This window comes from Nocardiopsis valliformis DSM 45023, from assembly GCF_000340985.1.
Lineage (GTDB): Bacteria > Actinomycetota > Actinomycetes > Streptosporangiales > Streptosporangiaceae > Nocardiopsis > Nocardiopsis exhalans.
On sequence record NZ_ANAZ01000020.1, the window covers coordinates 1 to 56,497 of the forward strand.

Consider the following 56,497-nt stretch of genomic DNA (forward strand, 5'->3'; position numbering starts at 1 on the left):
ACCACGAAACCCGAGGGCGCTGATTTCGCTTCTGGTAGCAAGATCATTTTCGAAACAGGGGCCGAAACCGTGCTCAGGGGTCTCGCGGGCCGCTGTTGCTGTTCGCCGGTACGGGTGACCGGCCGCGACACGCGGCCCGGTCCGCGCAGGCCTCGGGAGCCTGTTACCTTCGCTGCCGCTTTTCGTTGCCCGCCTTGACCGGCCGCGACACGCGATCCGTTCCGCTCCGGCCTGGGGAAGACATCGGCCGAAGGTCGAGGTAGTTGGGGTTGGGCCCCGACCACTCCTGCCCCGTTTCCCGATAGCCGCCCACCACCGTCGCAGCGAAGCGGGTCAAGGTGGAGCGCCCCGATCCGGCGAAGCCACGACGGCGACGACCTTGACGCGCGCAGCGCAGACGGCCACCATCAAGCGGCGGGAAACGGGGTGCCTTACCCCTGATTCGGTGACCTGCGGGGAGCTGCCTCAGTCCCCGTTTTCAAGGGCTGATCCACCCGGTTGGGTCCGGTCGGCGTGGATGGCGTCGAGTAGCAGGGTCAGCCCGTACTCGAACTCACGGTCGAAGTCGTATCCGACCTCCTGGGACCGCACGCGGACGAGTTCGGCGAGGTTCGGCAGGCCCTCCGCGAGCGAGCTCTCCAGTACTCCGCCCGCGACCTCATTCATTTCTTCCGGTCCGTTGAAGGGCAGGCTCGACTCCTGGAGCACGAACCCGTAGAGGTAGCTGTCGATCACCGAGACGGCTCGTGCCGCCGTGGTGACGGAGAAGCCACCCTCCCGGAGTGCTCCCAGTGTGGCGTCGTGGTGGCGCAGGAGCGTGGGGCCGGGCTTCTTGCGGGAGTCGAGGAGGCCGATCGCCCACGGGTGGCGGAGCAGGGCGGACCGCAGAGAGGAGGTCCTGTCGCGCATGGCCTCCCGCCAGTCCGCCCGGGGGGTGGGCTTTGTTGCCTCCGCGAAGACCGCGTCGATCATCCCGTCCATGAGCGCATCCCTGTCGGCCACGTGGTTGTAGAGGGACATGGCCTTCACGTCCAGCCGGGCGGCGACCGCGCGCATGGTCACCCCGGGCGCCCCCTTCTCGTCCGCCAGTTCCACCGCAGCGCGGATCACGCGCTGCGGAGACAGGGGCTCCCGTTCGCTTGCTTCGTTCCGTCTCACCGAGCCCCCCAAAAAAGTCGCTCTTGCAGTCACTTACGTAGTAAGCCTATGGTTACTTACAATGTAAGTTGGACGGGAGGCAAGGTCATGAGTACCTCGGCAACACGCAGGGTCTGCGTCATCGGAGCCTCGGGCAAGCTCGGCCGTTACATGGTGCGGCACGCGCTCGACAGGGGTTGGGAGGTCGTGGGGGTCTGCCGGGAGCGCAGTGTGCCCAAACTCGCCGATCTCGCCGACCGGATGACGATCGTTCCCGGACCCACCAACGACCCCGAGGTCATCCGAAAGGCGGTCGCGGGTTGCGACGCCGTACTGACAGTGCTGGTGCCGTGGGGCGTCCAGCGGTACTCCTCCGGGACGGCCCAGGCGGTACTCGATCACGCCGAGCCCGGTGCCCGCCTGGTCTTCTCCTGCGGCTGGCACATCTCCCGGGACGGCAGGGACCGGTACCCCTGGAAGTTCAGGATGATGGTCCGCGTCATGACGCCCCTGGCCCGGCTCGCGCGTGTGGTCGACGTCAATGACCAGGTGGAAGCGTGCAGGCTCGTCTTCGCCAGTGACCGACGGTGGACCGTCGTACGGGGGAGCGACCTCGAAGAGGGCGACAGCCAGGGGCTCCCGGTGTGGAGCCGCCACGTAGGGGACCCGGTCCTGGCGAGCAACCTCACGCGCCGTGTGGACTTCGCTCTGTTCATGGTCGAAGCCCTCGACGATGAGTCACTGGTCCGAGAAGCGCCCGCGATCGTCGGCTGTCTCACACCCAGCGCACTGTCGCACTCCGCGGCCGGGGCGGGTGGAGGGCCCTCCGGTCACGAGACCGACCGGCCTGGCGAAGCGTCATGACCGGGCGCCGGGAACACGCGGGGCCCGCCGGCGACCCGGTCCCGTCCCCCGTAGCGATCACGGAATGCGTTGCGGACGACCCCGAGCGACCCCCTCAGCAGGACCGGCGCGCCCTCGTGCCCGACCTCGCCCGCGGGTTCATGCTCCTGTTCATCGCCCTGGCGAACGTGTCCTGGTACCTCTACGGAGCGCCCACATCCTCGGTCGCCGCGCACCCCACCGACGCGGAAGGGCTCGACGCCCTGTGGCAGACCGCCGCCATGGTCGCTGTCGACGGACGCAGTTACCCCCTGTTCGCCTTCCTCTTCGGCTACGGCATCTGGCAGGCGTACTCGAGGCACCGCGTGCTTGGGCACGACGTCGGCGCCGTGCGAGGAACCCTCCAGGCGAGGCATCTGTGGATGATCCTCTTCGGGGCCGCCCATGCGGCGCTCCTGTGGCACGGGGACGTCCTGGGCGCCTACGGGCTCATCGGTCTGCTCACGGTGTGGCTGTTCATCGAACGATCGGACCGGACCCTGGCGGTCTGGGTTGTCGTACTGGGTGCCCTTCTCGGCGTGCTGGCCGCGGTGTCCCTGCTGTGGGGTGCCGTGTTCGCGGAGTGGTCGGGCGGTACCGGTGAGGCGTTGGTACCGGAGTTCGCCGCGATCACGTCCTACTCCGAGTCGATCCTGCCGCGGCTGCTGACCTGGCTGCTGCTCACGGTTGGGCAGGGGGTCCTCGGGCTGGTGGTCCCCGTCGCCGTCCTGGTGGCGGTTTTGTGCGCACGGCACCGGGTTCTGGAGGCGCCGGAGCGTCACCGCCCGTTGCTGGCGGCGGTCGCGTTCGGCGGTATCAGTGTGGGATGGCTGGGCGCTCTCCCTTCGGTACTCGTCCACCACGGGATGTGGGACGCCCCCGAGTGGTCGCCGGCCGTGTTCAACGGGTTCACGGGCCTTTTCGCCGGGTTCGGGTACGTGTCCCTGATCGCCCTCCTCGTGAGTCGGAGGGCTGCTGCGAAACCTCCGGGTCGCATACTGGCGGGGATCAGCGCGATGGGCAGGCGATCCCTGTCCTGCTACCTCTTCCAGTCGGTGGCCTTCGCGCCGCTGCTGTGTGCCTGGGGGCTGGGCCTCGGCGGTGTCCTCACGCAGTGGCAGGCTGCGCTCCTCGCCGTGGCTGTATGGGCGGTCTCGCTGGTCTTGGCGGTCCTGTCCGAGCGTTCGGGCAGGCCCGGCCCGGCCGAGTCGCTGCTGCGTACGGTCTCCGGGAGGGGCAGGACCGGTACACGGGCACCGCGTGCCACCTGACGGCCCCGGGTCTCTCCCACCGCTGATCCTCGGGGCCCGGTGGAGAATGTTCCATCGCTGGGCTGCCCTTCGGGTAGGGTCGCAGATTCGGCACCACCGCCCTTCAGGGGCGTGGTGCGCGCTCATGGATCGGAACGAACCGGGCCTTCCAGGCGACCGGGGCGGGACCGCGCGCACGAGTGGAGCCTCTCCCTGTCCCGCCGACCCCGAGGTCCTCCCATGACCACGATCGATCCCACAACCCTGCCTGCCGACCCCGAACTCCTCGCCGAACGCGAAGCCCTGCATGCGGCTCGAGCGGCACTGCGCCGCATGCGCGAGGAGGTCGACGCCACCGAACTGCTCTTCGGTGACGCCGCCAAGGACAAGGTCACCGACGCCGCCCTGCGCCGCGGTCGTGAACGCCGCCTGGCCGCCCTTGCGGACATTCCCAGCGCGCCCCTGTACTTCGGGCGCCTGGACTTCGACCCCGGCACCGTCTTCCTGGAGGACGACGCGGGAGCCGAGGAACACAGCCAGGCAGACGACGGGCCTGACCGCATCAATATCGGCCGCCGCCACGTGCACGATGGCCGGGGAAAGCCCATGGTCTTGGACTGGCGCGCGCCGATCAGCGTCGCCTACTACCAGGCCTCACCGAGTGACCGCATGAAGGTTCAGGTCCGCCGCCGGTACGGGTTCGGGATGGTCGCCGGACCCCACGGGGAGCCCGAGTCCGTCCTCACCGCGTTCGAGGACGAGGATTTGATGATCGGCGAGGACTCTCCGGAGGCCTCCCTGGGCAGCGAGCTCCTCAACGCCGAGATCGAACGCCCGCGCACGGGCCCCATGCGCGACATCGTCGCCACCATCCAGCCCGAACAGGATGCCCTGGTCCGTGCCCCGCTGGAGACCACTTTGTGTGTCCAGGGAGCGCCCGGCACCGGGAAGACGGCGGTCGGCCTGCACCGCATCGCCTTTCTGCTCTACAGCGAACGCGAACGCCTCTCGCGTTCCGGTGTGGCGATCATCGGGCCCAACCGGTCCTTCCTGTCCTACATCCAGGACGTGCTCCCTGCCCTGGGCGAGGTCGACGTCCACCAGACCACCGTCCACGAGCTCCTCACCCGGGACCTGCCCGAGCGCATGCGCCCCTCGCAGGGGTGGGTGCGCCGGGTGGAGACCCCCGAGGCCGCGCGGACCAAGGGTTCTGCGGCGATGGCCGAGGTGCTCCGCCGCGACCTGTGGTCGCACCTGCGCGCGCCGGAGGAGACCGTGATGATTCGCCGGGGCTCTCGCCGCTGGCGCCTGTACCCGGAGGACGTGCGGCCCCTCCTTGAAGAGCTCGCCGAACGCGGTGTCGCCTATGGGTCCGGTCGGGAACTGCTCTCGCACCGGATGGCGCACGCGGTCCTCAGCCTGATGGAGGCCGAGGGCGAGGTCTGCGACGACCGCACCCACACCCAGGTCCGCCGGGACCCGGCGGTGCGCGCCGCGGTCACCGCCCTGTGGCCCAAGGTCGAACCGCTCAAACTCGTGCTCGGGCTGCTCACCGACCCCGAACGCCTGGCCCGCGCCGCCGAAGGGCTGCTCACCCCCGAGGAGCAGACGTCTCTGCTACTGCCGGGCAAACCGCGCGGCCCCAAATCGGCGAAGTGGTCCGAGGAGGACCTGGCCCTGGTAGACGAGGCCGCGGCGCTGATCGAACGCCCCTCCGGGCTAGGGCACGTGGTCCTCGACGAGGCCCAGGACCTGAGCCCGATGCAGTGCCGGGCGGTCGGGCGGCGCGCGGGATCGGGCTCGCTCACGGTGCTCGGCGACATCGCCCAGGGCACGAGCCCGTCGGCGGCCCGCAACTGGTCGACGCTGTTGGAACACCTGGGCAAGCCCACCGGCCGCCTGCACGTCCTGGACCGGGGCTACCGGGTCCCGGCGCAGATCATCGACTTCGCCGCCCGACTCCTGCCCACGATCGCCCCGGGGTTGGGTGCTCCCGTCGCAGTACGCCGCTCGCCGGGTGCACTCCAGCTGGTCCCGGCGGCCGAGCAGATCGCCCCGGCCCTGGCCGAGGCCTGCCGGGCCGCGCTCAAGGGCGAGGGTTCGGTGGGCCTGATCGCCGCCGACCACCAGCTGCCCGCCCTGCGCACGGCCCTGACCGCCGAGGGTGTGGACGCCCCGCTGCTGGGCGAGACCGGCATGGACAGCGCCCGCCTGGTGGCGGTCCCGGCCAGCCTGGCCAAGGGCCTGGAGTTCGACGCCGTGGTGGTGGCCGAGCCCGCCGCCATCGTCGAGGCCGAGGAGCGCGGCAGCAACCGCCTCTACGTGGTCCTCACCCGAGCGGTGAGTTCGCTGCACGTCGTCCACACCCGACCCCTGCCCGCCGAACTCACCTGACCCTGGACCTCGTGCCGTTGAGCCTTGAGAGCTCGCGGCACGAAGGTCAGACGGCAGTTCGGGTGGCTGACGAGATTTGGGAGATTCGTTGGTGGGAGATGCCCAGGAGCAGGGCGGCGTCCCGCTGGCTGGCTCCAGCGTCCAACAGGGCCGAGACGGCTCTACCGAGGGCCTCTCGTTCTCGTTCGACGGCCTGAGTCTTGGCTTCCCTGGCCTCGCGTGCCTCGGAGAGCTGATCCTCCACGCCTTGTACGTGAAGTGAGATGGTGACGTTCTCGATCGGGGCGCCGAGAACCCCGGCGACGGCGTCTCGCGCCATCTCCTCGGTCTCGCCCAGAGTGTGCCCGAAGGTATGGATACGCAGGTCGGGTACGTCTACGGACCAAGCTCTGCCGTCCCGCTCGCACCAGGCCTCGTAGTGGTGTCGTTCCCCGGTCACAGGTTCTCGACCTCCTTGATGGTCTTCCGCGCGGTCAGCTCGGGTATGTCAGCGTGGCGCCTCACCGCGAACTGGAGTTCCCCCCACGCGGTAGATGTCGTGTTTGCCGCCCCGACGGACGAAGTCCAGTGTCAGGCCCTTCAGTTCTGCTGCGTCCCTGATGCGCTTCAGTAGTTCTCGCCTCTTCACGGAGAGTAATTCTATTTTACTAGACGAGAGTCGGCTAGGTAAGTAGACAATTGCTGCCCTTCTGTAGACGAGGCCGGATGCCTCCTCGGTCCTGGGGGTTCGGGCCGTTTGCGGACAAGGTGTGTGAAACCCCGGGGCGGCCTCCCACGTCGGACTCGGTGCGGACGGACAGTCGAAGGGGAGGAACAGCATGAGGGGAGTCGTCCTTGACGACCTACGGGGCCCGGTCGGGACCGGGGACCACGGGTTCGATCAGCCGGTGCGGCGCGGGCCTGCGCCGAACTACTCGAAGCCCGGGAACTGGTCCAGCACCCGCACCACCGCGAGGTACTCAACACCCGGCGCCTGCTCGCCCACCACCGGACCGAGGCCGGGGACCTGCTCGCCGCCGAACGCGACTACGAGGCGCTCCTGCCCGATCTGGAGCGCTACCTGTCCGCCGACCACCGCCTCACTCTGCGGGCCAGGGTCGGTCGCGCACACCTGCTGTTCCTGCTGGGCGAGACCGACGCCTCCCGGGTGGAGGTGGAAGGGGCGATCGAGGACCTGGAGCGGGTGCTGGGCGCCGACCACGAGACCACCGTGGAAGCGCGCTTCCTGATCGCCGCGACCCGGGTCACCGTCGGCGACCTGGACGGTGTGGTCGCCGAGGCCGAGGACCTGCTGCCCGAGCTGAGCCGCCGCCACGGGGACGACCACCACACGACCCTCTTCGCCCGAGCGCACGTCCTGGAGGCACGGGGAGACAGCGAAGCGATCGCGGTCTACGAGAGGTTGTGCAAGCTCTGGACCCGGGTGCTGGGCCCCACCCATCCGAACGTACTGCTGGTGCGGCTGCGCCTGGCCACCGAGGGCGACCTCGAGGGGGAGGAGGGCCGGCTGCACCTAACCGAGCTCTTCGAGGAGTTCCGCTGGGCGCTGGGGCCGACCCACGGGCTGACCGTCATGTTCCGGGCTCTGCTCATCACCCTGCGCTCGGACGAGGCCACCGCCCTGGCCGAACTCGGCGAGCTGTACCGCGCGTGCGTGTTGACCCTGGGAACCGAAGCTCTGGGCACCCGTGCCGCCTTGGAGGCCTACACCGAGTGGCGCGGGTTCGTGCTGGGCGATGAGGAGCGCCGGTCCGCTTGAGCACCGACGAATCCGTCCTCCGAACCCCGAGGTCCCGGGTCCCGAACCCCCGAACGCCGGATCCCCGAACGCCGGGCCCCCGGGTTCCGGAACCCCGGAGGCCCAAGCATCGTGCCCTGCCTCCCCGCCCCCTCGGACACGGCTCAGCCGGCCGAGTGCGGGGCGGAGAAGGACCGGTGGCGGCGCTTCCACTGGCCGGGCACCAAGCCCACGGCCAGCAGCCACAGCGCCACGGTGACCAGGTGGAAGCGTTCGGCCAGACCGAGCGCGACCCCGGGCGAGCCGTCACCGGAGGCGGCGTACACCATGCCGGCCAGCACCAGGACGATCACCGTGGCCACCGCCTGGGCCGCGGTGATCAGGGCCAGTACCGGCCAGGCGCGCTCCCCGGCCTCGTACCGGTCCCAGGTCAGCGCGGCGCAGGCCAGCAGCGCGGACAGGGCGGCCACCACCGCGAGGACCGGCTGCGCGACCGTCGCGCCCTGGACCCCCTCCACCATCGACTCCACCGTGCACGCGGCGTCCGTGGAGACCACGCAGCGGCCGGGCAGGAGGGAGGCGGCGAGCGAGGCGGCACCGAACACCGCCATGGACCACCAGGAGAAGGTCAGCCGGCGGCGGGGGCGCCTGGCCCCCAGGGTCAGGCCCAGCCCGGCGGCCAACACCACGAGGATCGCGGCGGTCCGGTGTGCGCTGTCCAGGAACTGGCCGAAGGGGGACTGGGGGTCGGCGAGGGCTCCGGTGGGCGTGCCGGGGCCGACGGGCAGGATGATCTCCAGGGTCCACAGGCTGTAGACGAGGGCGGCGACAACGGCGGCCACCCGGCCGTCCCGGTAGTCCCAGTGCAGTTTCGCGGTGTTTGAGTTAGGCATCGCGCCCCCAGTCTCCGCTGATGACTCGGCTATGTCTCTCGGACGCACCGACGCGCCCGCACGTTCCGTCCGCACCGGAACACCGGGTGTTCGGAGCACTGGTCGTTTCCGGGAAACCGCTCGTTCTGGGACCCTACGTCAGCCAACTCGCGGCGGCACTGTTATCCACGGGTGTGTGTTCGCGCGGCATCATCGTGGAACACCACGGGAGACCGGCCGACAGGTCCGGCTACCGCGCGGAAATCGACGACCGGAAGGGCGCACGTGATGAACGGCGCAGCCACGACACGATGGGTGGTCGTGGGGGTGGACGGCACCGACTCCAGCAGGCACGCCCTGGAGTGGTCCGCGCACCAGGCCACGCTGCGCGGCCTCGGGGTGCGGATCGTCGCCGCGGCCAGCCCGCTGGCCACGGAGAGCTTCGGTGCCTGGGGCGGGGCGGAGGAACGCTCGGACGACAGCCCCGGGGCGGGGGCCCGGAGGCTCCTGGACCACGCCCATGATTGGACGGTCCGCCTGTTCCCCGAGCTCGCGGTCCAGACCCGGCTGTCCTTCGACCGCCCGGCGGAGGCACTCATCACCGAGGCTGGTTCGTCCGGCACCGTCGCCGTGGTGGTGGGCTCGCGTGGACTGAGCGGGATCGCCGCCGCCTTCGTGGGGTCGGTCGGCATCGAACTGGCCGCCCGCGCCCCGGTGCCGGTGATCGTGCTGCCCAGGGACCACGCCTCGGCGCACGGGGTCCGCAGCCGGGTGATCGTGGGGGTGGACGGTTCCGAACCCAGCCGCCGCGCCCTGGAGTTCGCCTTCTCCCAGGCCGAGTTCGCCGACACCGACCTGGTCGCGGTGAGCGCTTGGCAGCCCCTGGTGGCCTTCGCGGCGGCCACCGGCCCGATCCCGCCGGAGCTGTTCGACGACGCCACCGCCGCCGAGGCCGCCCGCCACGCCCTGGATGAGGAGCTCACCGACCTGCGCCTGCTCCGCCCCAACGTCCGCGTGCACACGAGGGTGGTGCGCGCGCACCCGGTGGTCGCTCTCCTGGAGGAGGCTACCTCCGCCGACCTCATCGTGGTGGGCTCACGCGGCCGCGGCGGCTTCCGTGGCCTGCTGCTGGGGTCAGTGAGCCACTCGGTCCTGCACGGCGCCCGCGGCCCGGTCGCCATACTCCGCTGATTCCGGCGGTCCCGGATCGCTGATCCAGGGCTACGGGGCGGCGGTTGTCTTCTCCGGTACGGGGGCGCGTTCGGCGCGGACGGACCGGACGGCGTCGAGGTAGTCGGCGACCGCCGCGCGGTTGCGGGTCAGGCAGGCGATGCGGTTGTCCATCCGCTTCAGCTCACCCTCCAGGGCGGCCAGCATCTCGGGGGTGGCGTCGGTGAAGTGGATGACCCGGGGGCGGTCCAGACAGGGCAGGATCTGGCGGATCAGCCGGACCGGGAGCCCGGCGTCAAGCAGGCCCCGGATCTGGAGCACCCGGTCCACGAACTCCTCGCTGTAGGAGCGGTAGCCGTTGGCACACCGCTGCGGGGTGAACAGGCCCTGTTCCTCGTAGTACCGCAACAGGCGGCGCGGGGTTTTGGTACGCCGGGACAGTTCTCCGATGTGCATGTGACCGACCTCACTGGGCGTCTCTTTGACCCTCACACATGTGTGACCGTTCGAGCATACGCAGCATGCGAGACGACACTAGATCCTCTTCCCCGTCGGCGGTTCCGGATTCCGGTCAGCCCTCTGCGCAGGCTTCCTCCGGCGCCTCCCCAGGGCTTCCGCTCACCGCCCTGTTGGCCTTGGCGACCGCCGTTTTCATCACGAGCCTCACCGAGACCCTGCCCGCCGGGCTGCTCCCCGCGATGAGCGCGGACCTGCGGGTCAGCGAGTCCGCGGCCGGGCAGACGGTGACGGTCTACGCGATCGGCACCGCCCTCACCGCGATCCCCCTGGCCGCCGCCACCGCCGGATGGCGGCGCAAACGCCTGCTGCTCGCCGCGATGGGCACGTTCGCGGTGGCCAACACGGTCACGGCGCTCTCCTGCGACCTGTTCCTCACCATGACCGCCCGCTTCGTCGCCGGGGTGGCCGCCGGGCTGGTCTGGGCGATGCTCGTGGGGTATGCCCGCCGCCTGGTCCCCGCGCACCTCCAGGGCCGGGCGATCGCCGTGGTCATGGCGGGCATCCCCGTTGCCCTCTCCCTGGGGGTTCCGGCGGGGACGGTGCTGGGCGCGCTGTTCGGCTGGCGGCTGGCCTTCCTGCTGATGACCGCGCTCACCCTGGCCCTGCTGGTGTGGATCCTCGCCCTGGTCCCGGACCGCCCCGGGCAGGGGCGGGGTGAGCGGCCCACCATCCGCCGCACCCTCGCGGTCCCCGGAGTGGTGCCGGTCTTGGCCGTCACTCTGGTGTTCGTGCTGGCCCACACGGTCCTGTACACGTACGTGGCGGCGTTCTTGGTGCGGGCCGGAATGGGCGACTCCGTGGACCGGGTGCTGTTGGTGTTCGGCGCGGCCTCGCTGCTGGGCATCTGGTTCGTGGGCGCGCGGATCGACCGCCACCTGCGGCCGCTAACCGTCGCGAGCGCCCTGCTGGTGGCGGTGGCCGCTGCCCTGCTGGGCGCCTTCTCCGGCACACCCGGGCTGGTCTACGCGGCCGCCGCCCTGTGGGGGCTCGGCTGGGGCGGGGTGCCCACCCTGCTGCAGACCGCGGTGGCCAACGCCGGGGGAGAGGCGGCCGAGACCGCCCAGGCCATCCTGGTCACCTTGTGGAACGCGGCCATGGCCGGCGGCGGGGTGGTCGGCGGTCTCCTGCTCGCCGGGCTCGGCTTCCTCGCCCTGCCCTGGAGCGTGGCGCTGCTGCTGGTCCCGGTACTGGTAGTGGTGCTCGTGGCCAGGGCGCACGGCTTCCCGAGCACGTCGCAGCGGGCCGAACCCGCTTCCTGAACCCTCAGCGGGCCGCGCCGGGTTCCGGGGCGCGGATCCGCAGGGCCAGGGCCGGGCACATCCGCACCGACAGCTCGGCGTCCCCTTCCAGAGGTCCGGGCACCGGGATGTCGGGCTCCTCGGGGAAGCCGTTGCGGTCCAGCTGGACCAGTCCGGGCAGCAGCTCGGCGCACAGGCCGTGCCCGTCGCAGCGGGACCAGTCCACGAGCAGGCGGGGGTGGACGGGGGTGTCGTATCCGTCCGGCAGTGGCAGCTCTCCCTTGACCGGCCGCGAACACCCTCCGGTCAGGGAGTGCGTGGACAGGTCCTCGGAGAACACCCGCAGGGCACTGCGGGCGAACACGGCGCTGCCGTCCGGGTGCGCGCACGCGCCCTTGCCCTCGCCGATCCCGGCCGCGACCAGCACGTCCTCCGGACTGCCCTCCCCGCTGAGCAGCCGCACGAAGGAGTCGGTCAGGGCGGGCATCCCGCGCACGCACGGGCCGCATTGGCCCGAGCTCTCCCTGGCCAGGTAGCGCAGCACCCGTGCGGTCTCGCCCAGCGGACAGGTGTCGCCGGTGACCGGCAGGACGATCCCGGCTCCCAAGGTGCCGCCGACCTCGCTCATCCCGTCCCGGGACAGGCGGGCGCGGGGCATCTCCTCCGCGGACAGCCACGCCCCGTGGTAGCCGCCGACCAGAACTGCGCGGGCCGAGGACAGTCCGCAGGCCGACAGCAGCCGGGACAGGCGGGTCCCGGCTGCCGTCTCCACGACGGTGTCCCCGCTCACCGAGAGCAGGACGGTCCCCGGCTGGCTCGCGCATCCCTCCTCTGCGTAGCGGTCCGCCCCGCCGATGGCCAGCACCGCCAGCTGGGCGTAGGTCTCGGCGTTCGACAGCAGGGTCGGCAGCCCGGCCACCCCGGACTCGCTGGTCCGGCGCGGCGTGCCCGGGGGCAGCGGTACCCGGCCGTTGATGCCTTGCACGAGTGCGCCCGCCTGCCCGGAGACGAACCGGTCCGGCATCCGCACCACACGAAAGACGGTCCCGGAACCGCGCTCGTCCACGGCGGAGCGCAGCGAGTCCAGTACTGGGTCGGCGGCCCGGGAGCCCTCGTCAGCCACGCCGATGACCACTTCGGGGGAGCCGAGGGCCCGGGCGGCCAGTTCGGCCCCGTCCAGGACCAGGTGCGGCGCCCGGGTGAGGAGCATCCGGTCCTTGACACTGCCGGGTTCGCCCTCGGTGCCGTTGACCACCACCCGGGCCGTGGAGTCGTGCCGCAGGACGGAGGTCTGTACGGCGCGGACCTTGCGCGCGAACGGGAAGCCCGCGCCGCCCCGCCCCCGCAGACTGCCCAGCCCGGCCAGGGTGATGAGGTCGTCGGCGCCCAGCTGGGGGAGGGGCCCGTGCAGGTCGCGGTGGGCGGTGTGGTCGACCCGGTGGTGCTGGTCGAGCCCGGCGGTGAGCCGCGGGGTTCCGAGGGTCAGGGTGCGCATGCTCAGCTCCGGGTGCGGATCGAGGACCAGAAGGCCAGTTCGTCATCGGTTTCGCCGCTGACGGGCACTGGTGAGAGGAGTTCGGTGTCGGCCCGGGCCTCGGCGGGTTCGGGGACCGGGCGGACCGTCACGACCAGGCGCACGACCAGCGCGGTGGCGACCGCGAACAGGCAGAGCAGATAGCAGACGAGCACCCAGCCCGGGGCGGCCCTACCGGCGGTGAGGCCGTGCACGATCGCCAGCGGCCAGCATAGGTAGGCGCTCAGGTGGACCGTCCGCCAGACCCAGGCGTAGCGGGTTCCGGCGAACCGGCCCCGGTACAGGCTGGTCACGACGACCACCAGGAGCAGGTCGGTGGCGATGATCCCGGCGGCCACGGCGGCGTCCACACCCAGGGGGAGCAGGAGTTGCGCAGGGCTGATCCGGGTGAAGGCCACCTGGAGCACCACGTGGGAGAGGAGGAAACCGCAGGAGACCAGGGCGACGGAGCGGTGGGCGGACTGCCACAGCACGCGCCGGCGCGGGGTGAGGACGAGCCGGTCGGCGCAGACCAGGCCCATGACCGCGGTGGCGGTCAGACCGACCAGGGCCAGCACCCCGGAGTAGGTCCAGAGCAGGTTCTGCAGGTGGCGGACGGCCCCCATGTGGTTCGGGGAGGTCACCGCCAGGAGGGTATTGGCCAGGAGCAGCCCGGCCAGGAACGACGCCCACAGCCAGGGGCGGTGCCGGCTGGCCGCGCGGGCCCCGAGCGGTCTGCGGGGTGTGGCGCGTTCGGGGCCCCACCGCCGGAGTGGTCCGGGGATCGGCGCTGGGCGGGAGCTGGGCGTGCTGCGGGGGCTACGTGTGCTGCGAGGGCTTCGGAACAAGGGAGGTCCGCCCTTCGGGCATGCGGGGGCACAGCGGGGGAGTGGGGGAGGTGCGCGGGGGATGAAACGGCACCTGGCGGCTGAACGTAGCACCGCCGACCGGGGGTGGGGAGACCCTTTGCGGATTTCTTTACTTTCGGTAGCCACAGGGGTATCCGTAGAAAACTTTTTTCACGCTGGTTATCGCAGATCACTCCCTTAGTACCAACGAGTAATGTCGAGGTTTCCCTGCGGGGCGGATTTTTCATGTGCATACTCTCCCCTATCTCCGAGTGGTCACGTTCGGGGAAAGGTCGGATAACTGAGCATTGATTGGGTGTGGTCATGAACCATTACTCGAAGAGTGTCACTGGGGCTGGACTGGCTGTGTTCTTGCTGGTCACCGCATGCTCTAATGGCGCCGAAGGTGAATGGGAAAGCACGGCGGAAGCCGGTGGTGGCTCCGGATCGAATGGTTACGGTGACGTAGGTTCCGAGGAATCTCACGGTGATCACGAAGTCGGAGCCAAAGGTCAGGCCTCCCTGGAAACCGCAGATGACGCCACTCTTGGAGAGGTGCTCACCGACGGCGACGGTAACGTTCTGTACCTGTTCACCGACGACGCGCCCGCGGAATCCACCTGCCTCGGCGGCTGCGCCGACAACTGGCCTCCGCTGCGCACGAGCGCGGACGCCGCCACCCCCGCGGAACTCGCCGAAGGGCTGTCCGCCGACCTCCTCGGCTCCATCCCCCGCGAGGACGGGGCTCCCCAGGTCACCTACAACGACTGGCCCCTGTACACCTACACGGGCGACGCCGCCCCGGGCGACACCAACGGCCAGGGCGTGGGCAGCGCCTGGTACGTCCTCGGCCCCCAGGGGCAGATCATCACCGACGCAGCCGCGTACTCGGCCCCCGCGGACGGCGGGGGTGCCGGAGGCGTCGAAGGAACCGGAAGCACAGGGGCCGCCGACGACCCCTACGGCGACGAGGGGGGCGGCTACGGAGGCGGCGACTACCGGCAGCACCCCGCCGGGAGCTGACCCGTGGACGCCCCGGACCGGCCCCGTCCCCCGCTCGGCCAGCGACTGCGCTGGCGGTCTCCCCGCTCGATCGAACTCCTGGGCGTGGTCGGTTTCGTCCTGGTCAGCACGCTGACCCTGGTCATGGTCGTGCCCAACGGCGCCACGAGCGCCTCCGGGATCTTCTGGAACGACTGGACCCAGACCGACTACGGACCGCTCGGCCCCGCCGACGTCAACGCGCTGGTCGCGGTTCGCCAGGCCGGCCTCTGGGAGATCCCCGTCGGCCAACAGGCCGTGGACCGCGCTCAGAGCGAAGTGGTCCGTGACGTGGGCGCGACCCTGGCCGAGGACCACCTGCTCATGGACGAGCAGGTACGCGAGATCGCCGCATTGCTCGACGTCCGCCTGCCCAGCACCCCCAACCGGGAACAGCAGCGCTGGATGGACGAGCTGTCCGGGCTCTCCGGAGCCGAGTGGGACCGGGCCTTCGCCAACCGCCTGCGCTACGCCCACGGCAACGTCCTCGAAGTGCTCGCCGAGGTCCGCGCGGGCACCCGGAACGAACTCGTCCGGACCTTCGTGCAGCACTGCATGCTCATGGTCATGCGCCACATCAGTCTGCTGGAGAGCACCGGACTGGTCGAGTACGAGTCCCTTCCCGAGCCCCGGCCGCCCGAACGGCGCCCGCGGCCCTGACTCGACGACGCTCCGACCGAACAGGGCCCCGTCCCGTCGAGGCCGGGGTCTCCCCGACTGCGGGGTACCCGTGCCACCCGTCCGCCCGCATCCCCCGAAAGGAGCACACCAGCAGTGTCCCGCGACCCGCGGTGCCCCCGCCGGTGCCGCGCGTCGCCATCGCACAGAAAGCCGTACGCAACCATGCGCGAACACCCCACACGACCGCCCCGAGGGCGGTCGAGCCCCCGCTCCCGAAAGATCACCGCCGTCCTGGCCGCACTGGCCCTCGTTCTCGGCGGTGGCGCCATCGCCACCGCCGCCAACGGGGAACTGGGCACCGGCAGCCTGGTCGGTGCCTGGGAGGGTGACCACCGCAAGGACAAGGACAAGGGCAAGCACAAGGACCGGGGCAACCCGGAGGAGGGAGCCGAGGAGGGCACGGAGGAGAACCCCGAAGAGGGGGCCGAGGAGGCGCCGGAGGACGGCGACGAACACGGCGGTCACGGAGACGGCGAGCACGAGGACGAGCTGGTCATCGGGCCCTTCCCCGAGGACTTCGCCGACATCGAGGAGGCGCCCCTGCGCGACACCGGGCCCGGGTTCGGTGAGGCGGCCTCCACCGGCACCTTCACCGTCGACTGCGGGCGCAACGAGAACGGCTTGTTCAACTCCGAGAACGTGATCGTCGCCCCCGGAATCGAGCACGGCGCCCAGCACACCCACGACTACGTCGGCAACCAGGACGTCCAGCGCTTCACCGAGGACGTCGGCACCAACAACCAGATCCTGCTCCAGGGCGAGACCACCTGCCCGGACGGCGACCGCTCCATGCACTTCTGGCCGGTGCTGCGCGACACCACCGGCGAGGGCGAGGACGCCGACCAGTCCGGTGGCGGGCTCGACGGCAACCTCGGCGCGATCCTGACCCCCTCCCAGGTCCGGATCGAGTTCGTCGGCAATCCCCAGGGGCCGGTGGCGGCGATGCCGGAGTTCCTCCAGATCTTCACCGGCAACGCACGTGCCGCCACGGCGGAGGGAGTCAACGCCAACGCCCAGTGGACCTGCACCGGGTTCGAGGACCGGGCCTTCGGCGACCGGTACCCGCTCTGCCCCGAGGGCAGCGACGTCGTGCGGATCCTGGAGTTCCCCAGCTGTTGGAACGGCCGTGACTTCGAGAGCGAGGACAACCGCTCGCACATCGTCTTCCCCGAGGACGACGGCTCCTGCGCGGAGGGCTTCACCGCCGTCCCCAGGCTGATCCACACCCTCGTCTACGAGGTGCCCGACGGCCCCAACTTCGCCCTCGACGGCTTCCCGGAGCAGCGCCGGGCGCCCATCACGGACCACTCCGACCACATCAACGTGATGCCGGCCGACCTCATGGGCCGGATGGTCGAGTGCATCAACAGCGGACAGGACTGCTGAGGCGGCCTGAAGCCCTGGCCTCACCACTCCTGAAGCACGGTCCGAACCGCTATCCGAACCGCTGGCGAATCCGCAGGGCGTTGACCCGTGCCCCGGCAGAGGTCTAATCCGCCGGCCCCGGCACGCTGTGACTGTTGTGTGACGAACAGCACCGCGTGTTGGGGCTGGTGAGGCACTTGCCTGCGGTGCAGGGGAAAGTGGCTCCGAACAGTGGTGGAACACGTCCCCTCCAGGTACGTTTCGGCACGTTGGTGAACCACCTGAATCCCCTGCTGTGCAGCGGAATCATGCTCTCCAGCGGCACGCGTCTAGACCACTGGCCTAGACCAATTGGTCAGTTTCGGCACTCGTCGTTCATGATTCGAGGGATCTCGTCATTCGAAGAGGAGCCGTTGTGACTGCTGACGTGGGTACTGACGTGGGCGCCGCCCCGACCAACAACGAGGAGCTCATCTCCTGGGTTCGTGAGGTCGCGGAGCTCACCCAGCCGGACGAGGTCGTCTGGTGCGACGGTTCCGAGGAGGAGTGGACCCGCCTGACCGACGAGCTCGTCGCGCAGGGCACCTTCACCCGCCTCAACTCCGAGAAGCGCCCGAACAGCTTCTACTGCACATCGGACCCGACGGACGTCGCCCGGGTCGAGGACCGCACCTTCATCTGCTCTGAGCGTGAAGAGGACGCCGGACCCACCAACAACTGGATCGCCCCCGACGAGATGCGCGCCACCTTCGGCGAGGTCTTCAAGGGCTCCATGCGCGGCCGCACCATGTACGTCGTGCCCTTCTGCATGGGCCCGCTGGGCGGCGACATCTCCCAGCTCGGTGTCGAGATCACTGACTCCGCCTACGTCGTCGTCTCCATGCGCATCATGGCCCGCATGGGCTCGGCCGCCCTGCGCCTGATCGAGGAGCGCGGCGAGTTCGTCAAGGCCGTCCACTCCGTCGGCGCCCCCCTGGAGCCCGGCCAGCAGGACGTCGCCTGGCCCTGCAACTCCACCAAGTACATCTCGCACTTCCCCGAGACCCGCGAGATCTGGTCCTACGGCTCCGGCTACGGCGGCAACGCCCTGCTCGGCAAGAAGTGCTACGCGCTGCGCATCGCCTCGGTGATGGCCCGCGACGAGGGCTGGCTGGCCGAGCACATGCTCATCCTCAAGGTGACCTCGCCCGCGGGCAAGGCCCATTACGTCGCCGCCGCCTTCCCGAGCGCCTGCGGCAAGACCAACCTGGCCATGCTCCAGCCGACCATCCCCGGCTGGAAGGTCGAGACCGTCGGCGACGACATCGCCTGGATGCGCTTCGACGCCGACGGCCAGCTGCGCGCCATCAACCCCGAGGCCGGTTTCTTCGGTGTCGCCCCCGGCACCGGCGCCAAGACCAACGCCAACGCGGTGGAGACCCTCTGGGGCAACAGCATCTTCACCAACGTCGCGCTCACCGAGGACGGCGACGTCTGGTGGGAGGGCCTCACCGAGGAGGCGCCCGCCAACCTCACCGACTGGAAGGGCCGCCCCTGGACCCCCGAGTCTGGTGAGCCCGCCGCGCACCCGAACTCCCGCTTCACCACCCCGGCCGGCCAGGCGCCGACCATCGCCGACGAGTGGGAGGACCCCGCGGGCGTCCCGATCTCCGCGATCCTCTTCGGCGGCCGCCGCGCCACCGCGGTGCCGCTGGTATCGGAGTCCTTCAGCTGGCAGCACGGCGTCTACCTGGGCGCCAACGTCTCCTCCGAGAAGACCGCCGCCCAGGAGGGCTCGGTCGGCGAGCTGCGTCGCGACCCGTTCGCGATGCTGCCCTTCTGCGGCTACAACATGGGCGACTACTTCGCCCACTGGGTCAAGCTCGGCAAGCAGGCCGACGAGACCAAGCTGCCGAAGATCTTCTACGTCAACTGGTTCAAGAAGAACGCCGACGGCCAGATCGTGTGGCCCGGCTTCGGTGAGAACAGCCGCGTCATCAAGTGGATCGTCGACCGCCTGGAGGGTGAGGCCACCGCGGTGGAGACCCCCATCGGCTACCTGCCGACCGCCGACGGCATCGACACCGAGGGCCTGGACATCTCCGCCGAGGACATGGAGTTCGTCCTCGACGTGGACACCGACATCTGGAAGCAGGAGGCCGCCCTGGTCCCCGAGTTCTTCAAGACCTTCGGTGACAACCTGCCCAGCGAGCTCTGGGACGAGTACCACGCGCTGCTGAACCGCCTGGAGAAGTAACCTCCGGCGGAGTAGCCGTTCCGGTCGTCCCCACCTTTTCCGCGCAGGGGGACGGCTGACACCCGAGGGGGTGCGAGCACCACGGTGCCGCACCCCCTTTGTCGTGCCCGGGTACCGGGCCACCGGTATCTCCAGGGCCGATCCGGGATTGCCTTCCACCATGCTGCTTCCAGCGTGCAAGTTTTCAGAAAAATGACGGAAACTCTTGCAGGAGTGAGTCAGGTCTCATTAGCTTGCCGGGGACACCTCCTTCTCCGAGAGGACCGGGCACCCCCTATGAGACCCCCGCACCACCGGTCCGAGCGCCCCCGCGCCGGACACAGCCCCGACAGCGCCCCTCCCGCCGCACGCGCGGTACGTACCGCCGCCTCCGTCCTCGCCGCCACGGCCCTCGCGTTCCCCGTGCTGTTCGGCGCCTCGGCGAGCGCGTCCGCTATCCCGGCCCTCACCGAACCCGCAGGGCAGACTGTGGGCGTGGACCTCACCGCGCAGCGCGCCCACTGGATCGACCGGACCACTGTGCTCTGGCCCGCCGAGGCCGATACGGAGCACACTTACGCCCTGGTCTCCTCCGCCGAGGGGGACCTCGACCTCTCCGAGGGCGTGCTCGGCGGAACCCACCAGACCCTGGACCTGGTCCCCGCCCCCGACGGCCCCACCGACGAGCAGCGAGAAGCCTGGCCCCACCTGGCCGACCTGTCCGCCCTGACCGTCGACGGGGTCAGCCTTCCGCTGCTGCGCTCGGCCCTCACCGGACAGCTCGCCGTCGTGGAGCGTGACGGCGAGGGCGCCGTCACCGCCGCGACCGGGGTCCAGATCCCCGGCGTGCTCGACGACGTCTACGCGGCCGCGGCAGAGACCGAACTCGGTGCGGTCTGGGACTCCCGGGGCCGTCCCACGGTGTCCCTGTGGGCGCCGACTGCCCAGTCCGTGAGCCTGGAGCTCTACGACGACTCCACCACCGACAACCCGCGCACCGTGCGCATGCGCCAGGACCACCGGACCGGTGTGTGGTCGGTCAAGGGCCCGGTCAGCTGGTCGGGGCGCTACTACACGTTCGACGTGCGGGTGTTCTCCCCCTCCGCGGACGAGGGCCGCGGCGCCGTGGTGGACAACCGGGTCACCGACCCCTACAGCGTCTCGCTGTCCACCGGTTCCACCCGCTCCCACCTGGTCGACCTCACCGACCCGGACCTGGCCCCGCAGGGCTGGTCCGATCTGGCCAAACCCGAGGCCGTGCCCTCGCATGCGGCCGCGGTGTACGAACTGCACGTGCGCGACCACTCCGTCTCCGACCCGACAGTGCCGGCCGAACTGCGCGGCACCTTCGCGGCCTTCACCGAGTCCGGCTCCACCGGGATGCGCGAGCTCGCCGACCTGGCCGATGACGGAGTCGACTACGTTCACCTGCTGCCCGTCTTCGACATCGGCTCGGTCCCCGAGGACCCGGCCGACCGTGCCGAACCCCCCTGCGACCTGGACTCGTTCGCCTCCGACTCCGAGGAGCAGCAAGCCTGCATCGCCGAGATCCGCGGCGAGGACGCCTTCAACTGGGGCTACGACCCGTACCACTACACGGTGCCCGAGGGCTCCTATGCCACCGAACCCGACGGTGCGGCGCGCCTCACCGAGTTCCGCCGGATGGTGGCGGCCCTCAACGGCACCGGGCTGCGCGTGGTCATGGACGTGGTCTACAACCACACCCACCAGGCCGGGCAGGACGAACAGTCGGTCCTGGACCGGATCGTGCCCGGCTACTACCACCGCCTGGAGGCCGACGGCGGCGTGGCCACCTCCACCTGCTGCCCCAATACCGCACCCGAGCACCTCATGATGGGCAAGCTCGTCGTGGACTCCGTGACCACCTGGGCGCGCGACCACAAGGTCGACGGTTTCCGCTTCGACCTCATGGGCCACCACCCCAAGCAGAACATCCTGGACGTGCGTGCCGCACTGGACGAGCTCACGCTTGAGGAGGACGGGGTCGACGGCGCGTCGATCCTGCTCTACGGCGAGGGGTGGAACTTCGGCGAGGTCGCTGACGACACCCGCTTCGAACAGGCCACCCAGACCAACATGGCCGGTACCGGAGTCGGCACGTTCAACGACCGGCTCCGTGACGGGGTACGCGGCGGCGGGCCCTTCGACGAGGACCCCCGCGTACAGGGCTTCGGCTCCGGTCTGTACACCGACCCCAACGGCTCGCCCGCCAACGGCACCGAGGAGGAGCAGCTCGCGCGGCTGCTCGGTTACCAGGACCTCGTCAAGGTGGGGCTGACGGGCAATCTGCGCGACTACCGGTTCACGGACTCCTCCGGCCGGCAGGTGACCGGCGGCGAGGTGGACTACAACGGAGCCCCCGCCGGGTACAACCTCGCCCCGGGGGAAGCCGTCACCTACGTGGACGCGCACGACAACGAGACCCTCTACGACGCACTCGCCTACAAGCTTCCCCAGGACACCCCGATGGACGATCGGGTGCGGATGCAGGCGCTCTCCCTGGGCACGGCGGTGTTCGGTCAGGGCACGGTGTTCGTGCACGCGGGCAGCGAGCGGTTGCGCTCGAAGTCGTTGGACCGCAACTCCTACGATTCGGGCGACTGGTTCAACCGGCTGAACTGGGACTGCGCCCAGGGCAACAACTTCGGCGTCGGCCTGCCCCCGGCCTGGGACAACGAAGACAAATGGGACTATGCCCGGCCCTTGCTCGCCGACCCGGGGCTGGTCGCCGACTGCTCCGCGATCGAGGAGAGCCGGGAGCGCTTCGGCGAGATGATGCGCGTCCGGGCGTCCACTCCGGCGTTCTCCCTGGGCACGGCCGAGGAGGTCCAGGCCCGCGTGTCCTTCCCGACCAGCGGAGCCGACGAGCTGCCCGGCGTCGTCACGATGCACGTGGACACCCGGGGCCTGGACGGCGAGTGGTCGTCGGTGACGGTCGTGTTCAACGCGACCCCGGACGCTGTCGAACAAGGCGTGGACGCACTGGTCGACGGCGACGTCGCCCTGCACCCGGTCCAGGCGCAGTCCGGCGACGAAATCGTGCGGGGTTCATCCTTTATCCCGGACACCGGAACCTTGACGGTTCCGCCGCGCACGGTCGCGGTGTTCGTGCAGAACTGACTCGCGGGCCTGGGCGGAAAACGTGATGCTGTTGGTTAATTCCGGGGTGGGGTCTGTGTGCGGCCTGGGCCTGCGGTTCGGGTTCGGGTTGCGGTTCCCCCGTTTCCCGATAGCCGCCAACCGCCGTCGCAGCGAAGCGGGTCAAGGTGGAGCGCCCCGATCCGGCGAAGCCGCGACGGCGACGACCTTGAGGCGCGCAGCGGAGACGGCAACCATCAAGCGGCGGGAAACGGGGGAACCGCAACTCGAACTGCAGGTCGCAGGTCCCAGGCCCCACCCCGGATGCCCTGCCCGAGCCTGACACAGAGAAGCCTCCCCATGTCAGCCTCTCAGCTTCTCCGGGCCCCAACGCTGCTGATTCGCCAACAGCATCGGAAAACGTGCCCGGGCCCTGCCCGTGCGGAAGGCCGCCGACCCGGACCCTCCCGGGGCGGCGGCCGCCATCCGTTCGGCCTGCTGCGGCGGCTCGGCCGAGAAGTGTGTCCGGGCAGGTCAGGATATCTGCGGAAAGATGACGACCGGGCGTGGGAACGTCCAGGTGAAGCTTTCCCCTTTTCCCCGGAATGGCGCTGTGTCCCGTGCTAAGGATGATCCGTCCTCCTGCCGAGACCAACTGGGAAAACTCATGTTCACGCTGTTCGTCGTCCTCGCCGTCCTGGCCGCCATGGTCGGTGGGGCGGTGCTGGCCGCCCGGCGCTTCCGGATCACCGACGACTTCTCCGGCGGAGCGGTGGGCGTCATCATCGCCCCCTGCGTGCTGTCGCTGTACCTCGTGGCCGCGGCGATGTCCGTGGTCATCGGATGGGAGGAGTACAAGACCGCCGAGGACGAAATGATCGCCGAGGCCGGTGCGGCCCAGGCCCTGTACTGGAGCAGCACCGCATTTCCGGGCGAGGAGGGCGAGACCGTGCGCGGCCACCTGCGCACCTACTTGGAGACGGTCCTCGAGGACGACTGGCCGCTCATGGAGACCCAGGGGGAGCTCAGCCGCGTCGGTGACGACGACCTCGCGGCCCTCGCGGCTTCGGTGCGCGTCCTGTCGGTCTCCGATACCGGAGACGGTCTGGACCGACTGACCGCTCGCCAGGAGGTCACCAAGCTCAGCGACGCACGCAACCAACGCGCCGACGCCGCTGAGAACCAGATCCCCCCGGCCCTGCTGGCGGTTTCGGCACTGTCGGCACTGGTCGTCGCAGTTCTTCCGTTCGCCATGATCAGGTCGGGGGCCAGGACCGCCTACTTCTGGGCCGGGGTGAACCTGGCGTTCGTCTTCGGCACGATCGTGATGCTGTTCTTCATGGGGAACCCGTACAGCGGTGTCCTGGCCAATGACTCCGAGGTGATGGAGGAGGCGGTGGTCGGCTTCGACCGAGCGGACCTGACCCTGGAACGCCCCTAGCCGGGGCCGGCCGGCGGTGCCCGCCCCCTGAAAACGGAGGGGACGGGCACCGTGGCCGGGCCCAGCGCTACTCGGAGGTGCGGGCGGCCACCGCGCGGCTCGCACCGCTGGCGGCACCGGCGGCGACGATCGCGACCACCGCCATCGTGCGCATCGGGGTGAACGCCGAAGCGGACTCGGCCGGAGCAGGCACAGCGGCGTCCACCAGGAGTTCCTGCTGCACGGCGGCCAAGGGGGCGGCGGCCGGTTCGGAGGCTGGCTCGGGGGCCAGGGCCTCTGGCGGCGCCGGTGAGGTCTCCGGCGCGGACTCGGGCAGCTCCGGGGCGACCTCCGGTTCCGGTTCGGCCGGAGCGCGTTCGGGCACGGGGCCGGCTTCGGGCTCGATCGGCGCGGGCTCGATCGGGGCCGCCGGGGGCGCCTCCTGGCTCTGCGGCGGCGCCGTGTCCACCCGGGCCGGCGGCTCCGGGACGGGCGGTGCTGGAGCGGGCAGCTCGGGAGCGGGCGGTGCCGGTGGCGGCTGGGGGCAGTTCGGCGCCTGCCCTGCGTGCACGACCACCCGAACCCCGTTGGCGCACACCAGGACGTGCGACCGGGGCCGGACGTCGACGTGCGCGCCGGGGGTGTCCACCCGGGTCCCTCCGGGGTTCACGGCCACCTGGTTGACCCCGTCATCGACGTACACCCCCGACGGCCCCACCTCCACCCTGGGTTCCGTCTGCCGGCCGAACGCCGGAGCGGACCCGCAGGCGAGCATGAGCGCACTCGCCGCCACCGCCGAGAAGAGGACGGAAGCCCCCTTCCGCACGCGCCGGTTCCGGAACGGCGGTGGGCGCCGAGCCGAGAGGCAGGGTGGTGACTCCTCGTGGTGTGGAATGTTCACATGGTGATCGTAGGGGTGTGTGCGGTTCCCAGGTGCGGAATCGACCCGTTCCCAGGCCTGTCGATTCGGAGAGTAGCCCGTGGGGTAGTATCAATAGTGATACTTTCCGCCTATGGCCAGCATCGAGAAGATCCTCATGCGCATGCGGGATCAGCCGAAGTCGGTTCGGTTCGCGGACCTGGCGAAGGTGTGCGAGCAATACTTCGGTCCGCCCCGACAGAGCGGTACCTCGCACCAGGTTTACAGGATGCCCTGGTCAGGGGACCCGCGGGTGAATATTCAAAATGATCACGGAAAGGCAAAGGCCTACCAGGTGAGACAGGTCCTCGCTGCGATCGAGAAACTGGAGGAGGAACGGTGAACGGTGCGGAACACTATGCCTACCGTGTCCAGTGGTCGGCGGAGGACGAGGCCTATGTCGGAACCGTTGCCGAGTTTCCGTCCCTGTCCTGGGTCGCTTCGGAGAGCTCGGAAGCATTCGAAGGTATTCGTCAGCTCGCGGCCGACACGGTGGAGGACATGGTCGCCACAGGTGAAGAGCCACCACTGCCGATCGGGGAGCGCACCTACTCGGGGAAGTTCCAGGTCCGTGTTCCCCCGGAACTGCACCGGCAGCTCGTGATCGAGGCGGCGGAGCAGAACGTCTCACTCAACCGGTTGGCGGCGATGAGACTGGCGACGCGGAGCTGAACAGGGAGAGACGGGGAGGCGCGGACGGCGAGCTGTTCACGCCTTCCCTGTACTGCGGTCCGGGGAGCTACCGGCAGCTGATGTAGTTGTTCGTGAAGGTGGTGCCCTGCTGGGTGACGTACATGCGGCCCTGAACGTTGCCGATGGGGCGGAGACTGACCGAGTAGCTACGGGACTGGCCCGCGACGATGCTCATGATGCCGCCGGTCTGGGTGAGGCGACCGACCTGGGCGATGGAGAACCGGATGGTGAGCCGTGAACCGCTGGTCTTGCTGTAGCGGACCGTGGCACTGTTGCAGTTGGTGGTGCTCGTGGTCAGCGTGCCGTGGGTGAGGGGCAGTGAGGTGTTCGCCAGCGTGCTGATGCCGTCGGGGTCCTCCACCGCGGGGGCGTACTCGGGGTTCTCCTCCAGGAAGACCTCCAGGCTCTCCACGTCCTCGCCGACCTCGTAGACACCCTCCTCGGTGATGATGACCTCCCGGCTCTCGGTGCGGACCTGTCCCATCTCGGCGAAGGCGGTGCCGGGGAGGAGAAGTGCGAGGCAGGCGGCCAACGCGGTCGTGGCTGTGATCCTGGACGTGAATTTCGCGCGACGGGAGATGGGGGTCATCTTGTCCTCCGGTGAGGGTTCGGCCTGGGGCGCTGTGAACGTACCAACCGGTCACCTGGCGCCCCAAGGCCTTTGGTCCCGCGTGGGCGGCGCCCCTGAGCGCTCGGGCACGAGTGGCCTGGGCCTACTCGGAGAGCGGTCAGTCCTCGGTCGGATTAGGGGGAGTGCAGGCGCAGTACCGCGTGCTCGGCCCACTCCGGGGGGCGGGTGAAGCGGGAGACCGCCGTCATCGTCAGGAAGGCCAGCGGGATGGTCCAGGCGGCGGGTTGGGCCAGCAGCACGGTCAGCCAGCCCTGGGGGGTGGCGAACAGAATCGACCAGCCGACCGCCCCGGTCGCGGTCACCCCGCCCACGATCAGCCCCGCGGCCGCCCCCGGCAGGGTGAGGCGCCGCCACCAGATGCCCAGCACCAGCAGCGGGCAGAAGGTCGAGGCCGCCACCGTGAACGCCCACACCACCAGCACGTTGATGTCGATCCTCTGCGCGGGCAGCGCCAGCAGCACCGCCACGCAGGCGCCGACTGCCACGGCCAGCCGCAGCCGGGGCACACTGCCCTGGAACAGGTCGTGGGACAGGCCGCCGGCCAGGGCCAGCAGCAGCCCGGAGGACGTGGACAGGAACGCGCCGAAGGCCCCCGCCGCGACCAGCGCGGTCAGGATCGTACCCGCCGAACCCGGTACGGCCTGTGCGGGCAGGACCACCGCGACGGTGTCGGTGCCCTGGAGCATCACCAGCTGCGGGGTGAGCACCCGGCCCAGCAGCCCGTAGACCGTGGGGAACAGGTAGAACAGCCCCAGCAGGGCGATCACGCCCACCGCCACCCGGCGGGCGATCCGCGCGCTCGGACTGGTGTGGAAGCGCATGATGACGTGCGGCAGGCCCATGCAACCGAGCGTGATGGCCAGCAGCGTCGACCAGGTCTCGAACAGCGGGTAGCCGCCCACGTCCAGCAGCGGGGTGCTCCACCGCTCGCTGCCCAGCTCCGGCAGGCCCGCCGGGTGCGGGATGGTGGCGCCCTCCGGGAACACGTACTCCGTGCCCTGAGCTGCCGAGTGGTCCCCGGCGGCCAGTTCCAGCTCCTCGCCCTCGGCGGTGACCACGGTCACCGGCTCGTTCAGGCTGAAGTCCGTGCCCACGGTGAACTCCACCGCCGTGGTCTCGGGGAAGGAGGTTCCCCACTCCGGGTGCAGCGCCTCGGCACGGGTCTCGGCGCCCGCGTGCACCACGAGGTAGATCGCGGGCACGGCCAGGAAGGCCAGCTTGATGATGTAGTGGAAGGCCTGCACGTAGGTGGCCGAGCGCATCCCGCCCGCCGCGATGGAGCCGCTCACCACCAGCCCCGCCAGCAGCACGCCCACCCAGTAGGGGGTTCCGCTGACCAGGCTCAGCACTACCCCGGCGCCCTTGAACTGCGGCACCAGGTACAGCAGCATGATCACCAGGACCACGCAGCCGCAGAGCTTGCGCAGCCGGGGCGCGCCCAGCCGGTACTCGGCGAAGTCGGGAACGGTGAACGCCCCCGACCGCCGCATGGGCCCCGCCACCAGGGCGACCACGGCGACGTAGCCCGCGGTGAAGCCCACCGCGTACCACATGGTGCCCAGGCCGTTCTTGAGCAGCAGCCCGGCCAGGCCCAGGACCGAGGCGGCCGACAGGTACTCACCGGCGATCGCCAGCGCGTTCCAGTTGGGCGAGACCTGGTGCGAGGCCACCAGGAAGTCGGAGGTGGAGCGGGCCGCCCGCACCCCGTAGACGCCGATGAACAGGCTGGTGGCCAGGACCAGACCGATCGCCAGTACGGCCGCGGTCATGGTGTCCCGTCGGGTTCGTCGGTGGTGCCGCCTCGGCTGTCGTCGTGGTCACCGTCGCGATGAGAGGCCCGGTCCTCGGCTTCGTCCTCCAGGCGTTCGGCCGCGCGCACGTGCCACAGCGCCAGCCCGAACAGCGCCGGGTAGATCCCCACGGTCAGCAGCAGCCACGAGATCGGCACCTCGGCCAGCCGGATCTCGCCCAGGACCGGGAAGAGCGCGAAGGACCCGCTCAGCCCGAAGAGCAGTACCGCCAGCAGCACGACCGTGCGCACGGCGGTGCTCCGTTGGGACTGGAAAAGCCGCCGCGCCGCCTCGGTGTCCACCGGTCCGGGGACCGGCAGCAGGTGGTGCGCGGGCCGGTTGCCCCGGGCCAGGGCGATCCGGGTCTGCGGGCTGGTCAGCTTCTCCCGGCGCGGGCTCAAGACTGCCCCCGTTCCCCGGTCACGGCTGCTCCTTGGCCGTCCCGGGCGGGCGGGTGGAGCGGCCCAGCTGGTCCCGTTTGGCCGCTTCCAGGAGCTGTTCGCGCAGGTGGCGGCCGTGCCTGCGGCTCACCGGCACGTCACCGGCGGGCGTCCCGGCCACCAGCCCCGAGGACGAGGTCACCCGCAGGTCCCGCACCCACGGGATGGCGATCAGGAAACCGCGGTGCACCCGGATGAACCCGGCCGAGGCCCAGACCTCCTCCAGGTACGACAGCGACAGCCGGATCAGGTGGGTGCCCTCGGCGGTGTGCAGGCGCACGTAGTCGCCCTGGGCCTCCACGAACTGCACGTCGTCGCGCTTGACGAACACCGTGCGCCGCCCGGTGTCGATCTGCACCACGTGCAGGTCCTCGGCCGGGGAGGCCGAACCGCTGGGCCTGCGCAGCTGGGCGATCCGCCCCACCGCCTCGGCCAGCCGCTCCGGGCGGATCGGTTTGAGCAGGTAGTCGACGGCCCCGATCCCGAAGGCCTCCACGGCGTGCGCTTCGGAGGCGGTCACGAACACGATCGATGGCGGCTCGGACATCACGCTCAACACCCGGGCCACGTCCATGCCGTCCAGGCCGGGCATGAGGATGTCGAGGAAGGCGGCGTCGATGCTGGTGGTGCCCAGCAGCCGCACGGCGGTGGCGCCGTTGTCCGCGACCAGGACCTCCGCCACCTCGGGCATGTCGCCCAGCAGGGAGGCCATCTCCTGGCGGGTGGAGGTCTCGTCCTCCACCACCAGCACACGGAGTTCGGGCCTCATCGAACCACCACCCCCGGTGCGAACCTCGGTACGCGCACGGTCACCTTCGTTCCTTCTCCCAGCGCGGTCTCGATCACCAGACCGTACTCCGGCCCGTAGACCGCCCGCAGCCGCTGGTCGACGTTGGCCAGGCCGACGCTGCGCGACTCCGGCCCGGTGCCCGCCAGAAGGGCGCGGGCCAGCTCCGGGTGCATACCCACCCCGTCGTCCTCGATCTCGATCACGCACAGCGGACCCTCGCCGAAGCCGGACACACTGATGTGCCCGGTCCCCTCCTTGCGCTCCAGCCCGTGCCGGATGGCGTTCTCCACGATCGGCTGTACCACCAGGAAGGGGATGGCCACCGGCAGCACCTCGGGAGCCATGCGCACGGTGATGTCCAGGCGGTCGTGGAAGCGGGCCCGCTGGAGTTCGAGGTAGGTCTGGGTGGCCTCCAGCTCGTCGGAGACCGTCGCGTAGTCGCCCTTGTCCGAGAACCCGTACCGCAGGTAGTCGGCGAAGTCCGACAGCAGGTGGCGGGCCCGGTCCGGGTCGGTGCGCACCAGGGCGGCGATCACCGCGAGCGCGTTGTGCACGAAGTGTGGGGAGATCTGGGCGCGCAGGGTGCGCAGGTCCGCGGCGGCGATCCGGGCGCGCGCCCGGCGCAGCGCCGCGTGGTCCAGGGAGTCCGAGACCAGCGCCGCGGCCGCCTCCACGTCCGCCTCCACTGGGTCGCCCGAGGCGACCAGGGCACCAGAGAGCTCGTCGGCGACGGTCAGTGGTACGGCGCACACCGAGGAGCCGTCGGACAGACGGGAGCGGGCGCCGCCGCCGTACTCGAAGACCTGGGAGAGCAACCCTTCGACCTCGGCGGACTCCGGGCACTTCCCGTGGGAGGTGACCGGTCCGTCGAGGTCGGCGAGGAGCACCCCGTCCACGGCCAGGACCTTGCGTAGCCGCCGGGCGGCGGAGTGCACCCCGCGCCCGTGCAGACCGTCCCGGAGGTCGACACCCAGGGCGTGGACCTGGCGCATCAACTCGACACGCGCCCGGCGTTCCGAAGACGTGGGGCGCCGGGAGGGGGAAAGCCACGACAGCCACCGATAAGACACGGAACGATCTTATCCCCGCAAAATGTGTCGGCGCTCACGTCGTGTCGGTCTCCTTTTCGAAAGGGGGCCTGGTCGGGGCAGAGGGGGCGCGGAAGGGCAAGGGCGGGCCCGCCACCCCGGGAGAAGTGGCGGGCCCTGTGGACGGGAGACGGGTCGGCGGTTGCGCCGGGCCGGGGAGGCGACCCGGGGGAGTGACAGCCCGCGGCTGGTGACCCGTCTCCTCTTCTGGTCGGAACGAGCGGCTAGTGGTCGGCCGCCTTCTCGGCACCCGCGCCGGTGAGGGCGCGGACCTGGAGCATCGCGAACTTGTCGAAGTCGCGTTCCTTGGACATGTACGTACCGACGACGGCGCACAGCAGGCTGATCGGCACCGACACCAGGGCCGGGTTGGGCAGCGGGAACCAGGCGAAGTCGGCGTTGGGCATGAGCGCGTTCTCCGAGCCGGACACGACCGGGGAGAAGAACACCAGACCGACGGCGCTGATCAGACCGCCGTAGATACCCGCGAGGGCGCCGGCCGTGTTGAAGCGCTTCCAGAACAGGCTGAGCAGCAGGGTCGGCAGGTTGGCCGAGGCGGCAATTGCGAAGGCCAGCGCGACCAGGAAGGCCACGTTGAGGTTCTGCGCGAAGATCGCCAGCCCGATCGCGACCGCACCGACCCCGATGGCCGCTGTACGGGCGAACTTGACCTCTTCGGACCCGGTGGCCTTGCCCTTGCGGATCACCGAGTTGTAGAAGTCGTGTGCCAACGAGGAGGACGAGGCGATGACCAGCCCCGCCACCGTCGACAGGATCGCGGCGAAGGCGGCGGAGGCGATGAGTGCCAGCAGGACCGCGCCGGCCATCTCGCCGCCGATCCGCTCGCCCACCACCGAAGCCAGCTGCGGTGCGGCCGTGTTGCCCGCGGCGTCCTGCGCGGTGATGGCCTCGTGCCCGACCAGGGCGGCGGCGCCGAAGCCCAGGACCAGCGTCATCAGGTAGAAGGTACCGATGAGCCCGATGCCCCAGTTCACGGACTTCCGGGCGCTCTGTGAGTCGGGCACCGTGTAGAAGCGGATGAGGATGTGCGGCAGACCGGCGGTTCCCAGGACCAGCGCCAGACCGAGACTGATCAGGTCCAGCTTGTTCCACATGGTCTGGAGCGGGTCGCCCGCCACCTCGACGCCGTAGCGCAGGCCCGGCTCGAGGAACCCGGCCGCGTTGCCGTCGGCGGCAGCCTGGCTGGCGTTGGCCGCGTCGGACATCAGCGCGCCCAGGTTGAACCCGTACAGGGACAGGGTCAGCAGGGTGAGCAGAGCGGCACCGGACATCAGGATGACGGCCTTGGTGATCTGCACCCAGGTGGTGCCCTTCATACCGCCGAACGCCACGTAGATGGTCATCAGCAGGCCGACGACGACGATACCGGCGATCTTCGCGGTCGGGGCGTCCATACCGAGGAAGGTCTGCCCCTCCTGGATGCCGAGCAGCAGGGCGATGAGCGCGCCCGCACCGACCATCTGGGCCAGCAGGTAGAAGATCGACACGACGACGGTCGAGACCGCGGCGGCGGTGCGCACCGGGCGCTGCTGCATCCGGTAGGAGAGCACGTCTCCCATGGTGTAGCGGCCGGAGTTGCGCAGCAGCTCGGCGACGAGCAGCAGGGCGACCAGCCACGCGACGAGGAAGCCGATGGAGTAGAGGAAGCCGTCGTAGCCGAAGAGGGCGATCATGCCCGCGATACCGAGGAAGGACGCGGCGGACATGTAGTCGCTGCCGATGGCCAGACCGTTCTGGAGCGGGGAGAACCCGCGGCCGCCGGAGTGGAAGTCGGTGGCCGAACGGGTGTTGCGGCTGGCCCAGACGGTGATGCCCAGGGTCGCCGCGATCATCAGGCCGAACAGGACGAGGGTGACGATGCGGCTGCTGTCGCTGACCGCTTCTTGTGCGAGGATCATCGGTTCGCCTCCTCGGCCTTGGCGTTCGCGCCGTTCTGGAGCTCGTCACGCAGCTCCGCGGCGGTCTGGTCGAAGTTGCGGTTGGCGTACCTGGTGTAGAGCACCGCGATACCGAAGGTGGACACGAACTGCAGGATGCCGAACACCAGAGCCACGTTGACATTGCCGACGAGGTCGACGCCCATGATGTCGCGGCCGAAGGCCGACATCAGGACGTAGAGCAGGTACCAGGCCATGAACGCCAGGCTCATCGGGAAGATGAAGCGGTACAGGCGTCGCTTGAGTTCGATGAACCTGGGGTCGCTGTGCATGGCGACGTAGGCCGCATCCTTGATGGGCTCGTCGCCGCCGTTCCCATCCGGTGGTGTCGGATCTTTCGTCCGCTTGTCAGTTGCCATGGGTTCGGTTCCTCCGGGGGATGAAGCGGGGACGGTGCTGCCGGTGGGTGCAGGTTTCCGCGATATGTCCGGTTCGTGTGACCTGCATTACTCGGAACTGTAAGGAGCGACACTCGATGTGAGCAGGGGGAGCGGTGGAACACGCGCCGAACGCGGGTGCGGAGCGTCGAGCGGTCGCCCACCGTGCGACGAACGGTCTTCTCACACGACGAGCGGCCGACGGGCGGTGGTGCGGATTCTGATCCGGGATCGCTCCCACGGCTTCGCCCCAAGCAGCGGACGGCCCCGGCAGGGGCTGCCGGGGCCGTCGAGGGGATGCGGGAAGTTCGCTGGTCAGGAAGCAGTGGGCCGAGGGATCAGGGTTCAGGGAGCAGGGGGGAACGTCAGCGACCCCTCCGGCAGGGCAGCCTTCTCCGGAGCGTCCAGGAGGATACGGTCCCGACCCGTGTAGACGTTCATGGAGCGGCCGCGCAGGAAGCCGACCAGCGTCATGCCCGCCTCCGCGGCGAGGTCCACGGCGAGCGAGGAGGGCGCCGAGACGGCGGCCATCATGGGGATACCCGCCATCCACGCCTTCTGGACCAGTTCGAAGGAGGCCCGGCCGGACACCATCAGCACGGTCTCGCGCAGCGGTAGCCGGTCGGAGAGCAGCGCCCACCCGATCAGTTTGTCCACCGCGTTGTGCCTGCCCACGTCCTCGCGCAGGGCCAGCAGCTCGCCCCCGGCGGTGAACAGCCCGGCGGCGTGCAGGCCGCCGGTGCGGTCGAAGACCCGCTGGGATTCGCGCAGCCGCTCCGGGAGTTCGGTCAGTGTGGGCACGTCGATCCGCAGGCCGTCCTCGCCTACCGGCCAGCGCGCCTTGGTCCGGACGGCGTCCAGGCTCGCCTTCCCGCACAGGCCGCATGAGGACGAGGTGTAGAAGTTGCGTTCCAGCGAGGTGTCCGGGAGCGGCACTCCGGGCGCCAGTGACACGTCGAGCACGTTGTAGGTGTTGGACCCGTCCTCCGTGGCCCCGGCGCAGTAACGGATGGCGGCGACCTCCCGGCCTTCGGCGACCACGCCCTCGCTGACCAGGAACCCGGCGGCGAGGTCGAAGTCGTTCCCCGGGGTACGCATGGTGATGCTCAACGGGGCGCCGTCCAGCCTGATCTCCAGGGGCTCCTCCACCACGAGCGTGTCCACGCGTTCGCTCCCGACTCCCTCCCTGATCCGGAGGATCCTTTCCCGAGCGGTCACCCGTCCCATCCCGCACACCACCTTCCGATGTCCCGATGCTGGTACCGGTCTACTGCCACCGGCGCCCGGTGTCGAGGAGTGGGCCGGGGTGACCGGTCTGACCATCCGTCCCGGAAGCCCCGCGAACCCGGCGGCGTTGTAGGTTTCGAGTACCTGAGAACCCGGACGAGGTGCGTCGTACCCGGTCAAGACAAGACGACGCGAACACTGTTCGCACGTCTTGGAGGTACAGGTCATGGCCTGGATCGTTCTGGTGATCTCCGGTCTTCTCGAAACCGCGTGGGCGGCCGCGCTCAACGCCTCGCAGGGCTTCACCCGCTTCTGGCCGTCGGTGACCTTCGTCGGCACCCTCGTCCTGAGCATGGCCGGTCTGGCCTACGCCCTGCGCACCATTCCCCTCGGCACCGGATACGCCGTCTGGGTGTCCATCGGTGTGGTCGGCACGGCGCTGATCGGCGTGTTCTTCCTGGGCGAGGGCTTCAGCCTGCCCAAGGCACTGTGCCTGATCGCCATCGTCGCGGGCGTCGTGGGCCTCAAGGTCCTCAGCTAGCCGCCGTGGTCCGCATGTGCTCCGTCCGGTCCGGTTCGCGGGGCACGGGATGTTGACGCCCTAGCGGTACGGAGTACCGGAATCAAGCGCCGATAGACACACAAAGTAGGGAGAAGTGGCCTGATGTGGCCACTCCTCCCTACTTCTGTTGCAGCCCTTCCCTCCGGTATGGCGATTTCCTTGCGCTGGTGGTTTCGTCCATTTTTGCGAAGTTTGGTGCAGGTGTGTTTCGCGGCCTCCCCGCTTGGGCTCACGTGCTCAGGGCTTGGGTCGAGCGCGCGATCCATTACGGAGAGTGGTGTGGCATTGCCCTCGGTTGCCGTCTCCTTTAGCTTTGCGACACGTTCATTCGCCTATGGGCGTTAACGGTCCTCCGTTCCTTTTTGTCCGGAGAACCACACATAAGTGCATCAGTGCTGTCTGCCTCGCACCCCCGCTCAGAAAGGGCAGAAGTTGTCACGTTCCTCCATCGGGCGTATCGCCGGAACCACCGCGATCTCCCTCAGCCTCATCCTGGCCCCCCACACGGCGGCCACCGCCGACACCCTCCCCGCCGAGCTCTCCCCTGAGCAGGTGACCGCCATGCAGAGCGCCTTCGGGCTCAGCGAAGCGGGCGTCACCGACCTCCTCCGGGCCCAGGAGGAAGCCACGGCTCTGGAGACCGAACTACGTGAGGAACTCGGCGCCGACTTCGGTGGCGCGGTCTTCGACATCGAGAGCCAGGAACTGACTGTCCAGGTCCTCGACGCCTCCGCCCTCGACCCCGTGCAGGAGGCCGGTGCCGACGCCGAACTCGTCCAGCACGGCCAGACCGGGCTGGACGAGGCCGTCGAGGCCCTCAACACCGCCGAGGACAGCGCCTCCGAGAGCGTGCACGGCTGGTACGCCGACCCTGAGAGCGACGCCGTCGTCGTCGAGGTGGCCCAGGGGCGGACCTCCGACGCCGAACAGCTCGTCGAGTCGGCCGGGGTCGACCCCACCGCCGTCGTCATCGAGGAGGGCACGGACCAACCTCGGACCTATGCCGACATCATCGGCGGCAACCCGTACTACTTCCAGCAGGGCGGCGAGTGGTTCGTCTGCTCCGTCGGCTTCGGCGTGGTGGGCGGCTATGTCACCGCGGGGCACTGCGGCGAGCAGGGTTCGTCTACCTGGCTCAACGCCCCCGGCACGATCCGGACCGGAACCGTCGCCGAATCGGTCTTCCCCGGGCAGGACAGCGCGTGGGTCCGGACCGGTGCGGGCCACACCCCCAGGCCCCTGGTCGACAACTACTCCGGCGGCACCGTGACGGTCACCGGTTCCACCGAGGCTCCCGTGGGTGCCGCGGTGTGCCGCTCCGGCCAGACCACCGGCTGGCACTGCGGCGTGATCCAGGCCAAGAACCAGAGCGTCAACTACTCCGGTGACATCGTCAACGGCCTGACTCGCACCACCGCCTGCGCCGAGGGCGGCGACTCCGGTGGTTCCTGGCTGGCCGGTACCCAGGCCCAGGGGGTCACCTCCGGCGGCTCCGGCAACTGCAGAAGCGGCGGGACCACCTTCTACCAGCCGCTCAACCCGATCCTGAGCCAGTGGGGCCTGACCCTGCTGACCAGCTGACCGATAACCGTAGTTCCGGCGAACGCGAGGACGTGCCCCTGCCACGAAGGTGGTGCGCAGGGGCACGTTCCCGTTCGCGGACCTGGCACCGTGCCCAGCCTGGCTGCCTCCGGCCGCGTTGTGGCGGCTCACATCACCCCGCGCCACCAGGAGCGGGGCGGTTCGTTAGGTTCGTGGGATGAGTTTGGGAACCGTGGACCAGTGGGTCATCAACGCCGTCGAACCATCCGCCCTCGCCCGCTTCTGGGGCTTCGTCCTCGGCGGGGAGGTCCGGGACCGCGAGGACGGCTGGGCCGTCCTGCACGGAGCCTCCGGGCTGCCCCGGCTGTCGTTCCAGCCGACTTCGGAGGCCAAGCACGCGCCCAACCGCATCCACCTGGACGTGCTGGTCGAGGACATCGCCGAAGCCGTCCAGGCGGCGGCCGAGCACGGCGGAACCCCGGTGGGTGAGACGGTCACCGACGAGCAGGGCTCGTTCCAGATCCTCCAAGACCCCGAAGGCAACGAGTTCTGCCTGGTCAACCCGATCCGCTGACAGGAAGGTGTCTCAGCCGTAGGGCGACAGTTTTTCAAAACGCACATGGTTTACAACCTGTGCGTTGTATACCTATTCTGGTGTGGGACATAGAACTGGAGCTCATCGAAACATGGCTGAGCAACCTTGATCAGAAATCGTATGAGCAGGTGGTTGCCGCTCTCGATCTGTTGGCCGAGAACGGCCCGGGGATCGGGAGGCCTCTGGTCGACACCGTGACCGGCTCGAAGTACAGCAACATGAAGGAGCTGCGTCCTGGATCCAGCGGGCGTTCAGAACTCAGAATCCTCTTCGCTTTCGATCCTGTCCGTAAGGCCATCATGTTGGTCGGGGGGACAAAGCAGGGAACTGGAGCAAGTGGTACAGGGTGAACATCCCTGTCGCAGATGCTCGTTTCGCCGCCCACATCGCAGGTCTACAGGGAGGACACTGATGGGCACCAATCTGGAGGACATGCTTGCTCGGCGTCCGGTTGACCGTGGTGTGGTGGACGGACACAAGGAGCGGATGCTCGACGAGGTACGGGCGTACCGGTTGCGGGAGTTGCGCGAAGCGGCGGACCTCACACAGGTGCAGCTCGCCGAACGACTGCACGTGAGTCAGAACCGGGTGTCGGGCATCGAACGCGGGGAGATCGATCGCGCCCAGGTCGACACTCTGCGTCGGTATGTCGAGGCACTCGGTGGTGAGCTTCGTGTCGAGGTCGAGATCGGGGACCAGCGTTTCCAGATCGCCTGAGATGCGGGAATTCTGGGGCCCAGGTGCCTACCGCTGGGTCAGGCGGTAGCGGCTGCCGTCGTCCTCGCGGTCGAGGAAGCCTTCCTCGACCAGGTAGCGGCGCAGGGCGGAGGGGTCGTCGAAGCAGGTGCGGATGGCCGAGTTGACCTGCTTCTCGGTGTACTCCAGCTCCGGTGCGAACAGCCGCTCGGTGATACGGCCGAGGACGGCCAGGCGCAGCTCCTGCCTGGCGGGCATCGAGGTGAGGCGTCCCTCGTGGAAGAGCGCGTCCACTGGGTCGGTCGACCGGGTCTCCTCCTTGTGGGTGCGCATGGCCTCGGCGAAGACCTCCGGCACGGCGACGATCCTCGACCCCTCCTCGCGAACCAGGCCGTCGCGCAGCAGGCGGGCCAGGCGCTTGGCAGGCCGGGCGCCGCGGAACTCCGCGCGTTCCACACCCTCCTCTCCGGCGGAGACGATCCGGGCGTAGAGGGACAGCCGTTCGGGCGCTGCGAGCGACGACACGAGCTGGGTGGGGTGCGGCACGGCGGGTCCTCGGAGTTCGGGAACAACGGGTTCCCGCCACCGTAGAAGCCGCACAGCCACCTCAGCCAGTCAATATCGGCGCGGTCAGGCCCGCTCCAGCAGCCCCTCCACCACACGGCCGACGCCATCCTCGAAGCTGGAGGGCGCGACCTTGAGGCCGAGCGCGGGGTCGAGCAGTTCCGGGTGCCCGCTGCTCATCGCGTACCCGGAACCGGCCCAGGTCAGCGCGGAACGGTCGTTGGGCATGTCCCCAAAGGCGACCACCTCCTCGCGGGACACGCCCCAGCTCTCACAGAGCATCGCGAGCGTGCTGCCCTTGTTCACCCCGGCCGCGCTGATCTCCACGAGCCCCGCCCCGCCCGAGTAGGTCGCCTCGGCCAGGGATCCCACGGAGCTCACCGCTGCCTCGTACATCAGGTGCACCGGGTACGTGTTGGATCGGGCGGTGAGCTTGGCGACCGGGGTCGCAGCCGTCAGCAGGGCGTCGGTGTCGTCCAGCACCCCGCTCACCCACTCACGCGGCACCCACGGCTCCAGGTGGTAGTCGGCGTCGTGGTAGAACTCCGTGCCCGTCTCCACCCCGAAACCCAGCTCCGGCAGCGCGAGCCGCAGCTTCTCGACGATCGTGCCGGAGGTGTCCCGGTCGATCGCCCGCACCATCGGTTCGGCCGCCCCGGGAAGCTGGGTGTGGGCTCCGTTGCCGCAGACCACGGCGGCGCAGTCGAACATCGCGGCGAAGGTCTCGGTGGCGCGCGGCGGACGGGCGGTCACGATGACCACCTTGATCCCCGCGTCCACGGCCGCGGTCAGAGCCCGGTGGTTGCGTGCGGAGACCTGGCCGCTCTGGTTGAGGAGGGTTCCGTCGAGGTCGGTGGCGATGACGCGAGGAAGGACCATAGGGCGAATTATGGCGTTCCGGAGTGACGGTTTTGAAGGGACTTTCCCGCCACCTTGACCTCACCTCGCCGGGGCATGACGGCCGGAATGCGTTCGATCACGCCGCCGCGGAAGACGTCGTACAGGTCCAGGCTCTCCAGGTGCACGTAGCCGATGTGGCAGTCGCAGCTGGTCAGCGGGCACGAGCTGGGTCCGAGTCCGGCCTCGAAGGAGCCGTCGTAGAGGTTGCCGAGCGGGGTGTCCACGAAGTGGCAGCGGCGCACCTCGCCGTCGCCGTTCACGGACAGCACGCTTTCACCCGTGCGGCAGGGCAGCCCCCGGCTGGGGTGCGGGAACCGGCTGTAGTGGAAGTGCGGGTCGAGCTCCTGCCACGGGGCGGCCTCGGCGTCGGTGTAGGTGAGTCCTTCGGCGGCGTTTACCCACAGGTACACGTTTTCGGGCAGGTCGGCGCACATGCGCCGGGCCGCTTCGAGGTGCTCGGGTCGGCCCACGACCCCCACGCTGAACCGGATCCCCAGCGCGGCGAGCTCGCGGGCCTTGCCGAGGAAGCGCTCATGGCCGACCTCGCCAGGGTGGTAGGTGGTCCACAGCGCCACGGAGCCCGAGTCGCAGTCGGCGAGCCAGGCCGTGCGGCCGCTGAGGTTGGTCTGGATCGCCACCCGTTCCACGTGCGGCAGGTGGCTCAGCCCGGTGATGGCCCGGCGGTACCAGGAGCGGGTCAGCCCCTCGCCCCAGGGGGTGAACAGCACCGAGAACCGGGACCGTGTGGTGGCGGTGACCCAGTCGGTGAACCGCTCCAGGGCGGCCCGGTCCGCGCGCAGGGTCTCGGGGCTGTCCCGGCGCTTTGCGAAGGGGCAGTACGGGCAGTCGTAGTCGCAGCTGGCCAGCGGACCCCGGTACAACAGGGTGAGGTGCTCGGGCAGGGGCGCGGGCAGGGAAGCGCCGGGGCGGCCCGGCACGGGGTCGGGCAGGTCAACCGGACCCGAACGGGGTGAGCTCACGACGCCTCGTACTCGGCCGTCAGGCGGTTGACCCGGGCGGAGAAGAAGTCCGGGCCGACCGAGTCCGAGTGCGCCAGCCCCTCCTCGGTGAGCCGCAGCGGCTCACCCGGCTCCGCCAGCCAGCCACGCTCGGACAGCGCCGCGAACTCGGCTGGGAAGTCCGTCACCGGGTGGGTGCCGAACCGCTCCGTGTAGTCGGCGACCATCATCCCCTCCGCGCGCAGCAGCGACTGCAGGACGTGCCTGCGGCGCCGCTCGTCGTCGTCCAGCACGAAGCCGACCTCCGCGTGCCCGAACCCGGCTGTGTCGCGCCCCACGTAGTCGGCGATGATCGACCTCACCTTGCCCACGCCCACCGCGTAGTCGAACGAGTAGTGGGTCGACCCGGTGTAGGAACGCGCACCGCAGCCCAGACCCACCATGCCGTCGGTCTGGCAGCTGTGGTCGGGGACGGAGCCCGTGTGCTCGGGGGCATCGGTCCGCCGGAACATCCGCATGGACACCTGCTCGTAGCCGCGTTCACGCAGGTGGTCGCGGCCCTGCCGGTACAGGGAGAGCCGGTGGTCGTCCCAGGCACGGGCCCGGCGGCCCAGCCCAGTGAGCGGTCGGACGTACAGCGGGTAGAGGTAGATCTCCTCGGGCTCCCAGGACAGCGCCGTGTCCAGGGAGTACTCCCAGGTCCTGGCCGTCTGCCGGTCGATGCCGTAGATGAGGTCCACGTTGAGGTCGGCGTCGGTGCACTCACGGATGTCGGCCAGCGCCCGGTCCACCTCCGCGCGCTTTTGCGGGCGCCCGGCGGCGTGCGCCTCGGAGTCGATGAAGCTCTGCACCCCCATGCTGATCCGGGTCGCGCCGCGCTCATTGAGCACCGCCAGCCGATCCGGGGTGGCGGTGGCCGGGGAGGTTTCCACCGACATCGGGACCTCCGCGAGGTCCACGTCCAGCGCGGACTCGATCAGGTCGTAGACCCGCACCAGCTCCTCGGCGTTCAGGTAGGTGGGCGTACCCCCGCCCAGGGCGGCCCGCGCGAACACCGCCCCCGCCGGAAGCGCGGCGGCGACCGCGTCGGCCTGCCGCTCCAGGGCGTCCAGGTAGGCGGTGACCTGCTCGGCCGGGGGCGTGGAGCGGGTGAAGAGATTACAGAACCCGCAGCGCATCTCGCAGAACGGGATGTGCGCGTACAGCGAGAGCGCGCCGACGTCCTCGCTGCGCCACAGGTCGGCCAGGGCGGGCCGCTCGGTGAACGGACGGTAGGCGCTCTTGTGCGGGTAGGCGTACACGTACGAGCGGTACGGGGAGTCCGCGCGGACGGGTTCGGCCATGGGGGCGACGCTCACACGTCCTCCTTCTCGGGGTGGTCGGGTTGTTCGGTGTGCTCGGCGCTGTATCCGTGGGGCAGGACGGCGTGGGTGTAGGGGACGGTCCAGACGGTCTCGTGGCCGATCCGGTGGCCGGTGTAGCCGTCCTCGCCGTAGGCCGTGCCGTGGTCCGAGCACACGATCGCGAAGCAGGGGCGCCGGGCGGACATCGCGGCCAGCAGCGGGGGCAGGTGCCGGTCGACGTACTCCAGGGCGGCCGCGTGGCTGGCTCGGGTGTCGCCGTCCTCCTTGGTGGCGCCGGGCAGATGGAACCAGTTGGGCTGGTGCAGAGCGGCGACGTTGAGCAGCAGGAACAGCGGCTGGTCGGCGGAGACGGCCGCGGCGATCTCCTTGGCGCGGGCGACCTGGTTCTCGAAGGAGTGCGGGTCGGTGACGCCGAAGGACTCCTCCCAGTGGCTCTCGGCGAACAGGTTCGGCAGTACCGAACCCAGCTCCGACCTGCGGTTGAAGAAGCCCGTGCCGCCCACGCAGGCGGTGCGGTAGCCCGCCCGGGCCAGCCCGGAGGCGAGGTCGGGGGCCTCGAAGGTCCAGGTGCCGGGTGCGGTGGAGACACTGCCGGGAAAGGCGGCGGCGAACAGGCGCGGGTGCGGTCCGGGCACTGCCGGGGTGGGTAGGAACCCGGCGAGCATGGCCAGGTGCGAGGCGTAGGTGAAGCTCGCGGGGGAGTGCCGCTCCTCCCAGCCGCCCTCGGGCAGGAGTCGGGCCAGGTTCGGGAGGCGTCCGGCCCCGGCGAGTTCGGCCGCGACGTCGTAGCGCAGGGTGTCCAGGGTGAGCAGCAGGATGTCGTGCGTGCCGACCACGGTGTTCATGTCCGGCCGCGAGAGGCCCGCGTCGGCGTTGGTGCTGGTGTTCAAGGGTGTTCCTGGGAGAGCGCGGGGACGGGCGCCGTCACCGGCGGTGGGGTCACGGGGAAGCGTCCCGTCGTGAGGGCGTGCAGTTGTTCGGCGTGGGTGCTGCGGCCCTCGTGGAGGACCCCGGGCAGGAGGTCGCCGAAGGCGTTGACCTCGCAGACCGTGAACTCCCGCCAGCCGGGCGAGACCAGCAGGTCCACCCCGGTGTGCAGGGTGCCGGGGAAGACCGCCGCGGCCGCCTCCGCCGTGGCCATGGCCCGCTCCCACGCCTGCGGACCCACGCTCTCACGCAGGGCCGCCAGGTCGCCGCGGGCGTTGCCCAGGTGCAGGTTGGTCATGGGGGAGCGGGAGGAGCGCACCACCACGTGGGTGGCGAGCCCGGCGACCACCAGCACGCGCAGGTCGATCACCCGGCCGTCGAAGCTCGCCTTGGGCACCCAGCGCTCCACGTGCAGACCGTCGGGGGCGAGCGCGTCCACGACCGCGGCCACCTCGGCCTCGCTGGTGTAGGTGCGCAGCCGCAGCGAGTTGTACAGCGCGACCGGGTCCTCGCTGGGGCCGACACCCCTGACGAGGTGGGCCGAGGTGACCGCCTTGATCCGGCCGCCCGACCCGGTGGCCAGGGCGACCACCCCCGAGGCGGACGAGCCGTGTGCGGGTTTGACGAACACCCGCCGCCAGCCGGACCCGGCCATCCCCGCACGCAGGGAGGGGTAGCCGGTGACCGGCCCGGCCAGGGCCGGGGCGACCGGGACCCCGGCCGCGGCCAACCGCGCGTGGCAGCGGCGCTTGTCGCACAGGTCGGCCAGATCGTCGGGGGCCTGGAGCAGCAGCGCGCCGGGGGTGGCCGCCACCGCCTCGGACAGCCGCCCCAGGGCCCGGACGAACCCCCGGTGCTGGTCGGCGGTGCCCTCCGCGCGGTGGAGGTCGGGGTCGCGGTCCCCACCGCGCAGGAACCGAGCGGTGGTGATGTCCTCGCCCGGCGCGTCCACCCGGACCAGGGCGCCCTCGGGCAGGGTGAGGGGCCCGGCGGCCGGGTCGGCGAGGTCGCACCAGGGGAGCGGGACCGGGGCGGCGAACCCGGCGTCGCGGGCGGCCTCGGCGAACAGCGTCAGCCGCCGGTTGCCCGGCACGCCCACCACGGCCAGCGGCCGGTCGGTCAGGGCCGGAACAGGTGGGGCCGGAACAGGTGGGGCCGGGACGGGCAGCGAGGACGGGGACACGGCCGGACTCACTCGGCGACCGCCGTGTAGTAGAAGTAGCCGCTCTCCTCGTCCGGGTCCACCTCGGGCTCCTGGCGGTCGGAGAGGTCGTGCTCGACCCCGGAGGCGGTCAGGGCCGCGCCCAGCCGCTGCTCCATGTCCTCGGACAGGTAGTGGTGGTGCAGGTCCAGGCGCTCCAGTCCGTGGAAGACCGGAGCGCCCAGGAGGGTCTGCGCGCCGGTGTCGGTGAGGGTGCCCAGAGACAGGTCCAGGACGCGCAGCTTGCCGGTGACCGGGGCCTCGGCCAGCAGCGCCACCCAGGCGTCGGCGTGCTCGGCGTTGCGCAGGCCGAGGGAGCGCAGACGCGGGAAGGCGGTTCCGGACAGGACCGGGGCGAGGTCCTCGGCGGTGGTCTCTCCACCGGCGTAGTTCTCGGTTCCCAGCCACAGCTCCAGATGCTCCAGGTCGGGCAGGTTCGACCCGCACACGTCGCGGATGACCTCCGGGCGCAGCCCTCCCGACTGCACGGCCAGGCTCCGCAGCCCGTGGGGTTCGGTGACCAGCAGGCCGAGGCTCTCACTGCCGCCGCGCACGGTGAAGGAGGTCAGCTGGGGGAAGGCGGCCAGCAGCGGGGCCATGTCGCCGTGATCGATCCAGGAGATCTCGCACTCCTCCTGGAGGATGTCGCCGAAGAACAGGGAGCGCAGCCCCGTGTACTTCGGCGCCCGCTGGATCAGCTCGCGGAGGATTTCCCCGTTCTCCGGGTCGTCGTGCTCGGTGTGCCCGATCACCAGCGCTCCGACCTGCTCGGGCGGGACGATCTCGGCGAACCAGTCCAGGTGCTCGGTGAGGTTCTGCGAGGGGCGGCCGCGGTAGGAGTTCTCCTCCGCGCGCAGCCGCCAGGCCACCGAGGCGGGCTCGCCGAGCGCCTCGAAGAGCCGTTCGTAGGACGAGGGCAGGCTCGGGTGCCGCTTGCCGTTCTTCGCCCAGTGCATGGCGATCGCGTACTCATCGCGGATGGCCTCCCACCCGGTGAACTCGACTACGGGCAGCCCGGCGTACTCGCTCAGGTGGCTTCCGTTGGGCATGGGTCTCCTGTCGTGGTGGGGCGGCGGGGAGGGCTCTCGGGGGAGGGGGTCCTTTCGTTCTAGCACCTCGCAAGGACGATTCCGGGGTTGTCCACAGGCCGGGAAACCGGATAGGTCGGCGGTGCGGCAGGACATCGGGGTGGCGTGATGTGAAGGTGGTCACATGGCTACGCACAGTGAACTCCGTGACTTCTGGGAGCACCGGCTCGAAGGCGACTGGACCGAGAGCGGTGTCGGCTACCGGGCCCTCGGGCGGCCTTTCAACAGCTGGATGTACCGGGTGCGGGAGGAGGTCTTCCTCCGCGAGGTCGGCCAGCTGGGGCTCCGGGGCGTCAGCGTGCTCGACGCGGGCAGCGGCACCGGCTTCTACGTGAGCCTGTGGGAACGCCTCGGCGCCGGGGACGTCACCGGCTGCGACATGACCGACGCCGCCGTCGAACGCTTGCGCGGACGCTTCCCGAACCACCGCTTCGTCCGCCAGGACGTGTCCGAGCTGGACGCCTTCGAGGACGCCAGTTTCGACGCGGCCTCCTGCATGGACGTGCTCTTCCACATCACCGACGACGACAGGTACGCCGCGGCCTTCCGCAGCCTCGGCCGGGTGGTGCGCCCCGGCGGCACCCTCGTGATCTCCGAGAACTGCCTCCAGCGGCCCGAACAGCGCGGCGAACACCAGGTCAACCGGACCCTGGAGACGATCTCGACGCTCGCCGACAAGGCCGGGTTCGACATCGTCCGCCGAGTGCCCATGCTCATGCTGATGAACGCCCAGGTCGACGCCTCCCTGCCCTGGCGCAAGGCCTGGGGCGGATTCCTGCGGGCCGCCACGTTCACCGCGCCGACCGGGTGGCTCGCCGGGGCGCTCCTGTACCGGGTGGACCGCAAGCTGGTGCGCGGCCGTCGGGAGAGCCCCACGACCGAGCTGCTGGTACTGCGGCGGCGCGAGGAGGACTGAGTTCGGGGCGGACCGGACCGGGGCGGACCGAGTTCGGATCGGTGCGCGGTTCGCGCCCAGAGCCGGGAAGAGCCCCGGGATACGGTGGACTTCCACCTTGTGCCGGGGTGGCCGCCGCTCCCGGGGCGCGGCGGACGTCCTGTTCGGGAGGCGACCGCATGCTGAGACGCTCGACGATCACCACCTGGGTCAAGCGAGGACTGTTGGGGCTACTGGCCACCCAGGTAGCGGTGGTGGCGACCCTCATCGGGATCGACCACTGGCGCAAGCGGGTGCGGCCGCACCGGGCCAACTTCCCCCGCACCGAACCGGCCTCGATCCCGGTCGGGGAGACCACCGCCACGGTCTACACCTACGGGGAAGACCTCTTCGAGGACATGCTCGACGCGATCCGGGGCGCCCGCCACCGCATCCTGTTCGAGTCGTACATCGTCAAGTCCGACGCGGTGGGCCAGGAGTTCAAGTCGGCGCTGATCGAGGCCGCCGAACGCGGTGTCGAGGTGTACGTCATCTACGACGGGTTCGCCAACCTCGTGGTCCCGCGCTCCTTCTTCAGATTCCCGCCCTCGGTGCGGGTCCTGCGCTACCCGGCGTTCCGCCCCGGCGTACTGCTGCTCAACGTGCGCAAGTCCGGCCGCGACCACCGCAAGATCCTCACGGTGGACGGTGAGGTCGGCTTCGTCGGCGGTTTCAACGTGGGCTCCACCTACGCCATCGAGTGGCGCGACACCCACCTGAGGGTGGTGGGCCCCGCGGTGTGGGGGCTGGAGAACGCCTTCGTGGACTTCTGGAACACCAACCGGCACGCGGACCAGCCCGCACTGGACGGGCTCGGGGAGGCCGAGTGGGACTCGCGCCTGCGGGTCCACCGCAACGTGCCCGAGCTGATCATCTACCCGATCCGCGCGATGTTCCTGGAAGCCGTTGACCGGGCCAAAGAACGGGTGATTTTCACCCAGGCCTACTTCATCCCGGACCGCGAGCTCGCCAACGTCCTCATCGAGGCCGCTGGCCGGGGCGTGGACGTCAACGTGCTCGTGCCGGAGAACTCCAACCACGTCGTGGCCGACTGGATGGCCCGCGGCCGCTACTCGGAGCTGCTCCGCGGCGGGGTGCGGCTGTGGCTCTACCAGAACGCCATGGTGCACGCCAAGACCGCCACCGTCGACGGCCGCTGGAGCACGATCGGCACCGCCAACGTGGACCGGCTCAGCCTCACCGGCAACTACGAGATCAACGTGGAGATCTTCGACGAGGGCGTGGCCCGGCACCTGGAGAAGGTCTTCGAGACCGACCTCACCAACGCCCGCGAACTCACCGAACAGGAGTGGCGCGGGCGCCCGTTCATGGCCAAGTTCAGCGAGATCGTCCTGGCCCCCTGGCGGGGCTTCCTGTGAGCCCGGTCGGGTAGTCCCCCGGGGGCTACCGGATCGGCTGTCCCCGGCTCCCCGGAGGAGGGCTACCGGGCCAGCGTCGTGCTGGGGGTGCGTGTCTAGAGAGCGATCAGAGGTCCCTGGGCGAGAGCCGGGGGAACTTCCGCGGAAAGAACACGTCGGGCTCGGCCCTGCGCGGCCGGGGCCCGCCCCAGTGCTGCGGCCCGGGCTGGGGGTCCTTCTTCAACGCCCCGGAGATCGCTGAGGGCGACCCGCCCCGCTGCCGTCCCCTGGCCCGCGCCGGTTCCTCCTCCGGGCCCTGCTCTCGATCCGCCCCCGCGTCGGTCACCTGGTCTCCCCCCTGGTCAGCCTGCTTCCATGATCGACGCCAGAGGCACCCGAAGCCCGTCCCGACACGACGTTCCGGCCCAATCGATGGGAATCCGTCCCCGGGTCCTGAGGGGCAGTCGCTCTCCGGGTGGGGGCCCGCGCCCGCCCCGTTCCCACGGCTTCCCCGGCGGGTGCGAGCCGGACTGTCCGTCGGGCCGGGCGTTTCGCGCGTGGTCGCCCGGCGTCAGGTGCCGGCGGCGGACTCGTCGGCGGACAGCGACCCGCCGTTGCCGGAAGGGGCCCCCAGACGGTTCACGGCCCGCTCCGCCTCGCGCCGCGCGCAGGCGCGGATCAGTTGCGCGTAGCTCTCGCCGGTGATGGACCTGATCGAGGTGACCCTCGACCCGACGTAGCGCCGGGCCTGGAGCAGCCCCTCCGAGGTGGCCGGACCCCACCGGCCGTCGACCCCGTCCGGCTCCAGGGCGGCCCCGAAACCGGCAGCCACGATCAGTCGCTGGACCGCCTTGACACCCTCGACCGGCGCCGCCGGGCGGAGACCGTCACCTTCCTTGAGTCCGAGCAACGAACCTGCTCCTTCCGTGATGGCCCCGGGAGGCCGGGTGAACGTGCCGTCGCGCACCATCGAGTACGCCCGGTCGCCGGGGCACGAGGTGGCGATGAAGTCGCGGTGGCCCAGGACGCGCCCGTGGTTGCCGTGATCCTCCGCGAGCCACCGGCGCAGCTCACGGACCGCGTTGATCTGGTTGTCGGTGATGGTGTCGCCGGGGCCGGTGGCGAGCGTCGCCGAGTAGTGCGAGGTGTTCCCCCCGGGCTGGGCGGCCTGTGCGCGGCGGAGTCCGCGGCCCTCGATCACGTGGCCGTGGGCACAGCACATGAACGAGTTACCGGTGAAGTACACCGTTCCCTCGCGGCGTGCGAGCCAGGTCCCGTTCGGGGTGGTCGGGCACCAGATGTGTCCGCTGTAGGGCTCCTTGGTGATGGAGAACGCCGACTCGCGCGTCACCGCCGCTCGGGGGGAGAAGCGGGTCCCGCGCCGTAGTTCGACCTCCCACGTGTCGTACTCCGTCGACGAGGACGGCGGGCGCCTTCGCAGCGAGGTCGCGTGTCCGGCCAGGACCGCGGCGAACTGGAAGGCCTCCGCGGCCTCTCGGTTCCTCTGGCTGAGTGCCCTCGCGTTGACGGTGTGGTTGTCGTGGCCGCCGGCCAGCAGGGAAACACCGACGAACAGGTCGAGTTGGGCGCGGGTGAGGGACCGCAGGAACCCGTACCGGGGAACACGCCCGGGGGCCTGGTCGACAAGGAGCCGACCCGCGTCCGCCGAGAGGCGGAACTCCACGAGGTGCCCGGCGGGAGCCTCCCCCCACCGGTGGGCTCCGTCCGGACCGGACCCGGATCGGGGGAGGTCGTCACTCCCGGGGCCGAAGAGGGAGTGCAGCGCCCCCCTGATCCTGGCCGCGTTCTTTGGGTTCCGCTGTTCGCACTGGCGGAGGAGTACATCCGTGCCAGGGGCTCGGTCTCGGCCCCGCGGCTCGACGTGCCCTCCGGTCCAGAACCACGCCACCAGCTCGACCAGGGCGTCCGACCACTTCGGCTCGGCCGGGAGGGTGACACACGGGGCAGCGAGGGGGATCCGGTCCGCCTGTTCCAACGTCTCGGTAGTCGTCCACACGCGCTCCCGTCCCCGCTGTGTGCGTTCGGACCGCCCTGTGGCAGCCCACTTTCCGTCGGCTGGCTTCGGACGCCGGGCTCCGGTCCGCCGGTCATGGCGTTCGACGGGCCATCGATGTTGAGCCGTGGTCAGGGAGGAGTGCTCGCGCCCCTCCATCTTGATCAGCTCCCGGGGCATCGCGGGGAAGACGTTCACCGCCTGCAACGGCTGCCACTGGGACACGCCCGCCTCGTGGTCGAGTGTGAGGACCGTGTCCCCCACTTCGATGTCCCGGAACGCCCTCCACCCGTCCTCGGTGAGGATCTCCGTCTCCTCGTCGACGCAGTAGCCGATGTCCACCCAGCCCCGGGCCGGCCCGGTGTGGAAGCTGCGGGTGTTGCGCCAGTAGGTGATGCAGGCGGAGTGGTCCCGGCCCGCGAGGTTCTGGTTGGCGCTGTCGTAGTGGATGACCAGCCCGGACCTGGGGTCGGCGGCCGCCGCCGGGGACGTCCCCCATCCCAGGTCGGACCTGGACACGTATTTGCTGGGTCGGGCCACAGGGCCTCCTCCTGGCCGGGAGAGCACCGGCGCGGTGAGTGGGGCGGGGGAGGGGAGGTCGTCGGGGGAGCGGGGCGGCCGGTGCCGACGCGTCGGCGGCTGCCACGGAGCCCGGCACGGTACGGGGTGGTCTGGCCGTGTGATTCAGCGCAGCCCGTACCGGGGGACTCCGATGCGGGCCGACGCGGCTCGGACGGTCGCGGCCACCTCTTCATCATCGGCCACGCGTCTTCTTCTGTCACTGCCCGCACACTGGGGGTTACGGGAATGTGGCGGCGGGGACAGCCCGCTCCTCGGGCGCGGCGGGCCCGGCGGCTACCCCCGGACCTCGTGGGCGGAGCGGTGCGTTCGCGCGTCCGGCGAATCGGGCCGGGGCGCGGCCGTGGGGAAGACGTCAGCGCTCCTTGACGGGCCGTGGAGACGGGTAGAGCCCCGTGGATCGCAACCTGAATTGCAACCCACGGGGCTCTTCCCGTGCTGACTCTGCGATGTCCTCGCAGTTCACCGTGTGCGGCCCCAGCAGGATTCGAACCTGCGACACCCGCTTTAGGAGAGCGGTGCTCTATCCCCTGAGCTATGGAGCCATGGGTGTTGCCATGGGCCGGATGTTACCCGGCCGTGGGGCCAAGCCTAACCCAGGATGGGGGTGCATGGGGTGCGTATTGGTGTTGCCCGGGCGCCGACGAGGCGCTCTGCGTGCGCGGCGGAGTACGCTGACCTACGATTGGTTGTCCTGGTAATGGTGTGATGTTGTTCATGTCGCGTGTCGCGATTATGGCTACTTGCACACTTCGGTCACTGTTGGCGGATGGGTACGAGTCGCATCGACGCCCCGTTGACCAGGCTTTCTGTCGAAGGCCGGGTGAGACGGCCGGGAGGGCGGGAGTCAACCGTCCCGAGATTCGGCCGTCGTGCCGTACGGTCCACTGTGTCCGCATGTGGACATGTAGTACGTTGCCTTGCGGCCACGGGTAGGTGTTCGAGGAAAATGCAGCCGGAGGATCATTCGTGCCGTTCATTTCTGAGTCGGCGCGGCGGAGGTCTCGCGTATCGGGTAGCGGGGTGCTGACCGCGCTGGGAGCGCGCCATCGGCTCCGGATCGCGCAGGCGCTGACGCTCACGTTGGTCACGTCCCTGCTGGTTGTGCCAGCGCAGGCGGTGATCGCCCCAGCGCCGGCTGAGGCGAGCCTTGCGGATCTTCGCGAGCGCGCGGAGGAGGCCGCCGAAGCCCTGGAGACGGCGACCGACGAGTTCGTCGAGCGTCAGGGTGCCCTGGAAGAGGCACAGGAGGAGTTGATCGGAACCCTCCACGAGCTCCAGCAGATTGAGGGCGACCTCGGCGACATGCGAGAACCGCTCGCCCGGTTGGCCAGCACCATGTACCAGCAGCCCGACGCCGGTGTCCTCGGCATCCTCGCGGCGGGCGACCTCGACGAGGACCTCCAGACGCAGTCCTACGCCGCCAAGCTGTCCGAGGACAATCAGGCACTCATCCAGGACGCCACCGATCTGCGCGAGGAGCAGGTGGGGTTGGCCAGTGAGGCCCAGGAGCTGCAGACCTTCACCCAGCTGGAACAGGCTGAACTCGCGGCCGAGGTGGAGGCGCTGCGCGCCCAGTCCGAGGCGAGCACGAACGAGCTCACCGAGGAGCTGGAGGCCCGGGGCCTGGACCCCGACACCTACATGCTGGCCGCCGACTGCGACCCGAGTGCCGCGGCGAACGCGAGCGGCTACCCCAACGGTCTGCTGCCGCAGGAGGCCCTCTGCGAGCTCTACGACGACGGCAAGTTCCTGCGGGCCGACGCCGCCGTGGAGTTCCTCGAGCTGAACGTGGAGTACGTCGAGCGGTTCGGCGAGAACATGTGCATCACCAGCGCTTACCGCGACCTGCCCAACCAGCACCGCGTGTACGGCCAGGTGGCACCCGGCTTCGCCGCGGTCCCCGGCACGAGTAACCACGGGCTGGGCCAGGCGATCGACCTCGGCTGCGGTATCCAGGACTTCCGTTCGGAGCGGTGGAACTGGATGGAGGAGAACGGGGCCCGGTACAACTGGATCCACCCGGCCTGGGCGAAGTCCAGTCCCTTCGAACCCTGGCACTGGGAGTACGAGGGCTGACCGGACACCGGACCGGCACTGTCAGAGCCCGGAGGGCGGCCCCGCGGGGCCGCCCTCACGTGTATCCGGGCCAAGGGGCCCGGGTGCGGTCTAGGCTGCGACCTCCGGGGTGACCTCGCTGGTGCAGTGGGCGCACTTGCTGGCCTTCTTGTTGATGTCCGTGTAGCAGTAGGGGCACGCCCGGGTGGTGGCCTCCTCGGCTTTGACGAACTTCTCCATCAGCTTGCCCAGGGGTAGGACCACGAAGAAGTAGAGGATCGCGGCGGTGATCAGGAAGGAGATCAGGGCGTCCACGAAGGAGCCGTACAGGAACCGGCTTTCGTTGATCTCGAAGTAGAGGTCCCCGAAGGCGGGGACGCCCCCGAAGATGCCGAGGAGCGGGGTGATGAACCCTTCGGTGAACGCCGTGATGAGACTGGCGAAGACGGAGCCGATGACAACCGCGACGGCGAGCTGCACCAGGTTGCCCTGGAGCAGGAACTTCTTGAAGCCTTCCATGGAACTGCCCTACGTGTTCGTGAGTGACGGATGTGCCCTGACAGGCGCCCGGACAGCTTTCACCACCTCTGGTCATCGGTCAACCGCGGATGGTGACGGACAGTCGTGAAGTGGTCGCGTGCCCGGCCAGGGCCCTGGCCTCCTCGGGTGTCGCGGCGATGAGGACCAGCGCACCGCCCTCCCCGCCCCGGTCGTCCTCCGCCGGCACCGCGAGCACGGGACAGTCACCGACCACCTCGACGGCGGGTCCGGCCCGGGCGGGCAGGCCGCCGAGGCCGCCGAGGTCTCCGGAACCGGTGGCGGCCAGTACGTCCACCCGGCTGCCGGGGGTGAGCAGCCCCACCGCCCCCGGATCGGCCACCCGGACCGGGACCGCGACCAGGTCCGGACCGTAGGGCAGGGCCGGTGGGTCGCTCAGCCGGGCGTCGGTGAGCACCTCGCCTCGGCGGACGGGTGCGTTCAACAGGAGCCCGACAGGGCCTGGGGGCGGGGACAGCGCCGCTTTGCCCGCCGAATCCGCTTCCGGTGCGGTCGTCTCCGGTCTCAGCGCGCCGTCCGGGACGACGCGGTCCGGCAGGAGGAGGGAGGTGAGGTCATCCCCGGACAGCGGAGAGGCGGCGTCCAGGTCTCGTGCGGCGACCAGGACCTCGGTACCGGGTTCGGGGGGAGGGCGTAGGACCAGGACGGCGCTGATCGCGGCCAGGGCGGCCAGGACCGCGGCGACGGCGCGCCGGTACCGGTCCAGCAGGCGGAGCGGGCCGCGCCGGTGCCGGTAAGGGGGTGGGGCTTTGTCCATGCCTCCAACGCTAGGTCGGCCGGAGGCGCTCGGAAGGGTTGTCCACAGGGTCGGTTTCGCCGCGGCCACGGTCCAGGGCCCGAAAAAGACAGACCCGCGGTCCCGGTTCAGGGCCCGGAAGAGTCAGGGCCCGGAAAAACAGAAGCGCCGCCGAGGGGTCTCGGCGGCGCGGCCACGGTCAACGGTGCGGTGGCTCAGCTGCTGGTGCTGGTCGCGGCGGTGCTGCCGCTGGTGCTCTTGCTGCTCGAACTGTCGCTGCCACCGGTGCTGGCGGCGGCGGGGGCGCTGCCGCTGGAGTCCGAGGTGGACTTGGCGGAGTCGGCGGTGCCGCCGGACTTGCCCTCGGAGCCGCTGTCGGCGGAGTTGGAGCCGGTCAGCGCGGAGCTGTTCGTTGTGGTCTTCCCGCTGTCTGTGCGGTAGAAGCCCGAACCCTTGAAGACGATGCCGACCGCGGAGTACACCTTGCGTAGGCGTCCCTCGCACTCGGGGCAGACCGTCAGCGAGTCGTCGCTGAAGCTCTGCACGACCTCCATCTGAGCGTCGCACTCGGTGCACGCGTACTGGTACGTAGGCACTGTTCCGGGTCCTCCTTGCTGGCACTCACACCCGTTGACTGCTAAATAGTACGCGTTCGCCGACCGCAGCCGCGACAGCCCCTCACCGCTTCGGCCACGGGCGCCCGAGGGGGCGGGATCTCCTGGGCGGGGTGTCGGGACGCGGACCTGTATGGGACACGACCGCCAGCCATAACGCTCGGACCGGTCCCCTTAATCCCCTGTCCTTCTCTGCCCCTCCCCGGTCACTGTCCGGGCCAGACCACCGCCGCCGGTTCGAACACGTGGAGCCCGCCGCCCGGGGTGACCACCGCGTCCACGGGGCGGTCGTGCGGTTCGGCCGGCAGGTCCTTGACGAACTCGTCGTCGTGGACCACGGCGATCGCGGGTGTGTGCGGGCCTTTGTGGGCGAGCGCGCGGTCGTAGCAGCCCGCACCGCGCCCCATTCGGTTCCCCCGCCGGTCCACGGCCAGGGCCGGGCAGATCACCGCGTCCGCGCGGCCCAGCACCTCGGGCCCGTAGCGGTGGCCGGTGGGCTCGACCAGCCCGTGCTCGGCCGGTGCGAGGCTGTCGGGGCCGTCGAAGGCCGCCCAGTCGAGTGTGCCGTCGGGGAGGAAGATCGGGAGGAGGACGTACGTGCCCCGCTTCCACAGGGCGTTCACCAGCCTGCGGGTGTCGGGCTCGCCGCCCACGGAGTAGTAGCCGGCCACGGTCCCGCCCATAGCCAGCCACGGCAGCTCCATGAGGGTGTCGCGGACCGCCGAACCCGCGCGGTCGCGTTCCGGCGTGCTCCGCTCCCGCCTCCTGGCGAGGAGGCTCCTGCGCAGCTCGCGCTTGGCGGACCGGCTCCGGTCGTTCGTATCACCCATGCGACCAAGTCTGGCACCCGGATCGCGGGGTGCTCCCCGCCGCGCACCGGAACGGTGGCCGCTGGTTCCCCCAGGGGTGAACGGACGGTGGCGATTTCCACGCCTTCGCCCGAAACGGCGGGTACTTCTCAGCCACGGGAAGTCATCAGGCCACGTAACGAGCGTTCTCTGTCCTAAAGTGCCGTTCATGAGCGCCGACACCGACCAGACACGACCCCGTGCCAACACCGCCTCCGTGACCAAAGCGGTCGTGCCGGCGGCGGGACTGGGCACCCGGTTCCTGCCCGCCACCAAGGCCACTCCCAAGGAGATGCTGCCGATCGTGGACAAGCCCGCGATCCAGTACGTCGTGGAGGAGGCCGTCGAGGCCGGGCTCCACGATCTGCTGATGATCACCGGGCGCAGCAAACGCTCCATCGAGGACCACTTCGACCGCGCCTACGAGCTCGAGGAGGCCCTGGCGGCCAAGGGCGAGGAGGGCAAACTTAGGTCGGTCCGTGAGTCCAGCGACCTCGCCCAAGTCCACTACGTCCGCCAGGGCGAGCCGCGCGGCCTGGGGCACGCCGTGCTGTGTGCGGAGGCGCACGTGGGCGACAACCCCTTCGCGGTACTCCTCGGCGACGACCTCATCGAGTCCGCGGACCTGCTCCGTCGCATGATCGAGGTCCGCGAGAACCACGGCGGCAGCGTCGTCGCGCTCATGGAGGTGGAGCCGGAACAGGTCTCCCTCTACGGCTGCGCCGCCGTGGAGACCACCGGTGAGGACGACGTCGTCACCGTTACCGACCTGGTCGAGAAGCCCTCCCCGGAGCAGGCCCCGAGCCGGTGGGCGATCATCGGCCGCTACGTGTGCGACCCGGCGGTCTTCCCGGTCCTGCACCGCACCCCGCCCGGCCGGGGCGGCGAGATCCAGTTGACCGACGCCCTCAAGGAACTGGCCCGCACCAGCCCCGAGGAGGGCGGGGGCGTGCGTGGGGTCCTGCTGCGCGGCAACCGCTACGACACCGGTAACAAGGCCGACTACATCCGCACCGTGGTCGAGTTTGCCTGCCGCCGGCCGGACCTCGCCGACGAGCTCCTGCCCTGGCTGCGCGACTTCGTGGAGCAGCAGGAGCGGGCTCGGGTCTGACCCCGGCCGGCGGGGTAAGGGCCCGGCGCCGGGGAGCGTCCCCGGGCCGGACACCGGCGGGCGGATCCGGGACGTCTGCTCCGGGGGTGGTCACAATGGGACCGGAGAACCCTCCCGTGATGGGTGGGCCGCTCCCAGCGTGTACACGATCCGGAAGGTCCTCATGAAGAGCGTCGAACAGCACATCTCCGATCTTCTGGGGTTGGTCACCACCCTCGAAGCGACCGAGCTGGACCTGCTCAAGGCACAGGGGACGGTGCTCGCCGCGCCGATCGTCTCCCCGGTGTCCCTGCCCGGCTTCGACAACTCCTCCATGGACGGGTACGCCGTCCACGCGGCCGACCTGGCCGAGGCCAGCGCCGAGGCCCCGGTCAGCCTGCCTGTGGTGGCGGACATCCCGGCGGGCGATCCCGACCCCGCCGCGATCCGGCCCGGCCTGTGTGCCCGGATCATGACCGGCGCACCGATGCCCACCGGCGCCGACGCCGTCGTACCCGTGGAGTGGACCGACGGCGGCGCGGTCGACGTGCGTATCGACCGCCCCACCCGGCCGGGCAGTTTCGTCCGCCGCCGGGGCGAGGACGTCGAGGAGGGCGCGACGGTGCTGCGCGCCGGGGCCCGGATCGGCGCTGGTGAGATGGGTGTCCTGGCCGCGGTCGGGCGGCGCTCGGTCCCGGTCCGCCCCCGCCCGCGGGTGGTGGTGCTCTCCACCGGCGAGGAGCTGGTCGAACCGGGGCGCCCCCTCGGGCCGGGCCAGATCTACGAGTCCAACAGCTACATGATCGCTGCCGCGGCCAGGGACGAGGGCTGCGAGGTCTACCGCCACGGGTTCGTCGGTGACGACCCGGCCACCGTCTGGGACACCCTCGAGGGCCTCCTGGTCCGTGCCGACGTCGTCATCACCACCGGCGGCGTGAGCATGGGCGTCTACGACGTGGTCAAGGAGGTGCTGACCCGGCAGGGCACCGTGGAGTTCACCCAGGTGGCCATGCAGCCGGGCAAGCCCCAGGGGTTCGGGACCATCGGTCCGGACAAGACCCCGATCCTCACTCTCCCGGGCAATCCCGTCAGCGCGTTCGTGTCGTTCCACCTGTTCGTCCGGCCGGTCCTGCGCAGACTCCGCGGCCTGCAACCGAACCCGCTCCCGAGCGTGCGTGCCCGGCTGACCACGCCGGTCAGCTCGCCCCGCGGCCGCCGTTCCTACCTGCGCGCCGTGCTGGCGGGTCCCGCTGCCGCCGACGACGAGTTCCCCACGGTCGCCCCGGCGGTCCGGCAGGGCTCGCACCAGCTGTCGGCGCTGGCCGACGCCAACGGGCTCCTGGCCGTGCCTGAGGAGGTCACCGAGCTCCCGGCGGGTGCCCTGGCGGAGGTTCTGGTCCTGCCCGATCGCTGACCGGCGGGCGCACTGTCGCAGCGTGGGAGTACGGTCTTCGTGGGACACGTCACCCCGTGTCCCCGCGGCCGGCCGTACCGGTGAGCCGCGAGTCCGCCCAGACAAGACGAGCACTGACAAGACGATGAGTGGCAGCACGAAGATGACCGACACCCCACAGCCGGAGTCCCACCCCTCCGGTCTCACGCACCTCGACGAGTCCGGCGCCGCGCGCATGGTGGACGTCTCGGGCAAGACCGTCAGTGCCCGCACCGCCACGGCCACGGGTCGGGTCCTGCTCTCTCCGGTGACCGTCGCCGCCCTGCGCGACGGCGAGGTCCCCAAGGGCGATGCCCTCGCGGTCGCCCGGATCGCCGGGATCCAGGGGGCCAAGCGCACCCCCGACCTCGTGCCGCTGTGCCACCCGATCGCCGTGCACGGGGTGGACGTGGACCTGACCGTCGTGGACGACGGCGTGGATATCAGCGCCACAGTGCGCACCGCGGACCGCACTGGGGTCGAGATGGAGGCGCTTACCTGTGTCATGACGGCGGCTCTCGGGCTGGTCGACATGGTCAAGGCGCTCGACCCCGAGGCCGAGGTCACCCGGGTGCGGGTGGAG

Annotated in this window: 54 protein-coding genes, 1 tRNA gene and 1 riboswitch (1 of these 56 cut by a window edge); of the genes, 25 read left to right on the forward strand and 30 right to left on the reverse strand. The window is 70.3% G+C overall.

The annotated features are described in order from the left end of the window. Positions 1-465 precede the first annotated feature (465 nt). Entirely contained in the window at positions 466-1,158 is a 693-nt protein-coding gene (locus tag D457_RS0119725; RefSeq protein WP_239646162.1) for a TetR/AcrR family transcriptional regulator, read from the reverse strand. An 87-nt stretch (positions 1,159-1,245) separates the two neighbouring features. Between D457_RS0119725 and D457_RS0119730 the strand changes: the two genes are divergently transcribed. The 3 genes from D457_RS0119730 (at position 1,246) to D457_RS0119740 (ending at position 5,663) form a co-directional block, all read left to right on the forward strand. After that, positions 1,246-2,001, forward strand: a complete 756-nt coding sequence (locus D457_RS0119730) for an NAD(P)-dependent oxidoreductase (protein WP_017582400.1) — start codon at positions 1,246-1,248, stop codon at positions 1,999-2,001. A 116-nt stretch (positions 2,002-2,117) separates the two neighbouring features. Next, positions 2,118-3,290: a DUF418 domain-containing protein gene (locus tag D457_RS0119735; protein ID WP_039831573.1), complete on the forward strand. Its 1,173-nt coding sequence runs from the start codon at positions 2,118-2,120 to the stop codon at positions 3,288-3,290. A gap of 219 nt (positions 3,291-3,509) precedes the next feature. Further along, entirely contained in the window at positions 3,510-5,663 is a 2,154-nt protein-coding gene (locus tag D457_RS0119740; protein ID WP_017582402.1) for a HelD family protein, read from the forward strand. A gap of 46 nt (positions 5,664-5,709) precedes the next feature. Here the strand turns inward: D457_RS0119740 and D457_RS0119745 are convergent, their stop codons facing one another. Both D457_RS0119745 and D457_RS36675 read right to left on the reverse strand, forming a co-directional pair. After that, the gene (locus tag D457_RS0119745; protein WP_017582403.1) at positions 5,710-6,102 is read right to left on the reverse strand and encodes a type II toxin-antitoxin system HicB family antitoxin; all 393 of its coding nucleotides are present in this window, start codon (positions 6,100-6,102) and stop codon (positions 5,710-5,712) included. A 471-nt stretch (positions 6,103-6,573) separates the two neighbouring features. Then, positions 6,574-6,774, reverse strand: a complete 201-nt coding sequence (locus tag D457_RS36675) for a hypothetical protein (protein WP_017582405.1) — start codon at positions 6,772-6,774, stop codon at positions 6,574-6,576. A 36-nt stretch (positions 6,775-6,810) separates the two neighbouring features. On the opposite strand from D457_RS36675, the gene D457_RS32970 reads away from it, so the two are divergent. Continuing rightward, the gene (locus D457_RS32970; RefSeq protein ID WP_017582406.1) at positions 6,811-7,422 is read left to right on the forward strand and encodes a hypothetical protein; all 612 of its coding nucleotides are present in this window, start codon (positions 6,811-6,813) and stop codon (positions 7,420-7,422) included. Between the two features lie 143 nt (positions 7,423-7,565). Here D457_RS32970 and D457_RS0119760 read toward each other — a convergent pair whose 3' ends face one another. After that, positions 7,566-8,294: a hypothetical protein gene (locus D457_RS0119760; RefSeq protein ID WP_017582407.1), complete on the reverse strand. Its 729-nt coding sequence runs from the start codon at positions 8,292-8,294 to the stop codon at positions 7,566-7,568. 267 nt (positions 8,295-8,561) lie between these two features. On the opposite strand from D457_RS0119760, the gene D457_RS0119765 reads away from it, so the two are divergent. Continuing rightward, positions 8,562-9,464, forward strand: a complete 903-nt coding sequence (locus D457_RS0119765) for a universal stress protein (protein WP_017582408.1) — start codon at positions 8,562-8,564, stop codon at positions 9,462-9,464. Between the two features lie 30 nt (positions 9,465-9,494). On the opposite strand, the gene D457_RS0119770 is transcribed toward D457_RS0119765, so the two are convergent. After that, positions 9,495-9,899, reverse strand: coding sequence for a MerR family transcriptional regulator (locus D457_RS0119770; protein ID WP_017582409.1), 405 nt, complete (start codon positions 9,897-9,899; stop codon positions 9,495-9,497). Between the two features lie 65 nt (positions 9,900-9,964). On the opposite strand from D457_RS0119770, the gene D457_RS0119775 reads away from it, so the two are divergent. Further along, positions 9,965-11,221 carry an MFS transporter gene (locus D457_RS0119775; protein WP_026116823.1) on the forward strand — a complete coding sequence of 419 codons (1,257 nt, stop codon included), beginning with the start codon at positions 9,965-9,967 and terminating at the stop codon, positions 11,219-11,221. Between the two features lie 4 nt (positions 11,222-11,225). Here D457_RS0119775 and D457_RS0119780 read toward each other — a convergent pair whose 3' ends face one another. Then, on the reverse strand, positions 11,226-12,695 hold the full coding sequence (locus D457_RS0119780) for an NADH-quinone oxidoreductase subunit NuoF family protein (RefSeq protein WP_017582411.1): 1,470 nt from the start codon (positions 12,693-12,695) through the stop codon (positions 11,226-11,228). Positions 12,696-12,697: 2 nt separating this feature from the next. Beyond that, positions 12,698-13,357, reverse strand: a complete 660-nt coding sequence (locus tag D457_RS32975) for a hypothetical protein (RefSeq protein WP_152514294.1) — start codon at positions 13,355-13,357, stop codon at positions 12,698-12,700. Positions 13,358-13,885: 528 nt separating this feature from the next. Here D457_RS32975 and D457_RS32980 point away from each other — a divergent pair. The 6 genes from D457_RS32980 (at position 13,886) to D457_RS0119815 (ending at position 23,403) form a co-directional block, all read left to right on the forward strand. After that, the gene (locus tag D457_RS32980; RefSeq protein WP_083926811.1) at positions 13,886-14,584 is read left to right on the forward strand and encodes a COG4315 family predicted lipoprotein; all 699 of its coding nucleotides are present in this window, start codon (positions 13,886-13,888) and stop codon (positions 14,582-14,584) included. 3 nt (positions 14,585-14,587) lie between these two features. After that, a complete protein-coding gene (locus tag D457_RS0119795) occupies positions 14,588-15,262 on the forward strand; it encodes a DUF4142 domain-containing protein (RefSeq protein WP_017582414.1) in 675 nt (224 codons plus the stop codon). A gap of 183 nt (positions 15,263-15,445) precedes the next feature. Further along, complete coding sequence (locus tag D457_RS32985; RefSeq protein ID WP_051072974.1) at positions 15,446-16,669, forward strand: DUF1996 domain-containing protein; 1,224 nt, start codon at positions 15,446-15,448, stop codon at positions 16,667-16,669. A gap of 406 nt (positions 16,670-17,075) precedes the next feature. Further along, complete coding sequence (locus D457_RS0119805; protein ID WP_026116824.1) at positions 17,076-18,884, forward strand: phosphoenolpyruvate carboxykinase (GTP); 1,809 nt, start codon at positions 17,076-17,078, stop codon at positions 18,882-18,884. A 276-nt stretch (positions 18,885-19,160) separates the two neighbouring features. Further along, a complete protein-coding gene (gene pulA / locus D457_RS0119810) occupies positions 19,161-22,004 on the forward strand; it encodes a pullulanase-type alpha-1,6-glucosidase (protein ID WP_017582416.1) in 2,844 nt (947 codons plus the stop codon). 625 nt (positions 22,005-22,629) lie between these two features. Continuing rightward, positions 22,630-23,403, forward strand: a complete 774-nt coding sequence (locus D457_RS0119815) for a bestrophin-like domain (RefSeq protein WP_017582417.1) — start codon at positions 22,630-22,632, stop codon at positions 23,401-23,403. Between the two features lie 67 nt (positions 23,404-23,470). Here D457_RS0119815 and D457_RS36680 read toward each other — a convergent pair whose 3' ends face one another. After that, positions 23,471-24,208: a hypothetical protein gene (locus tag D457_RS36680; protein ID WP_017582418.1), complete on the reverse strand. Its 738-nt coding sequence runs from the start codon at positions 24,206-24,208 to the stop codon at positions 23,471-23,473. 187 nt (positions 24,209-24,395) lie between these two features. On the opposite strand from D457_RS36680, the gene D457_RS0119825 reads away from it, so the two are divergent. Both D457_RS0119825 and D457_RS0119830 read left to right on the forward strand, forming a co-directional pair. After that, the gene (locus D457_RS0119825; RefSeq protein WP_017582419.1) at positions 24,396-24,644 is read left to right on the forward strand and encodes a hypothetical protein; all 249 of its coding nucleotides are present in this window, start codon (positions 24,396-24,398) and stop codon (positions 24,642-24,644) included. After that, entirely contained in the window at positions 24,641-24,973 is a 333-nt protein-coding gene (locus tag D457_RS0119830) for a type II toxin-antitoxin system HicB family antitoxin (protein WP_017582420.1), read from the forward strand. The genes D457_RS0119825 and D457_RS0119830 overlap by 4 nt, the downstream gene beginning before the upstream one ends. Before the next feature lie 67 nt (positions 24,974-25,040). Here D457_RS0119830 and D457_RS0119835 read toward each other — a convergent pair whose 3' ends face one another. The 8 genes from D457_RS0119835 to fdhD all read right to left on the reverse strand — a co-directional run bounded on the left by D457_RS0119835 (position 25,041) and on the right by fdhD (position 33,295). After that, complete coding sequence (locus tag D457_RS0119835) at positions 25,041-25,583, reverse strand: hypothetical protein (RefSeq protein WP_017582421.1); 543 nt, start codon at positions 25,581-25,583, stop codon at positions 25,041-25,043. 155 nt (positions 25,584-25,738) lie between these two features. Next, a complete protein-coding gene (locus tag D457_RS0119840) occupies positions 25,739-27,394 on the reverse strand; it encodes a sodium/solute symporter (RefSeq protein WP_017582422.1) in 1,656 nt (551 codons plus the stop codon). After that, positions 27,391-27,816, reverse strand: coding sequence for a hypothetical protein (locus D457_RS36245; protein ID WP_017582423.1), 426 nt, complete (start codon positions 27,814-27,816; stop codon positions 27,391-27,393). Before D457_RS36245 ends, D457_RS0119840 begins: the two co-directional genes overlap by 4 nt. A gap of 19 nt (positions 27,817-27,835) precedes the next feature. Continuing rightward, entirely contained in the window at positions 27,836-28,624 is a 789-nt protein-coding gene (locus tag D457_RS0119850) for a LytR/AlgR family response regulator transcription factor (protein ID WP_017582424.1), read from the reverse strand. After that, positions 28,621-29,637 carry a sensor histidine kinase gene (locus D457_RS0119855; RefSeq protein ID WP_017582425.1) on the reverse strand — a complete coding sequence of 339 codons (1,017 nt, stop codon included), beginning with the start codon at positions 29,635-29,637 and terminating at the stop codon, positions 28,621-28,623. The genes D457_RS0119850 and D457_RS0119855 overlap by 4 nt, the downstream gene beginning before the upstream one ends. A 320-nt stretch (positions 29,638-29,957) precedes the next feature. Continuing rightward, the gene (locus tag D457_RS0119860) at positions 29,958-31,652 is read right to left on the reverse strand and encodes a solute symporter family protein (protein ID WP_017582426.1); all 1,695 of its coding nucleotides are present in this window, start codon (positions 31,650-31,652) and stop codon (positions 29,958-29,960) included. Further along, positions 31,649-32,050 carry a DUF485 domain-containing protein gene (locus D457_RS0119865; protein ID WP_017582427.1) on the reverse strand — a complete coding sequence of 134 codons (402 nt, stop codon included), beginning with the start codon at positions 32,048-32,050 and terminating at the stop codon, positions 31,649-31,651. The genes D457_RS0119860 and D457_RS0119865 overlap by 4 nt, the downstream gene beginning before the upstream one ends. A gap of 363 nt (positions 32,051-32,413) precedes the next feature. Then, complete coding sequence (gene fdhD / locus D457_RS0119870; protein WP_017582428.1) at positions 32,414-33,295, reverse strand: formate dehydrogenase accessory sulfurtransferase FdhD; 882 nt, start codon at positions 33,293-33,295, stop codon at positions 32,414-32,416. A 129-nt stretch (positions 33,296-33,424) separates the two neighbouring features. Continuing rightward, positions 33,425-33,491: riboswitch (guanidine-III (ykkC-III) riboswitch) on the forward strand. A gap of 30 nt (positions 33,492-33,521) precedes the next feature. On the opposite strand from fdhD, the gene D457_RS0119875 reads away from it, so the two are divergent. The 5 genes from D457_RS0119875 (at position 33,522) to D457_RS0119890 (ending at position 36,711) form a co-directional block, all read left to right on the forward strand. Beyond that, the gene (locus D457_RS0119875; protein ID WP_026116825.1) at positions 33,522-33,836 is read left to right on the forward strand and encodes a DMT family transporter; all 315 of its coding nucleotides are present in this window, start codon (positions 33,522-33,524) and stop codon (positions 33,834-33,836) included. A 453-nt stretch (positions 33,837-34,289) separates the two neighbouring features. Then, positions 34,290-35,438, forward strand: a complete 1,149-nt coding sequence (locus D457_RS0119880; RefSeq protein ID WP_017582430.1) for a S1 family peptidase — start codon at positions 34,290-34,292, stop codon at positions 35,436-35,438. 178 nt (positions 35,439-35,616) lie between these two features. Then, complete coding sequence (locus D457_RS0119885; RefSeq protein ID WP_017582431.1) at positions 35,617-35,973, forward strand: VOC family protein; 357 nt, start codon at positions 35,617-35,619, stop codon at positions 35,971-35,973. Positions 35,974-36,053: 80 nt separating this feature from the next. Continuing rightward, positions 36,054-36,344, forward strand: coding sequence for a type II toxin-antitoxin system RelE/ParE family toxin (locus D457_RS34945; RefSeq protein WP_338043089.1), 291 nt, complete (start codon positions 36,054-36,056; stop codon positions 36,342-36,344). 61 nt (positions 36,345-36,405) lie between these two features. Then, positions 36,406-36,711: a helix-turn-helix domain-containing protein gene (locus tag D457_RS0119890; protein ID WP_017582432.1), complete on the forward strand. Its 306-nt coding sequence runs from the start codon at positions 36,406-36,408 to the stop codon at positions 36,709-36,711. Positions 36,712-36,738: 27 nt separating this feature from the next. Here the strand turns inward: D457_RS0119890 and D457_RS0119895 are convergent, their stop codons facing one another. From D457_RS0119895 to D457_RS0119925, 7 genes are all read right to left on the reverse strand, one after another. Beyond that, positions 36,739-37,236: a DUF2087 domain-containing protein gene (locus D457_RS0119895; RefSeq protein WP_017582433.1), complete on the reverse strand. Its 498-nt coding sequence runs from the start codon at positions 37,234-37,236 to the stop codon at positions 36,739-36,741. Between the two features lie 84 nt (positions 37,237-37,320). Continuing rightward, positions 37,321-38,133: an HAD family hydrolase gene (locus D457_RS0119900; protein WP_017582434.1), complete on the reverse strand. Its 813-nt coding sequence runs from the start codon at positions 38,131-38,133 to the stop codon at positions 37,321-37,323. Positions 38,134-38,141: 8 nt separating this feature from the next. Next, the gene (locus D457_RS0119905) at positions 38,142-39,092 is read right to left on the reverse strand and encodes an STM4011 family radical SAM protein (RefSeq protein ID WP_394297048.1); all 951 of its coding nucleotides are present in this window, start codon (positions 39,090-39,092) and stop codon (positions 38,142-38,144) included. A gap of 38 nt (positions 39,093-39,130) precedes the next feature. Continuing rightward, a complete protein-coding gene (locus D457_RS0119910; protein WP_039831584.1) occupies positions 39,131-40,456 on the reverse strand; it encodes an STM4012 family radical SAM protein in 1,326 nt (441 codons plus the stop codon). 11 nt (positions 40,457-40,467) lie between these two features. Then, positions 40,468-41,322, reverse strand: a complete 855-nt coding sequence (locus D457_RS0119915; RefSeq protein WP_051072976.1) for an STM4013/SEN3800 family hydrolase — start codon at positions 41,320-41,322, stop codon at positions 40,468-40,470. A 41-nt stretch (positions 41,323-41,363) separates the two neighbouring features. Continuing rightward, a complete protein-coding gene (locus tag D457_RS0119920) occupies positions 41,364-42,572 on the reverse strand; it encodes an STM4014 family protein (protein WP_026116826.1) in 1,209 nt (402 codons plus the stop codon). A gap of 23 nt (positions 42,573-42,595) precedes the next feature. Then, positions 42,596-43,654, reverse strand: a complete 1,059-nt coding sequence (locus D457_RS0119925) for an STM4015 family protein (protein WP_017582439.1) — start codon at positions 43,652-43,654, stop codon at positions 42,596-42,598. A gap of 163 nt (positions 43,655-43,817) precedes the next feature. Between D457_RS0119925 and D457_RS0119930 the strand changes: the two genes are divergently transcribed. Together D457_RS0119930 and D457_RS0119935 are read left to right on the forward strand one after the other, a co-directional pair. After that, complete coding sequence (locus D457_RS0119930; RefSeq protein ID WP_017582440.1) at positions 43,818-44,609, forward strand: class I SAM-dependent methyltransferase; 792 nt, start codon at positions 43,818-43,820, stop codon at positions 44,607-44,609. A gap of 158 nt (positions 44,610-44,767) precedes the next feature. Beyond that, complete coding sequence (locus tag D457_RS0119935; protein WP_017582441.1) at positions 44,768-46,006, forward strand: phospholipase D-like domain-containing protein; 1,239 nt, start codon at positions 44,768-44,770, stop codon at positions 46,004-46,006. Between the two features lie 106 nt (positions 46,007-46,112). On the opposite strand, the gene D457_RS37165 is transcribed toward D457_RS0119935, so the two are convergent. The 3 genes from D457_RS37165 to D457_RS0119950 form a co-directional block, all read right to left on the reverse strand. Next, complete coding sequence (locus D457_RS37165; RefSeq protein ID WP_017582442.1) at positions 46,113-46,331, reverse strand: hypothetical protein; 219 nt, start codon at positions 46,329-46,331, stop codon at positions 46,113-46,115. A 225-nt stretch (positions 46,332-46,556) separates the two neighbouring features. Further along, positions 46,557-48,539: an N-acetylmuramoyl-L-alanine amidase gene (locus D457_RS34190; RefSeq protein ID WP_051072975.1), complete on the reverse strand. Its 1,983-nt coding sequence runs from the start codon at positions 48,537-48,539 to the stop codon at positions 46,557-46,559. Between the two features lie 511 nt (positions 48,540-49,050). Next, positions 49,051-49,123: transfer RNA gene (locus tag D457_RS0119950), tRNA-Arg, on the reverse strand. 424 nt (positions 49,124-49,547) lie between these two features. Between D457_RS0119950 and D457_RS0119955 the strand changes: the two genes are divergently transcribed. Then, entirely contained in the window at positions 49,548-50,657 is a 1,110-nt protein-coding gene (locus tag D457_RS0119955) for a D-alanyl-D-alanine carboxypeptidase family protein (RefSeq protein WP_026116827.1), read from the forward strand. A 90-nt stretch (positions 50,658-50,747) separates the two neighbouring features. Here D457_RS0119955 and mscL read toward each other — a convergent pair whose 3' ends face one another. The 4 genes from mscL to D457_RS0119975 form a co-directional block, all read right to left on the reverse strand. Then, positions 50,748-51,155, reverse strand: a complete 408-nt coding sequence (gene mscL / locus D457_RS0119960) for a large conductance mechanosensitive channel protein MscL (RefSeq protein ID WP_017582444.1) — start codon at positions 51,153-51,155, stop codon at positions 50,748-50,750. A 79-nt stretch (positions 51,156-51,234) separates the two neighbouring features. Continuing rightward, positions 51,235-51,951, reverse strand: a complete 717-nt coding sequence (locus tag D457_RS0119965; protein ID WP_017582445.1) for an SAF domain-containing protein — start codon at positions 51,949-51,951, stop codon at positions 51,235-51,237. A gap of 194 nt (positions 51,952-52,145) precedes the next feature. After that, complete coding sequence (locus tag D457_RS0119970) at positions 52,146-52,526, reverse strand: FmdB family zinc ribbon protein (RefSeq protein WP_017582446.1); 381 nt, start codon at positions 52,524-52,526, stop codon at positions 52,146-52,148. 224 nt (positions 52,527-52,750) lie between these two features. Beyond that, positions 52,751-53,374 (reverse strand): 5-formyltetrahydrofolate cyclo-ligase, encoded by a 624-nt coding sequence (locus D457_RS0119975; RefSeq protein ID WP_017582447.1) that lies wholly within the window; start codon positions 53,372-53,374, stop codon positions 52,751-52,753. 187 nt (positions 53,375-53,561) lie between these two features. Between D457_RS0119975 and galU the strand changes: the two genes are divergently transcribed. The 3 genes from galU to moaC form a co-directional block, all read left to right on the forward strand. Then, positions 53,562-54,503, forward strand: coding sequence for a UTP--glucose-1-phosphate uridylyltransferase GalU (gene galU / locus D457_RS0119980; RefSeq protein WP_026116828.1), 942 nt, complete (start codon positions 53,562-53,564; stop codon positions 54,501-54,503). A 163-nt stretch (positions 54,504-54,666) separates the two neighbouring features. Then, on the forward strand, positions 54,667-55,896 hold the full coding sequence (glp, locus tag D457_RS0119985; protein ID WP_026116829.1) for a molybdotransferase-like divisome protein Glp: 1,230 nt from the start codon (positions 54,667-54,669) through the stop codon (positions 55,894-55,896). A 142-nt stretch (positions 55,897-56,038) separates the two neighbouring features. Then, positions 56,039-56,497: the 5' portion of a cyclic pyranopterin monophosphate synthase MoaC gene (gene moaC, locus D457_RS0119990; protein ID WP_017582450.1), read on the forward strand. 45 nt of this gene lie beyond the right edge of the window; only the first 459 of its 504 coding nucleotides appear in the window; its start codon is at positions 56,039-56,041; its stop codon lies beyond the right edge, outside the window.

What these genes read in the sequence shown, in the direction of transcription:
- D457_RS0119730 (WP_017582400.1), top strand. Translation starts at nt 1,246, where the DNA reads ATGAGTACCTCGGCAACACGCAGGGTCTGCGTCATCGGAGCCTCGGGC.
- D457_RS0119740 (WP_017582402.1), top strand. Translation starts at nt 3,510, where the DNA reads ATGACCACGATCGATCCCACAACCCTGCCTGCCGACCCCGAACTCCTC.
- D457_RS0119760 (WP_017582407.1), bottom strand. Translation starts at nt 8,294, where the DNA reads ATGCCTAACTCAAACACCGCGAAACTGCACTGGGACTACCGGGACGGC.
- D457_RS0119765 (WP_017582408.1), top strand. Translation starts at nt 8,562, where the DNA reads ATGAACGGCGCAGCCACGACACGATGGGTGGTCGTGGGGGTGGACGGC.
- D457_RS0119770 (WP_017582409.1), bottom strand. Translation starts at nt 9,899, where the DNA reads ATGCACATCGGAGAACTGTCCCGGCGTACCAAAACCCCGCGCCGCCTG.
- D457_RS0119775 (WP_026116823.1), top strand. Translation starts at nt 9,965, where the DNA reads ATGCGAGACGACACTAGATCCTCTTCCCCGTCGGCGGTTCCGGATTCC.
- D457_RS0119780 (WP_017582411.1), bottom strand. Translation starts at nt 12,695, where the DNA reads ATGCGCACCCTGACCCTCGGAACCCCGCGGCTCACCGCCGGGCTCGAC.
- D457_RS32980 (WP_083926811.1), top strand. Translation starts at nt 13,886, where the DNA reads ATGAACCATTACTCGAAGAGTGTCACTGGGGCTGGACTGGCTGTGTTC.
- D457_RS32985 (WP_051072974.1), top strand. Translation starts at nt 15,446, where the DNA reads ATGCGCGAACACCCCACACGACCGCCCCGAGGGCGGTCGAGCCCCCGC.
- pulA (WP_017582416.1), top strand. Translation starts at nt 19,161, where the DNA reads ATGAGACCCCCGCACCACCGGTCCGAGCGCCCCCGCGCCGGACACAGC.
- D457_RS0119815 (WP_017582417.1), top strand. Translation starts at nt 22,630, where the DNA reads ATGTTCACGCTGTTCGTCGTCCTCGCCGTCCTGGCCGCCATGGTCGGT.
- D457_RS0119825 (WP_017582419.1), top strand. Translation starts at nt 24,396, where the DNA reads ATGGCCAGCATCGAGAAGATCCTCATGCGCATGCGGGATCAGCCGAAG.
- D457_RS0119835 (WP_017582421.1), bottom strand. Translation starts at nt 25,583, where the DNA reads ATGACCCCCATCTCCCGTCGCGCGAAATTCACGTCCAGGATCACAGCC.
- D457_RS0119840 (WP_017582422.1), bottom strand. Translation starts at nt 27,394, where the DNA reads ATGACCGCGGCCGTACTGGCGATCGGTCTGGTCCTGGCCACCAGCCTG.
- D457_RS0119850 (WP_017582424.1), bottom strand. Translation starts at nt 28,624, where the DNA reads ATGAGGCCCGAACTCCGTGTGCTGGTGGTGGAGGACGAGACCTCCACC.
- D457_RS0119855 (WP_017582425.1), bottom strand. Translation starts at nt 29,637, where the DNA reads ATGCGCCAGGTCCACGCCCTGGGTGTCGACCTCCGGGACGGTCTGCAC.
- D457_RS0119860 (WP_017582426.1), bottom strand. Translation starts at nt 31,652, where the DNA reads ATGATCCTCGCACAAGAAGCGGTCAGCGACAGCAGCCGCATCGTCACC.
- D457_RS0119865 (WP_017582427.1), bottom strand. Translation starts at nt 32,050, where the DNA reads ATGGCAACTGACAAGCGGACGAAAGATCCGACACCACCGGATGGGAAC.
- fdhD (WP_017582428.1), bottom strand. Translation starts at nt 33,295, where the DNA reads ATGGGACGGGTGACCGCTCGGGAAAGGATCCTCCGGATCAGGGAGGGA.
- D457_RS0119875 (WP_026116825.1), top strand. Translation starts at nt 33,522, where the DNA reads ATGGCCTGGATCGTTCTGGTGATCTCCGGTCTTCTCGAAACCGCGTGG.
- D457_RS0119885 (WP_017582431.1), top strand. Translation starts at nt 35,617, where the DNA reads ATGAGTTTGGGAACCGTGGACCAGTGGGTCATCAACGCCGTCGAACCA.
- D457_RS0119890 (WP_017582432.1), top strand. Translation starts at nt 36,406, where the DNA reads ATGGGCACCAATCTGGAGGACATGCTTGCTCGGCGTCCGGTTGACCGT.
- D457_RS0119900 (WP_017582434.1), bottom strand. Translation starts at nt 38,133, where the DNA reads ATGGTCCTTCCTCGCGTCATCGCCACCGACCTCGACGGAACCCTCCTC.
- D457_RS0119910 (WP_039831584.1), bottom strand. Translation starts at nt 40,456, where the DNA reads ATGGCCGAACCCGTCCGCGCGGACTCCCCGTACCGCTCGTACGTGTAC.
- D457_RS0119915 (WP_051072976.1), bottom strand. Translation starts at nt 41,322, where the DNA reads ATGAACACCGTGGTCGGCACGCACGACATCCTGCTGCTCACCCTGGAC.
- D457_RS0119925 (WP_017582439.1), bottom strand. Translation starts at nt 43,654, where the DNA reads ATGCCCAACGGAAGCCACCTGAGCGAGTACGCCGGGCTGCCCGTAGTC.
- D457_RS0119930 (WP_017582440.1), top strand. Translation starts at nt 43,818, where the DNA reads ATGGCTACGCACAGTGAACTCCGTGACTTCTGGGAGCACCGGCTCGAA.
- D457_RS0119935 (WP_017582441.1), top strand. Translation starts at nt 44,768, where the DNA reads ATGCTGAGACGCTCGACGATCACCACCTGGGTCAAGCGAGGACTGTTG.
- mscL (WP_017582444.1), bottom strand. Translation starts at nt 51,155, where the DNA reads ATGGAAGGCTTCAAGAAGTTCCTGCTCCAGGGCAACCTGGTGCAGCTC.
- D457_RS0119965 (WP_017582445.1), bottom strand. Translation starts at nt 51,951, where the DNA reads ATGGACAAAGCCCCACCCCCTTACCGGCACCGGCGCGGCCCGCTCCGC.
- D457_RS0119975 (WP_017582447.1), bottom strand. Translation starts at nt 53,374, where the DNA reads ATGGGTGATACGAACGACCGGAGCCGGTCCGCCAAGCGCGAGCTGCGC.
- galU (WP_026116828.1), top strand. Translation starts at nt 53,562, where the DNA reads ATGAGCGCCGACACCGACCAGACACGACCCCGTGCCAACACCGCCTCC.
- glp (WP_026116829.1), top strand. Translation starts at nt 54,667, where the DNA reads ATGAAGAGCGTCGAACAGCACATCTCCGATCTTCTGGGGTTGGTCACC.